55 protein-coding genes (2 of these 55 only partly in view) are annotated in these 56,884 nt (G+C 68.8%); 24 read left to right on the forward strand and 31 right to left on the reverse strand.

Annotated features, from left to right (window positions below):
* On the reverse strand, positions 1 to 426 hold the 5' portion of the coding sequence (locus ABZ803_RS23985; protein WP_357042170.1) for a TetR/AcrR family transcriptional regulator. 261 nt of this gene lie to the left of the window's left edge; only the first 426 of its 687 coding nucleotides appear in the window; it begins with the start codon at positions 424 to 426; its stop codon lies beyond the left edge, outside the window.
* Positions 427 to 578: 152 nt separating this feature from the next.
* Here ABZ803_RS23985 and ABZ803_RS23990 point away from each other — a divergent pair, with 152 nt between their 5' ends.
* The gene (locus ABZ803_RS23990) at positions 579 to 1,520 is read left to right on the forward strand and encodes an NAD-dependent epimerase/dehydratase family protein (protein ID WP_357042173.1); all 942 of its coding nucleotides are present in this window, start codon (positions 579 to 581) and stop codon (positions 1,518 to 1,520) included.
* A 121-nt stretch (positions 1,521 to 1,641) separates the two neighbouring features.
* On the opposite strand, the gene ABZ803_RS23995 is transcribed toward ABZ803_RS23990, so the two are convergent.
* From ABZ803_RS23995 to ABZ803_RS24020, 6 genes are all read right to left on the reverse strand, one after another.
* On the reverse strand, positions 1,642 to 2,562 hold the full coding sequence (locus tag ABZ803_RS23995; RefSeq protein WP_357042175.1) for an alpha/beta hydrolase: 921 nt from the start codon (positions 2,560 to 2,562) through the stop codon (positions 1,642 to 1,644).
* Between the two features lie 330 nt (positions 2,563 to 2,892).
* Positions 2,893 to 3,093, reverse strand: a complete 201-nt coding sequence (locus ABZ803_RS24000) for a hypothetical protein (protein ID WP_357042178.1) — start codon at positions 3,091 to 3,093, stop codon at positions 2,893 to 2,895.
* Positions 3,094 to 3,383: 290 nt separating this feature from the next.
* Positions 3,384 to 4,496 (reverse strand): ABC transporter substrate-binding protein, encoded by a 1,113-nt coding sequence (locus tag ABZ803_RS24005; RefSeq protein ID WP_357042181.1) that lies wholly within the window; start codon positions 4,494 to 4,496, stop codon positions 3,384 to 3,386.
* 162 nt (positions 4,497 to 4,658) lie between these two features.
* Positions 4,659 to 5,003: a hypothetical protein gene (locus ABZ803_RS24010; protein WP_357042185.1), complete on the reverse strand. Its 345-nt coding sequence runs from the start codon at positions 5,001 to 5,003 to the stop codon at positions 4,659 to 4,661.
* Between the two features lie 64 nt (positions 5,004 to 5,067).
* Positions 5,068 to 5,517, reverse strand: coding sequence for an OB-fold domain-containing protein (locus ABZ803_RS24015; protein WP_357042188.1), 450 nt, complete (start codon positions 5,515 to 5,517; stop codon positions 5,068 to 5,070).
* A 130-nt stretch (positions 5,518 to 5,647) separates the two neighbouring features.
* Entirely contained in the window at positions 5,648 to 6,322 is a 675-nt protein-coding gene (locus ABZ803_RS24020) for a PAS and ANTAR domain-containing protein (protein WP_357042695.1), read from the reverse strand.
* A 300-nt stretch (positions 6,323 to 6,622) separates the two neighbouring features.
* Between ABZ803_RS24020 and ABZ803_RS24025 the strand changes: the two genes are divergently transcribed.
* Complete coding sequence (locus ABZ803_RS24025; protein ID WP_357042191.1) at positions 6,623 to 7,318, forward strand: type 1 glutamine amidotransferase domain-containing protein; 696 nt, start codon at positions 6,623 to 6,625, stop codon at positions 7,316 to 7,318.
* Between the two features lie 92 nt (positions 7,319 to 7,410).
* On the opposite strand, the gene ABZ803_RS24030 is transcribed toward ABZ803_RS24025, so the two are convergent.
* A complete protein-coding gene (locus ABZ803_RS24030; RefSeq protein WP_357042194.1) occupies positions 7,411 to 8,454 on the reverse strand; it encodes a glycerophosphodiester phosphodiesterase family protein in 1,044 nt (347 codons plus the stop codon).
* Positions 8,455 to 8,702: 248 nt separating this feature from the next.
* On the opposite strand from ABZ803_RS24030, the gene ABZ803_RS24035 reads away from it, so the two are divergent.
* The 3 genes from ABZ803_RS24035 (at position 8,703) to ABZ803_RS24045 (ending at position 13,277) form a co-directional block, all read left to right on the forward strand.
* The gene (locus ABZ803_RS24035; RefSeq protein ID WP_357042197.1) at positions 8,703 to 10,040 is read left to right on the forward strand and encodes a toll/interleukin-1 receptor domain-containing protein; all 1,338 of its coding nucleotides are present in this window, start codon (positions 8,703 to 8,705) and stop codon (positions 10,038 to 10,040) included.
* A 1,097-nt stretch (positions 10,041 to 11,137) separates the two neighbouring features.
* Positions 11,138 to 12,328 (forward strand): FAD-dependent oxidoreductase, encoded by a 1,191-nt coding sequence (locus ABZ803_RS24040; RefSeq protein WP_357042200.1) that lies wholly within the window; start codon positions 11,138 to 11,140, stop codon positions 12,326 to 12,328.
* A gap of 10 nt (positions 12,329 to 12,338) precedes the next feature.
* Complete coding sequence (locus tag ABZ803_RS24045; RefSeq protein WP_357042203.1) at positions 12,339 to 13,277, forward strand: sigma-70 family RNA polymerase sigma factor; 939 nt, start codon at positions 12,339 to 12,341, stop codon at positions 13,275 to 13,277.
* Between the two features lie 94 nt (positions 13,278 to 13,371).
* Here the strand turns inward: ABZ803_RS24045 and ABZ803_RS24050 are convergent, their stop codons facing one another.
* Positions 13,372 to 16,251, reverse strand: coding sequence for a TIR domain-containing protein (locus ABZ803_RS24050; RefSeq protein WP_357042206.1), 2,880 nt, complete (start codon positions 16,249 to 16,251; stop codon positions 13,372 to 13,374).
* 387 nt (positions 16,252 to 16,638) lie between these two features.
* Here ABZ803_RS24050 and ABZ803_RS24055 point away from each other — a divergent pair, with 387 nt between their 5' ends.
* A complete protein-coding gene (locus ABZ803_RS24055) occupies positions 16,639 to 17,547 on the forward strand; it encodes a hypothetical protein (protein WP_357042209.1) in 909 nt (302 codons plus the stop codon).
* Here ABZ803_RS24055 and ABZ803_RS24060 read toward each other — a convergent pair.
* Both ABZ803_RS24060 and ABZ803_RS24065 read right to left on the reverse strand, forming a co-directional pair.
* Entirely contained in the window at positions 17,544 to 18,773 is a 1,230-nt protein-coding gene (locus tag ABZ803_RS24060; protein WP_357042212.1) for an MFS transporter, read from the reverse strand. The two genes, ABZ803_RS24055 and ABZ803_RS24060, sit on opposite strands and share 4 nt — an antisense overlap.
* 221 nt (positions 18,774 to 18,994) lie before the next feature.
* Complete coding sequence (locus ABZ803_RS24065) at positions 18,995 to 19,876, reverse strand: LysR family transcriptional regulator ArgP (protein ID WP_357042215.1); 882 nt, start codon at positions 19,874 to 19,876, stop codon at positions 18,995 to 18,997.
* A gap of 74 nt (positions 19,877 to 19,950) precedes the next feature.
* Between ABZ803_RS24065 and ABZ803_RS24070 the strand changes: the two genes are divergently transcribed.
* Together ABZ803_RS24070 and ABZ803_RS24075 are read left to right on the forward strand one after the other, a co-directional pair.
* The gene (locus ABZ803_RS24070) at positions 19,951 to 20,574 is read left to right on the forward strand and encodes a LysE family transporter (RefSeq protein WP_357042218.1); all 624 of its coding nucleotides are present in this window, start codon (positions 19,951 to 19,953) and stop codon (positions 20,572 to 20,574) included.
* Positions 20,575 to 20,737: 163 nt separating this feature from the next.
* Positions 20,738 to 21,709, forward strand: a complete 972-nt coding sequence (locus ABZ803_RS24075) for an ATP-dependent DNA ligase (RefSeq protein WP_357042221.1) — start codon at positions 20,738 to 20,740, stop codon at positions 21,707 to 21,709.
* Between the two features lie 34 nt (positions 21,710 to 21,743).
* Here ABZ803_RS24075 and ABZ803_RS24080 read toward each other — a convergent pair whose 3' ends face one another.
* Positions 21,744 to 21,944 carry a hypothetical protein gene (locus tag ABZ803_RS24080; protein ID WP_357042224.1) on the reverse strand — a complete coding sequence of 67 codons (201 nt, stop codon included), beginning with the start codon at positions 21,942 to 21,944 and terminating at the stop codon, positions 21,744 to 21,746.
* Positions 21,945 to 22,191: 247 nt separating this feature from the next.
* Between ABZ803_RS24080 and ABZ803_RS24085 the strand changes: the two genes are divergently transcribed.
* The 3 genes from ABZ803_RS24085 to ABZ803_RS24095 all read left to right on the forward strand — a co-directional run bounded on the left by ABZ803_RS24085 (position 22,192) and on the right by ABZ803_RS24095 (position 24,922).
* Positions 22,192 to 22,668, forward strand: coding sequence for a MarR family transcriptional regulator (locus tag ABZ803_RS24085; RefSeq protein ID WP_357042227.1), 477 nt, complete (start codon positions 22,192 to 22,194; stop codon positions 22,666 to 22,668).
* 96 nt (positions 22,669 to 22,764) lie between these two features.
* Complete coding sequence (locus tag ABZ803_RS24090) at positions 22,765 to 23,763, forward strand: acyl-CoA dehydrogenase family protein (protein ID WP_357042229.1); 999 nt, start codon at positions 22,765 to 22,767, stop codon at positions 23,761 to 23,763.
* Entirely contained in the window at positions 23,747 to 24,922 is a 1,176-nt protein-coding gene (locus tag ABZ803_RS24095) for an acyl-CoA dehydrogenase family protein (protein ID WP_357042232.1), read from the forward strand. The genes ABZ803_RS24090 and ABZ803_RS24095 overlap by 17 nt, the downstream gene beginning before the upstream one ends.
* Before the next feature lie 67 nt (positions 24,923 to 24,989).
* Here ABZ803_RS24095 and ABZ803_RS24100 read toward each other — a convergent pair whose 3' ends face one another.
* Positions 24,990 to 25,517, reverse strand: a complete 528-nt coding sequence (locus ABZ803_RS24100) for a carboxymuconolactone decarboxylase family protein (RefSeq protein WP_357042235.1) — start codon at positions 25,515 to 25,517, stop codon at positions 24,990 to 24,992.
* A gap of 404 nt (positions 25,518 to 25,921) precedes the next feature.
* Here ABZ803_RS24100 and ABZ803_RS24105 point away from each other — a divergent pair, with 404 nt between their 5' ends.
* On the forward strand, positions 25,922 to 26,434 hold the full coding sequence (locus ABZ803_RS24105) for a hypothetical protein (protein WP_357042698.1): 513 nt from the start codon (positions 25,922 to 25,924) through the stop codon (positions 26,432 to 26,434).
* 54 nt (positions 26,435 to 26,488) lie between these two features.
* Here ABZ803_RS24105 and ABZ803_RS24110 read toward each other — a convergent pair whose 3' ends face one another.
* The 7 genes from ABZ803_RS24110 to ABZ803_RS24140 all read right to left on the reverse strand — a co-directional run bounded on the left by ABZ803_RS24110 (position 26,489) and on the right by ABZ803_RS24140 (position 32,984).
* Complete coding sequence (locus ABZ803_RS24110; RefSeq protein ID WP_357042238.1) at positions 26,489 to 26,911, reverse strand: hypothetical protein; 423 nt, start codon at positions 26,909 to 26,911, stop codon at positions 26,489 to 26,491.
* A gap of 44 nt (positions 26,912 to 26,955) precedes the next feature.
* The gene (locus tag ABZ803_RS24115; protein WP_357042241.1) at positions 26,956 to 28,029 is read right to left on the reverse strand and encodes a dihydrodipicolinate reductase; all 1,074 of its coding nucleotides are present in this window, start codon (positions 28,027 to 28,029) and stop codon (positions 26,956 to 26,958) included.
* A 34-nt stretch (positions 28,030 to 28,063) separates the two neighbouring features.
* Positions 28,064 to 28,924, reverse strand: a complete 861-nt coding sequence (locus ABZ803_RS24120) for an acyl-CoA thioesterase domain-containing protein (protein WP_357042244.1) — start codon at positions 28,922 to 28,924, stop codon at positions 28,064 to 28,066.
* Between the two features lie 62 nt (positions 28,925 to 28,986).
* On the reverse strand, positions 28,987 to 29,508 hold the full coding sequence (locus ABZ803_RS24125) for a twin-arginine translocation pathway signal (protein ID WP_357042701.1): 522 nt from the start codon (positions 29,506 to 29,508) through the stop codon (positions 28,987 to 28,989).
* Positions 29,509 to 29,600: 92 nt separating this feature from the next.
* On the reverse strand, positions 29,601 to 30,518 hold the full coding sequence (locus tag ABZ803_RS24130; protein WP_357042247.1) for a hypothetical protein: 918 nt from the start codon (positions 30,516 to 30,518) through the stop codon (positions 29,601 to 29,603).
* A 226-nt stretch (positions 30,519 to 30,744) separates the two neighbouring features.
* A complete protein-coding gene (locus tag ABZ803_RS24135; RefSeq protein WP_357042250.1) occupies positions 30,745 to 32,016 on the reverse strand; it encodes a CoA transferase in 1,272 nt (423 codons plus the stop codon).
* A complete protein-coding gene (locus ABZ803_RS24140; protein WP_357042253.1) occupies positions 32,013 to 32,984 on the reverse strand; it encodes an enoyl-CoA hydratase/isomerase family protein in 972 nt (323 codons plus the stop codon). The genes ABZ803_RS24135 and ABZ803_RS24140 overlap by 4 nt, the downstream gene beginning before the upstream one ends.
* Before the next feature lie 140 nt (positions 32,985 to 33,124).
* Between ABZ803_RS24140 and ABZ803_RS24145 the strand changes: the two genes are divergently transcribed.
* From ABZ803_RS24145 to ABZ803_RS24155, 3 genes are all read left to right on the forward strand, one after another.
* Entirely contained in the window at positions 33,125 to 34,645 is a 1,521-nt protein-coding gene (locus ABZ803_RS24145; protein ID WP_357042256.1) for a fatty acid--CoA ligase family protein, read from the forward strand.
* Positions 34,646 to 34,667: 22 nt separating this feature from the next.
* Complete coding sequence (locus tag ABZ803_RS24150; RefSeq protein WP_062972136.1) at positions 34,668 to 34,970, forward strand: hypothetical protein; 303 nt, start codon at positions 34,668 to 34,670, stop codon at positions 34,968 to 34,970.
* A 73-nt stretch (positions 34,971 to 35,043) separates the two neighbouring features.
* Positions 35,044 to 35,391: a hypothetical protein gene (locus tag ABZ803_RS24155; protein ID WP_357042259.1), complete on the forward strand. Its 348-nt coding sequence runs from the start codon at positions 35,044 to 35,046 to the stop codon at positions 35,389 to 35,391.
* 42 nt (positions 35,392 to 35,433) lie between these two features.
* On the opposite strand, the gene ABZ803_RS24160 is transcribed toward ABZ803_RS24155, so the two are convergent.
* On the reverse strand, positions 35,434 to 37,068 hold the full coding sequence (locus ABZ803_RS24160; RefSeq protein ID WP_357042261.1) for an FAD-dependent oxidoreductase: 1,635 nt from the start codon (positions 37,066 to 37,068) through the stop codon (positions 35,434 to 35,436).
* 89 nt (positions 37,069 to 37,157) lie between these two features.
* Positions 37,158 to 37,820, reverse strand: coding sequence for a TetR/AcrR family transcriptional regulator (locus ABZ803_RS24165; RefSeq protein WP_357042264.1), 663 nt, complete (start codon positions 37,818 to 37,820; stop codon positions 37,158 to 37,160).
* A gap of 204 nt (positions 37,821 to 38,024) precedes the next feature.
* On the opposite strand from ABZ803_RS24165, the gene ABZ803_RS24170 reads away from it, so the two are divergent.
* Both ABZ803_RS24170 and ABZ803_RS24175 read left to right on the forward strand, forming a co-directional pair.
* Positions 38,025 to 39,020, forward strand: coding sequence for an acyl-CoA dehydrogenase family protein (locus ABZ803_RS24170; RefSeq protein ID WP_357042267.1), 996 nt, complete (start codon positions 38,025 to 38,027; stop codon positions 39,018 to 39,020).
* Complete coding sequence (locus tag ABZ803_RS24175) at positions 39,001 to 40,176, forward strand: acyl-CoA dehydrogenase family protein (protein WP_357042270.1); 1,176 nt, start codon at positions 39,001 to 39,003, stop codon at positions 40,174 to 40,176. Before ABZ803_RS24170 ends, ABZ803_RS24175 begins: the two co-directional genes overlap by 20 nt.
* Positions 40,177 to 40,290: 114 nt before the next feature.
* Here ABZ803_RS24175 and ABZ803_RS24180 read toward each other — a convergent pair whose 3' ends face one another.
* The 3 genes from ABZ803_RS24180 to ABZ803_RS24190 form a co-directional block, all read right to left on the reverse strand.
* Positions 40,291 to 40,482 carry a ferredoxin gene (locus ABZ803_RS24180; RefSeq protein ID WP_357042704.1) on the reverse strand — a complete coding sequence of 64 codons (192 nt, stop codon included), beginning with the start codon at positions 40,480 to 40,482 and terminating at the stop codon, positions 40,291 to 40,293.
* Between the two features lie 171 nt (positions 40,483 to 40,653).
* Positions 40,654 to 40,926, reverse strand: coding sequence for a ferredoxin (locus ABZ803_RS24185; protein WP_357042273.1), 273 nt, complete (start codon positions 40,924 to 40,926; stop codon positions 40,654 to 40,656).
* Entirely contained in the window at positions 40,923 to 42,227 is a 1,305-nt protein-coding gene (locus ABZ803_RS24190) for an NADH-ubiquinone oxidoreductase-F iron-sulfur binding region domain-containing protein (protein WP_357042276.1), read from the reverse strand. Before ABZ803_RS24190 ends, ABZ803_RS24185 begins: the two co-directional genes overlap by 4 nt.
* A gap of 72 nt (positions 42,228 to 42,299) precedes the next feature.
* On the opposite strand from ABZ803_RS24190, the gene ABZ803_RS24195 reads away from it, so the two are divergent.
* Positions 42,300 to 42,773, forward strand: coding sequence for a hypothetical protein (locus ABZ803_RS24195; RefSeq protein WP_357042278.1), 474 nt, complete (start codon positions 42,300 to 42,302; stop codon positions 42,771 to 42,773).
* A 41-nt stretch (positions 42,774 to 42,814) separates the two neighbouring features.
* Here ABZ803_RS24195 and ABZ803_RS24200 read toward each other — a convergent pair whose 3' ends face one another.
* From ABZ803_RS24200 to ABZ803_RS24225, 6 genes are read right to left on the reverse strand one after another with little or no spacing between them, the layout of a single operon-like run.
* Positions 42,815 to 43,681, reverse strand: a complete 867-nt coding sequence (locus ABZ803_RS24200; RefSeq protein ID WP_357042707.1) for an alpha/beta hydrolase — start codon at positions 43,679 to 43,681, stop codon at positions 42,815 to 42,817.
* A gap of 35 nt (positions 43,682 to 43,716) precedes the next feature.
* Entirely contained in the window at positions 43,717 to 44,109 is a 393-nt protein-coding gene (locus ABZ803_RS24205; protein ID WP_357042281.1) for a Rieske (2Fe-2S) protein, read from the reverse strand.
* On the reverse strand, positions 44,110 to 45,255 hold the full coding sequence (locus ABZ803_RS24210; protein ID WP_357042284.1) for an amidohydrolase family protein: 1,146 nt from the start codon (positions 45,253 to 45,255) through the stop codon (positions 44,110 to 44,112).
* A 21-nt stretch (positions 45,256 to 45,276) separates the two neighbouring features.
* A complete protein-coding gene (locus ABZ803_RS24215) occupies positions 45,277 to 46,368 on the reverse strand; it encodes an amidohydrolase family protein (protein ID WP_357042287.1) in 1,092 nt (363 codons plus the stop codon).
* A gap of 19 nt (positions 46,369 to 46,387) precedes the next feature.
* Complete coding sequence (locus ABZ803_RS24220; protein ID WP_357042290.1) at positions 46,388 to 47,752, reverse strand: cytochrome P450; 1,365 nt, start codon at positions 47,750 to 47,752, stop codon at positions 46,388 to 46,390.
* 51 nt (positions 47,753 to 47,803) lie between these two features.
* Positions 47,804 to 47,995 (reverse strand): ferredoxin, encoded by a 192-nt coding sequence (locus ABZ803_RS24225; protein ID WP_040864117.1) that lies wholly within the window; start codon positions 47,993 to 47,995, stop codon positions 47,804 to 47,806.
* A gap of 601 nt (positions 47,996 to 48,596) precedes the next feature.
* Here ABZ803_RS24225 and ABZ803_RS24230 point away from each other — a divergent pair.
* From ABZ803_RS24230 to ABZ803_RS24255, 6 genes are all read left to right on the forward strand, one after another.
* Positions 48,597 to 50,135, forward strand: a complete 1,539-nt coding sequence (locus ABZ803_RS24230) for an AMP-binding protein (protein ID WP_357042293.1) — start codon at positions 48,597 to 48,599, stop codon at positions 50,133 to 50,135.
* A 277-nt stretch (positions 50,136 to 50,412) separates the two neighbouring features.
* Positions 50,413 to 52,056, forward strand: a complete 1,644-nt coding sequence (locus tag ABZ803_RS24235; RefSeq protein WP_357042296.1) for an FAD-dependent oxidoreductase — start codon at positions 50,413 to 50,415, stop codon at positions 52,054 to 52,056.
* 72 nt (positions 52,057 to 52,128) lie between these two features.
* Positions 52,129 to 52,992, forward strand: coding sequence for an alpha/beta hydrolase (locus ABZ803_RS24240; RefSeq protein WP_357042299.1), 864 nt, complete (start codon positions 52,129 to 52,131; stop codon positions 52,990 to 52,992).
* A 2-nt stretch (positions 52,993 to 52,994) separates the two neighbouring features.
* Positions 52,995 to 54,665 carry a bifunctional 3-(3-hydroxy-phenyl)propionate/3-hydroxycinnamic acid hydroxylase gene (locus ABZ803_RS24245; protein WP_357042302.1) on the forward strand — a complete coding sequence of 557 codons (1,671 nt, stop codon included), beginning with the start codon at positions 52,995 to 52,997 and terminating at the stop codon, positions 54,663 to 54,665.
* Positions 54,622 to 55,599 carry a 3-carboxyethylcatechol 2,3-dioxygenase gene (locus ABZ803_RS24250; protein ID WP_357042305.1) on the forward strand — a complete coding sequence of 326 codons (978 nt, stop codon included), beginning with the start codon at positions 54,622 to 54,624 and terminating at the stop codon, positions 55,597 to 55,599. The genes ABZ803_RS24245 and ABZ803_RS24250 overlap by 44 nt, the downstream gene beginning before the upstream one ends.
* Positions 55,600 to 55,610: 11 nt before the next feature.
* Positions 55,611 to 56,884, forward strand: the 5' portion of a protein-coding gene (locus ABZ803_RS24255; RefSeq protein WP_357042710.1) for an FAD-binding protein. It continues 535 nt past the right edge of the window; only the first 1,274 of its 1,809 coding nucleotides appear in the window; the start codon lies at positions 55,611 to 55,613; its stop codon lies off the right edge, out of view.

Here is a 56,884-nt window from a genome sequence, read left to right on the forward strand (position 1 = left end):
CTGCGCGATGGCGACAAGCCGGAAGACCACGGCCGCGGCGGGGGCCACGGTGTCGTCCGGCGCGTCGTATCCGGGCACCGGACTGCCGTAGAGCAGGCCGTATTCGGCCGGATGAGCCCGCGCCCAGTCCCGCACGGACGAGCACACCGCCATCCACCGGCCGCGCAGATCGGCGGCAGGCAGCCTCGTGTCCGCGGCTTCGGCTTCGGCGGCGAGCGCTTGGTATGCCTCCATGATCAACGCGGTCAGCAGGTCGTCGCGGCTCGGGAAGTACCGGTAGAGCGCCGAGGCGACGATCCCCATGTCCCGGGCGACCCCGCGCAGGGACAAGTTCGCGCCGTCCACCGCCAACCGTTTGCGCGCGGCCGCCTTGATCTCCTCGATCATCTCGGAGCGGACGCGGGCGCGCAGTGACTGGGCGGACATTCCTCCCAGTGTAGGGAACAAAGGACGGAAAGGAGAACGGCTGCACAGACTGTGAACAGTGTTCTTGACTCGGATAGGTGTTCTGGCTTAGGCTCGAGTCGTCAATTAGAGAGCAGTGTTCTCTACAAGAACGTCAGACAGGTTGGAATGCCATGTCCCTGTACGTCGTCATCGGAGCCGGTCCGGTCGGAACGGCCACGGCCGAGTTGCTCGCCGCACGCGGCAGGCGGGTGCGCGTGATCACCCGGCGCGGTAGCGGTCCGGACCATCCGCTGATCGAGCGCGTCGCCGCCGACGCCACCGATTCCGAGGCATTGATCCGGCACTGCGAGGGGGCGGAGGTCGTCTTCCAATGCGCTCAGCCGCCGTATCACCGCTGGGCGACCGACTTTCCGCCGCTGGCCGCCGCCGCGTTGCGGGCGGCGCAAGTGACCGGCGCCGCGCTGCTCAGCGTCGGAAACCTGTACGGCTACGGACCGGTCGACGGCCCGATCAGTGAGCGGCACGCCCTGCGCCCCAACAGCGTGAAAGGGCGGGTTCGGGCGGAAATATGGGCCGCGGCGCTGGCCGCGCACGAGGCGGGTCGCGTCCGCGCCGCGGAGGTGCGCGGATCGGACTACCTCGGCGCGGGGGCGAAATCGGCGTTCACCATGGTGGCGCTGCCCGCCGTGCTCTCGGGGCGCCGGGCGCAGTTCCCCGCCGATCCGGACGCCGCGCACAGCTGGACCGACGTCGGTGACACCGCGCGCACGCTGGTCGCGGTCGCCGACGACGAAAGTGCGTGGGGCCGAGCATGGCACACGCCGACCGCGCCGCCCATGTCCATCCGTGAACTGGCCGGACTCGCCGCGACGGTGGCGGACGCGCCGCCCGCGCGCGTGAGCCGGATGCCCACCGCGATGCTGTGGGCCGCAGGGCTGTTCGATCCCGACGCTCGCGAAATGCGCGAGATGCGCTACCAGTTCGATCGCCCGTTCGTCATCGATTCCTCCGCCGCGACCGCGGCCTTCGGCATCGAACCGACACCTACCGCGGACTCCCTGCGCGCGACGATCACCGCGCTTCGCGCGGAAGAATCGGCGAGCCTAGGCTGAGCACCGCGGTCCGCAGCGACCTCGTCTCGAGCTGTGCGACGCCCGATGTCTCGGCGCTGCGACAAAAGGCGTCCCCGCGACGACTCATAAACGGCGGTATCCGGCGTGAATCGGCGGCGATTTACGCTCTGACCAAGCGGTTTGCCAACCACATTTCGATACCGCGAAGGGCGACGGCGGCCATGCCGGTTGGACGGTAGGTGAACGCGTGCGTGGACTCGGGATACACCCGGATGTCCACCTCGTTGCCCGCCGCGGAGAGCCGGGCGGCCATCGCCAGGTTGTCCTCGAGGAGGATATCGAGTCCACCGACCACCAGCAGCGTCGGTGGTAGGCCACCGAGGTCGCCGTAGAGGGGGGAGATATCGGGGTCGGTCCGATCGGCGACGTGGCCGGCGTACGCCTGAATGAAGAACTCGTCGGCATACAGCTTGCCGCCGGGAGATCGCCCGCTGAGGTCATAGGCGCCGAACTGCAGGACGGCACCGGCGAACGGATCGGTCAGGCCCCGCTCTCGTAGCCGTAGCAGAGTGCTCACGGCCAACGTGGATCCCGCCGACGCTCCGCCGATCGCCAGTACCGTTGTCCCGAACAGTGACTCCGCCTGTTCCAGGAGCCAGAGGGCCGCGGTCTCGCAGTCGTCGGGCGCCGCCGGCCACGGATGCTCGGGCGCCAGTCGATACTCGACGCTCACCACGGCGACTCCGAGGCCGTCGGCGAGATGAGCGTTGCGAGCATCCCCGCTCGCCGCCGATCCGAGGTAGAAGCCTCCAGGGTGGATGTCGAGATAAGCGCCCCGGATCTCGGCCTCCCGGGGGACGGTGATCCGCACGGGAACTCGACGCCCACCGGCTTCGGCGATGTGCTGGGTAGCCCGGTCGCCCGCCGGCGTGCGGGACTCGGCCTGCCTCTGCCGCGCCTGCCGTAGCTCCTCGACAGTGGTCGGGCCCGCGACAGCTTTCGCGGCCGCATTGAACTGTCTGCTCTCCTCGACATACGCGCCTGACCGCTCATCGATCAGCCGCTTCAGTCCGATCTCCATGTTCTCCCGTTCGAGCCGCAAGCCGTGCGGAGTGCCGGGGGAGCGGGGAAACGCCTCGACCCACCACCCGATCCGGACAATCCCGCATTGATCGAAGGTAATGCAACCAGGGGAAGCGATGGGCGATCAAACAACCGAACCAGCTGTCGGCCACAACGTTTGGTTGAGTTCTCGGGCTGGAGGGGAGACAAGCCGCACGTGCGGCCCGTCGAGGTGTGCCTCGCGGATATCGGTGTGCAGGGCCGGACGGACGGCGTCGAGAAGGCTTCCACTGTCCCGGCGTGGCGAACAACCAATCCTTCGAGTGTGCGGATCCGGCTTGCGGGCGCGTCAGTCCTTCACCGGATCGGCTCCCACGTGCTTGGTCACCGAATCACCGGCTCGCACGGTCTTCCACAGTTTCCGGTCGACCCGGACCTTCACGGTACTGCCGTCCGACAGCCTGACGGTCAAGCGCCGGTACAGGTTCGCCCCGTCGAACAACCCGCGCGACTTCTCGACAACCGTCCCCCGCCATTCCTGCTGTTGCATCGGTCGACTCCTTGTTTCGCTGAGCATTCACGCCACGGGATCCCGTATGACGTGATTCCAGTGTTTCCTGTCGCCGCCGCGGCAACATCCCCCTGCAGGGGTGCATTCGCCTCCGTCGAAAGTCGGAGATCACCGTCGAAAGGACTACCGGTCAGCGGGTGATGGCGTCGGCCGCGACGTGATCGGCGCACCGCCGAGCGCTGGATCGCAAGGCGGGGGCCGTGTGGTCCGATCCGAAGCCCGCTCATCTCGGTTACGACCGGACCGGAAGCCGTGCCGGGACGTGTCTCTCAGCCGGCGTACAGGACGCGAAAGTGATCGGGTCGCACCGGATCCCGGTCGGCGACTTGGATCGGCGCTCGAGCCCATTGCCAAACGCTGATGCCTGGCATGCGGGAGAACCGGATCATCCCGCGGGTGCCTTCGATTGCGACGCGCGGCCAGGATTCGGCGGTGCGGGTCCGGTCCGCGCCGTGCGAACGCAGCATGTCGGCGAGGACGGCCACCGTGTCGTAGCCCTCGAAGGCGACGAAGGAGGGCGCTTCGGTCAGCCGCTCGCGCAGGGCCTTCTCGACTCGCGCGCCGAGGGGGCCGAGGCGCTCCGGCAGATATCGCAAGAACGAAATCGCGGCGCTGTCCGCGCCCAGTAACCTCGCCCATTCGGCGAACTCCGGTTGCCCGGCGGGAGCACCGATCATGATCTCGGCGAGGCGCTTGTCACGGCGAACAGACTCGACGATCGACACTGCCCGCTCCGGGTAGCCGACCAGAAGAAGCAGAGCTGTCGCGCGGTTGTCGGCGAGTTCATCGCACACCGTCGTGAGGGTGAGCGCGCGCATGTCGAGTTCGATAACGGTGCCGCCGCGTGGAGCGAGGCAGTCCCGCAGAACGCGGGCACCGGACGCCCAGTAGACGCTCGATTCCGCCGCCACGGCGATTCGGCTGTGGCCCGCGTTGAGCAGGAAGTCCGCATAGATACGCCAGCCCCGAGACTGCGCCGGGGCCAGGCGCGCGACCCATCGCGTCGGCTGCTCGGTGAGCGCGTCGAGAACCGCCGACGAGCAGAGGAAAGGCAGGCCGAGGGCGTCGGCCCTGGCGGCAGCGGCGCGAGCGACGACACTGTGATACTCGCCCGCCAAGGCAGCCACGCCGAGGCGAGCCAATTCGTCTACGGCCGCCGCGGCCCGCCGCGGATCAGCCGCGGTGTCTCGGACCACCAACTCGAGTGGTCTTCCGGCGATCCCACCGGCCTCATTGACTTCGCCGACAGCCAGCTCGAGTCCGGCGAGCAAGTGTCGGCCCGCCTCGGCCCAGCCGGGCCGGGTCAGCGGAGCGAGAGCGCCGATCCGGACCGATGATCCATCGGCCCGGCTCGCTTCAGGCGGCGGTAGAGGCGCATTCACGCGTCGGCGTCTCCTCTGCGGCGATTCGGTGGCAGCTTGTCCGGAGGCCCGCAATGGCAACGTCCGTAGTGCGTGTGCATCTCGATCTCGCCGTGGCGGGCACACCTGAACGACCATGCCGCACATTGGATCCAGCGCCTTCGCCGCCAGGCAACCGATTTGTTATGCGGGCAGGTGGCCGTAGCCGAAGACGTTGATGAAGTAGTTGCCCGGGATCAATTGGTTCATCGCGTGCCACTGTCCCGCCGGGTCGCGCTGGTAGTAGCTCACCGGCAGCGAACCGACGTCGTAGCAGACGATGTCGGCGGTGCCGAACGGGCTCCAATAGGTGCTCGTACCGGGGCGGCCGGGTTCGAGCGGGGTGGTGAACAGGTGACTGCACGGGGTGATGCTCGGTTCGTAGATCGAGGGCGTGGCCGCGGCGGTCGGCGCAAGGCCGGCCATGCAGATACCGCCCAATCCCACACACACCGCCGCGGTCAACGCACGAGGGACAAAACGTCCCATGTCGATTCTCCTCAACTATTCCGATCGGTAAGAGTGAGTACACGATAGTGGCAGTGCACCGCTACTACTCCTGCGCGGAAAGGTGCGGCGGAGCTGCGCACGATTGGCTTCGCGAATCGGTAATGGTCTCGAAGACCGGGAACCGGCCTTCCGGGGGATGGGGCTGGAATCGCACGCGTACCGACCGGCTCGAAGACGAGGGGATCTCCCCTTCGAGCGATGTATAGACCCACGGGCCGTCGTCGAGTTCCACAATGGCGATCGTCAGCGGCACCAACCCGCCCTGCCTGTCGGTCGGGGCGCGATCCACCACCCGCCATGACACGACGGAACCGGTACCCGACGAGGGCACACGCGCGAGCTCGCCGGATCCGCAGGACGAACATACGGAGGCTATCGGCGCGAGCAGCTTGTCGCACCGCACGCAGCGGTAGATCATCAGCCTGTCATCCCTGACCGGCGCGCTGCCGCTCCCGACGGCATTCGAACTGTGCGTCACGTGGTTCGTGTGCATACGAGCTTCTCCGGAACGGTGCTGGCAACTTCCGCTCCAGACTCCCCCCGATGAGCCACATCGAGCGACGGTGGAATGACCCGGGGTATACCTGTTTTTTCAGGATGGCCGGGCCGGTAGCGGTGGTCGGCTAATCCGCGACGGGTTCCGGGGGCGCCACCCGCTGGTGGATGGTCAGCAGCAGATGATCGAAGCGGGTGCGCTGCTGGACCAGCGCACCGCCCATCGCGACGACGTCGGCGACGAGCTGCTCGGCCAGCGTGCGGATCTTGACATTGGTCTCCTGCGAGCGCCAGCGCAGCACCCGGAACGCCTGATCGGCGTTGACGCCGTAGACGAACATCAGGACGCCCTTGGCCTGTTCGATCACCGCGCGCGCGTCGATCACATCGGGCAGCAGGTCGTCGAGGGCTTCCTGGAGGTTGCCCTCGAGCGTCTCGGTGACGTCGATGAAGTAACCGGCGGAGCCGACCACGGTGCCTTGCTCGTCGAACAGCTGTTCGCCGATGACGATCACGTCGTGCGTCTCGCCCTCGGTGTCGATGATCCGGTGGCGGGTGCAGAACGGAGTCGCGGTCTCGATGGCGTCGGCGAGGGCCTCGGCGACCCGCCGGCGGTCGTCGGGGTGCTGGTGGCTCTGCAAGAGTTCGGTGGACGGCTCGACCTCGCCCGGCTCGTACCCGAAGATCCCGGCGGCTTCCTCGGACCATTCCCACCGCTGGTCCGCGAACCAGAACCGAAAGTTGCCGATATCGGGGCAACCGCCGAGCATCCTGCGTGCAGTCTCCCGCTCGCGTTGTCCCATCTCAGTCACCGGTCCAGTATGGCCCGAATACAGCCCCAGGTCAGGTGGGAGGTCGGCGTTGTGTGGCGCGCACCTCCCGGCTCGGGGCCGCCGCATCGCCGGGTAGCGCGAAAAGTGAAACAGGAATGGCCGCGAACCCGGCCTTTTGGCAGCCCGAAGATCGGGAAGGCTAGCGTCGACAGTGTCGTCGCTGACGATCCCGGCGTGCGGGGGTCGGCGTCCGGCAGCAGTCGGACCAGCGTGACAGGACTCGATGACCGAACCCGGCCGTCCGGGTTCCGGACAAGGAGACAACGAATTATGCCGAAAATCCTTTTCGTGATGACCGGAGCCGACCACTGGACGCTGGCCGACGGGACCCAGCACCCGACCGGCTTCTGGGCCGAGGAATTCGTGGTGCCCTTCGAGAAACTGAAAGCGGCGGGTTACGAGATCGTGGTAGCCACACCGGGTGGCGTCGTACCGACCGTGGACAAGGGCAGCCTCGCGCCCGAGGCCAACGGCGGTCAGGAGAACGCCGACCATCGAGCGCACGTGATCGGCACGAGCACCGAACTGAACAACCCCGTGGACCTGGCGGGGGTGGACCTCGACGACTACGCGGCGGTGTTCTACCCCGGCGGGCACGGCCCGATGGAAGATCTCGCCGTCGACGCCGACTCCGGTCGGTTGCTCGCCGACATCCTGGCATCCGGCAAGCCGCTGGCGGTGGTGTGTCATGCGCCCGCGGCTCTACTCGCCGCGCAGGGAGAAGACGGAGCGAACATCTTCGCGGGCTATGCCCTGACCGGCTTCACCAACGCCGAAGAGGCCCAGGCGGGCTTCGCGGACAAGGCCGAGTGGTTGTTGCAGGATCGGCTCGTCGCGATCGGAGCCGACTTCCGCGAGGGCGAACCGTGGGCCCCGAAGGTCGTCGTGGACCGCACTCTGATCACCGGCCAGAATCCGGCATCCTCCGGGGGTGTGGCCGACGAGTTGCTGAAAGCGCTCTCATGACCACGGGTACCTGTCGGTCCGGCCGCTGAACGGGCGCGGCGGGCCAATGCGACGGCATCGACACCGCGCCCGCTGTTCGGTCGACGTACCTGTCAGGGGCGGTGACAGGCCGGTGGCAGCCGATACCCGCGGTCGGACAGGAGCGCACGCAGAACATCCGGCCGATCGGTGATGAGGCCGTCCACGCCGAGGTCGAGCAGGGCGGTCATGGTGGGCCGGTCGTCCACCGTCCAAGGCACCACCCGCATGCCGCGGCGGTGAGCGGCGCGAACGAGGTCCATCGTGGTGAAAGGCTGGTAGTCGGAGGCGTTGACGCCGGCGTTCTGCGGAGTGCCGTGCACCGGTGAAACCGCGGCTGCGCCGATGGCGGCCGCCGCCGCGACGTACTTCTCCTGCAACGATCCAGGGAAGTCGTCGATATCCATGCCGCCCAGCCACGGGGAGCCGCCGGGTTCGCCCGCACGCAACTTCGGCTGACCATCGGTCAAGACGACGATCGGCAGGTCGGGCGCCACCTCGCGCAGCCGTATGAGGGTGCCGAAGTCGAAACTCTGGATGGTGACCTGCCGCCCGATTCCCGCCCGGCGAATTTCCGCCACCACGACGTCCACGAACTGCTCACGCGGCGCGGTCTGCTCGGGGGCGGCTGCCTCGACCTTGGTCTCGATGTTCAGCTTCACCTGCTCGGCGCGATAGGTGCGCACCAGGTCGAAAACCTCCGCGAGCAACGGTATTCGCGCTCCCGGCGCCCTTCGCTGCTCGGGTTGCTCGGCGGACGGCACCGAGCCGCAGTCGATCGTCCGGACCTGAGCCAGGGTCAGATCCCGGATGTAGGTGGTTCCCGGGACATAGGGGAACTTCGGATCGCCGGGAACGGCGGGTGTGGTGTCCACACACTTCGCCGGATTCGGATCGCGATCGTGCGTGACCACCGCGTAGCCGTCCGCGGTGATCTGCACGTCCAGCTCCAGCGTGCTCACCCCGAGCTCCAACGCGTTCGCGAACGCGGGCAACGTATTCTCTGCCACCAGCCCCAACCCGCCCCGATGGGCTTGCAGGTCGAACGCGGCCGGACCATCGGCCGCGCCCGGGGCCACGTCGACCATCAGGACACCGGCCGCCAGCACCCCTGCCACGCATATCCGCCACACCGGCCCATCCTCTCGCTGGACGGTTACACCCGGGTGAAGAAGCGACGATCGGCGTAACTTCACCGCCGCCGCGGTCGGGGCACAGATGTAGTTTCGGGCATTCGAGAAATGGCGGGAAAATCGCCACCGGCTGACATTCTCTGTTCGGCTACGCCATAATGATGGCCGTTCGAGATCTCGCCATGTTTAGAGGGCTCGGGAGCAGCTCTCTTGCGGGGGAAGGCCGGGGGTACGTGAATCGCTATCGGATATTTCTCAGCTATCGCAGGGATGGCACACACCACTTCGTCGGCCGGCTTCGAGCTACCTTCGAAAAGGAGCTTCCGGACGATCTGACCTTTTTCGACAGAGACTCCATAGATGTCGGGGTGCCCTTCCGTGAGGCGATCGTGCAAGCCATCGCCGGGTCGGCCGTGGTCATCGTGGTCATCGGATCGGAGTGGCTCAGCCCCCACAACAGGAGCCGGTTGCACGCCCCCGATGACCCGGTACGCATGGAAATCGAGACCGCGCTGCGTCTGGGGAAAGTGATCCTCCCTCTTCTGGTGGATGACGCCCGACTGCCCCATCCGGGCGAATTGCCGCCGAGTATCCGGAATCTGCTCGAGCACAACGCGGCCAGGATCAGGTCGGAGGTGTACGACGACGACACCGACAGGCTGATCCGCATCGTCGACGGTCTGGTCGCCCAATCGGTCCCTGATCGCAGGGTCGAGAGCGGTACCGTCTTTCCCGATACCGGAGAGAATGCCAGTCATTATCTCAACGTGGCCATCGCGGGCATAGCGATCCCGTTGTTCGTCTGGTTCGTATTCCGCGTGCACGGCGAACTGCGCGATCTGCTCTCGGTGCTCTTCGGTGTCTCCGTCGTCGCCGGGCACTTCTACATGCTCAGTCGCGGCGACAAACTGGCGATCGATGCGGGCGGAGTCGAGGTCAGGAAAGTCGGCGTCGTCCACCGCTTCTCGTGGCGTGAAATCGACCGATTGGCGATTTATCCCACCGGGAAGAGTGTCTTCCTGGTCGCGCGTATGGTCGATCCGCTGGTGCAAGAGAAGTACAAGCAAACCGGCGGCTGGCCGCGCTGGGACGCGAGCACACGCCAACTCATCATCTGCGATCTGAAAGTCGAAGCCTACCGCAACACCGGGGGTAAAGACGGCGGGTCCATCTCCTTCACCACCGACCGATATTCGGGTGGGAGCGAATATGTGTTGGAATCGGTGAAGCGCTACCGACCCTACGGAGGCTTCGGTGGCCTGCCACCGCCTACTCCGAACACGGATCCGGGTCCGCGCAGGCTGATCGGCGTGGCATTCGCTGTTGTGCTGGCCGTCCTCGTCACGCTGATGGCGGTGTCGGTCTCCCGATCGACGGATACCGGGCCGACCAGAAGCAGGCACGTCGGATCACAACCTGTTCAGACGATGCCGCTGGTATGTACTGCCGGTCAGGCAGAGGGCTGCCCCGAGTGCGATCCAGACGGCCAGGACGGTGAGGGCGTGGGTGGCGCCGTGGCCCTCGAAGAAGGCGGTGGAGCGCAGCAGGCGGCCGCCTGCTCCGGGCGGTAGCAACTGACCGAGGGCGCCGGACCGGCCCGGCAGCATCTCGGGCGCGGTCGCGGTGCCGGAGAGGGGGTTGCCGATGAGCATCATCGCGATGGCACCGATCCCGATCCCCAGGTATCCGAGTAGGGATTCCAGCCCGAGGACGGTCAGTGCGGTCGCGGCGATGGTCAGCGCGACGGCACCGGCGTTGGCGGGATACGAACCACTCAGTGAGCCGAACCAGAATTGTAGGATCGCGGTCACCGCCAGGCCTCCGGTCGCCGCGAAGACGAGCGCGCCGGTGATCCGGCGTGCGGTGCCGCGGACGAGCCTGGTCAGTAGCACCGCGGCCAGGAGACCGCCCATCACCAATGGCAGGGCGCCTGCGGCCAGGCCGGCGCCGCGTGGGTCGTCGACGGGCAGCGCGGCGAGATCGCGGACAGTGGTGGAATTCCCGGATTGCGTGTGGCCGGTTGCGATGGTCTGCAGGGTTTGGGCGACCGCGGTACCGGCGGCGGAGGCGATGATGATCTGCGACGCGCCGGAGCTGAGATCGATGGCCCCGTATACCTTTCGGTCGCGGATGAGTTGTTCGGCGGCGGCGGTGTCGGCGACTTCGGTGATGTCGAAGCCGCCCGGCAAGCGTTGATCGAGGGTCGTGCGTAGCTGCGCGACCGCAGCGGGCGGGCCGGCGATGGCGATGGGCACATCGTGTACCGACGATCGCACCGACGGCCACGCGAAGGCGGTGAGCAGCACGCTGGTGATCACCGTGAGAAGGGCGACCGTCGCAGCCACCGTCGGCCACGGCGTCGGCGACGAATCGGTGGTGAGCGTCGTTGTCTGCGGGGTCATGTCTACTCCTCGAAAAGCGGATTTGCGGCACGGCTCAAAGCGAAGTGAGCGCCTTCGCGGCCGAGCTGGAAGATTCCGGCGTCGCGGCCGAAGCCGGTGCGCGGGGCGGGGATCATGATGTCCGCTCCTTCGTTGCAGGGGGTTCGTCGACATGACGACATGGCAACGAATTTCCTGACATCTGGTGACGCGGATCACTGTGGTGGCTGTCAGGAATTCAGGGGCTGTCGCGTTCAGGAAGTACGCGAACCAGACAGGAGCGAATCATGAAGCACCGCATCGTCGTTCTCGGAGCCGGATACGCCGGAGCCTTCACCGCCGGATATCTGGCCCGCACCCTGCATCCGGACGATTTCGAGATCGCCGTCGTCAATGCCGAACCCGATTTCGTCGAGCGGCTGCGCCTGCATCAGCTCGCCGCGGGGCACGATCTTCCCCACCGCCCGCTGGGGGAGGTGTTCGCGGGCACCGGAATTCGGCTACGCGTGGCCCGGGTCACCGACGTCGACGTCGCGCGGCGGACCGTCACGGTGGCCGATGGCGAGGTCATCGACCGGATCGGATACGACACCCTCCTCTACGCGCTCGGCAGCACTGCCGCCGACCATGGCGTGCCCGGCGTCGCCGAGCACGCCTTCCACGTGGCCGCACGGCCGTCCGCGCTGCGCCTGCGGGCCCGCCTGGATGAGCTGGGCGAGACCGGGAAGGTGCTGGTCGTCGGCGGTAACCTGACCGCGATCGAGGCCGCCACCGAAATCGCGGAGGCCCGTCCGGGTCTTCGGGTCGGCCTGGTCACCAGCGGCGAACCGGGGGGTTGGCTGGGTCCGAAGGCGCGCCGGCACCTGCTGCGTTCCTTCGATCGATTCGGCATCGCGGTCCACGAGCACACCGAGATCGAGCGTGTCGAGGAGACGAAGGCGGTCGCCGCCGACGGCAGCGTGTTCGCCGCGGATGCGATCGTGTGGACCGCGGGCTTCGCCGTCCACCCGATCGCCGCCGCCAGCGGTCTCGCGGTGGAAGCCGACGGGCGGATCACGGTAGACCGTCAGATGCGGTCGGTCTCACACCCGGATGTCTACGTCGCCGGTGACAGCGTCTTCGTCATCGGTGAGAACGGTCGGCCGTTGCCGATGTCGTGTGCTTCGGCGGGATTCACCGGCACGCAGGCGGCGGCCGCGATCGTCGGGGATCTGACCGGCCGCAAGATCAAGGCGACCGCGCTGCGCTATGTCGGCAACCACATCAGCCTCGGGCGCAAGGACGGGATCTTCCAGCTTGTCGACGGTGCCGGGCGCGCGAAGGCCGGGGCCCTGTGCGGCAGGCCTGCGGCGCGAGTCAAGTCGGCGATCGTGGCGACCAGCGCATGGGCCATCAGCCGACCGACCTACGGAATGCCGACCCGCCGGCACCGCTCGGCCACCAACCGAGAGCGCTTGCCCGAAGTGCTCACCGCATAGGGTCGGGAGCATGAACACCGCCACCGTGACGCGTTTCGAGGCCAGCCGCAACCGCCTCGCCTCGCTCGCCTACCGGCTACTCGGCTCGGCCGCCGACGCCGAGGACACGGTGCAGGACGCGTTCCTGCGGTGGCAGGCCGCCGACCAGCAGTACGTCGAGGTGCCCGAAGCTTGGCTGACCAAGATCGTCACCAATCTGGCCCTCGATCGCCTTCGTTCGGCGCAGGTGCGGCGCGAACGCGCCGTCGGCGCCTGGATGCCCGAACCGCTGCTCGACGGCGACCCGATGCTGGGCCCCGCGGAGACCGCCGAGCAGCGCGAATCGGTGACCCTGGCGGTGCTGACCCTCATGGAGCGCCTGTCGCCGACGGAGCGAGCTGTTTACGTTCTGCGCGAAGCTTTCGCGTACAGCCACGCCGAGATCGCCGAAATTCTCGGCATCACCGAGGCCGGTAGTCAGCAACACGCGCACCGCGCCCGGCGTCGAATCACCGCCGCAGGCAAACGCACCGAGGTCGATCAGGCCTCCGCACGTCGAATCGTCGAGGCGTTCGTTGCCGCCGCCTCCTCGGGCCGGACCGAACGGCTGGTGGCGCTGCTGACCGACGACGCGAGCGGCGTCTCCGACGGCGCCGGAGGCATGGCCGAGAAGCTGATCCGCTACCTGAACCCTGGGCAGATCGCCCGTGCGGTGCGAGCCGGGTTCAAACCGTCCGCGGCCAAACGCAAACTCGTCGGCGGCTCTCCCGCTGTCCATGCCGCCGTGATCAACGGCTGCCCGGCCGTGCTCTTCACACTCGGCGCCCGGGTCCTGGGCGTCACGATCCTGGAGATCCGCGACGACAAGATCGCGGGCATACGCGGGATCGCCGCCCCGCGCCGACTCGGCCGCCTCACCGAACAATGGCAGCGGCGCCGGCAGGATGCCCCGCTGATCGAATCCTGGTAGCCGACAAGCTTGTAGGCGCGGTTGGCCACAGACACACCTTGAAGGAGCCGTCACGCCCAGTGGGCGACACGGCTGACGGCGGTAGAACGCGCCCTTACGGACAGCGTGCCCGCGCGGGCCGCGCGACTCCCATCAAGGCGCTCCACTCGGTGTCGGTGAGATCGGTACCGGCATGCGCGCAAGCGGTCCGGATCAGGCCGTCCGGTGAGATGTCCCGTTCGATCAGCGTTCCATCGACGCCGCCGGAGAACGCTGGACCGGGATTCACCGTCACGAGATACCGTCCGTCAGCGGACAAGGCGACGGCGGATGCGACGTGCCAGACGGAATCCGGCTCGAGTTCGCCCAGATTCGTGCCGTCGGCGGCGAAGAGAGTGATATAGCCCGCCTGGTCTTTCGCGGCGACCACGGTCGCGTCCGCGGCGGCGGCGAGCTGCGCGGACGCGTCGCGCGTGCTGCGGAAAGGGATCGTTCGCTCACGCTGCGAGCCGGTCCGATCCCATATCTCGACGCTGTCTTCCCGGCGGATCAGCAGATGCCGCCCGGCGAACAAGACCGCCTGCACGTCCTTGCCGTCGATATCGTGCGTGTTCTGCTGTCCCGACAAGTCGTAGACCGATATGTCGTCGGCATCGCGCATGACCAGGAACTCTCCGGCGGCGTCGATTCCCGCTTCCGAGACATGATCGGTGTCCACCGCGCCGCCCAGCGGGACGAATTCGGAATCGATTCGGCCGGTGGCCAGATCGTGCAGATACGCCCGTCCCGTGCTGTCCAGAGAAACAGCGGTCGGTGACGAGGACGACACTCCGGCCGCCTTGACGCTGACATACGGCGGCGGCGACGACAGGATCGCCACCTCGAACGGAGTCTCCGCCGGTGGCCGGTGGGCGGATACCCGGCGCTCGTAACCGACTGCCGGATTCGCGGCGATTGCCAACATGGCGCCATCCGCGCGCCACGCCGGAACACCGGACAGTCCCGGTATGGAGAGCTGCCGGGACGAGTCCGGCCTGAGCTCCTGCACGATCACGACGTTGTTGTCCAGCGCCGAACCATCCGGGTCCTTGCCCACGCCTGTGATCACCGCTGTGCGTCCGTCCGGGGACAGCGACAAGCTGGGCGGACATGAATTGCATCCCTTGACGATCGGCACGGAAAGGGATTTCGCCAGCCGGTCGCGCTGCGCGAGATCCCACAGGGTTATCAATCGCCCGGACGCGGAAACCAGTTGGGTTTCGGAGGTCCCGAGGAAACGCAGCAGCTTTCGGTCGAAGTCGACGGCAGTACCCGTGATCAGTGGTGGTGGCTTCGCAGGCGTCGGCTCGCCGGTCACGGGCGCTACATAGAACCCGGCGTCACCACTGGGCACCGCCGCTATACGCCCCGATCGGCTGAGCACGGCGGGAGCAGATCGCCTGGTCATGGCGACACCTACATATTCCGGCTCTGGGCGGACCGCCGCAGGCGACGGCCGCAGCCGGAAGACGGGTACCGGAATGCCGGGCAAGACCGCGCAGGTGAACGAGGACCCGTCGGGGGACAATTCTCCGACGGCTTGACCTACGCCGCAGGCGTTGTCGGTGTCGGTGTCGAGGGGTGAGAGGTCGACGGCGGCGCCGTCCGGAAGCGAAACCTGCCGCACCTTGCCGTCGGTGCCCAGCAGACGCAAGGTCGTGTCGTCGATGAATACCATGCTGTTCATCTCGCGATCGGTCGGACGTGTGGCGATGACCGCTCCAGAGGCGACGTCGATGATGTCGACCGCCCCTGAAGTGCCACCCGCCGCCCTGGATTCGCTTCGATGCACCGCACCGAACTTTCCGGACGCGGATATGGCGACGACTTTCGCTTCGCTCGCGTCGGACACGCCGAAGTCCGGCCGAGCCGCAGTGCTGCCCCACAGTGTGATCGAGGCGCCGTCCGTGGCGAGAACCGTTCGGCCATCCGCGGCGACGGCGACCGAGAGGATCTTGCCGGGTAAACGCGCGACCGTAGTCGTCTCCGGATTGCCGGGCACCCATGTCACGACTTGTCCGTCGGCGAGTCCGGCCACCACAGTCCTACCGTCGGCGCTGCTCTGCAAGGTGGTGACCTCCGCAGGTGCGGCGCCGTAACGGGCAACTCTCGGACTGGCCGAATTCGCGCGGAGCAGAGCGGCATGATGTGCGGGGCTCGGGTCGAGACGGTACGCCGCGACCGCCAGAAGCAGGGCCGCGCGGACATCGGTGGCCATCTTGGTATCGGCGACGGAAGCCATGAGCCGCGCTGTGGCAATCCTGGCCTCCGCTTCGGCGCGATTGCTCTGCACCCAGGCGATGAACGCTGCGACCAGCGCGATGACCAACAGCATGGCGAGTGCGCCGATGGCGATGTTCGCCACGCGCAAGTTTCGTTTGGTCTGCTGGTAACCCTCGGATTTGAGGTCCGCCTCGGAGATGCCGCGAATCACCGCGGCGATGCCGACCGCGATGGCATCGATGTCCGGACGCGGGGCTCCGTCCGCGCCCTCGCGCCACTTGATCGTCTTGTACACGGGTTCGGAGGCGAATACGCCGAACAGGCGTGGCGGGAGCGCGGTCGAGCGAACTCGGTCCCAATCCCCCGCCACCTCGTCCCATGCCAAGGTCCCGGCGCTCAGGACCAGCAATATCGTCTCGGGAGACCGATTCGCCAGCCACCATTCGATCTCGCGATCCACCCACACGGATGCGGCAGCCTCGGGCGAAGCCACCACGACGAGCCACTGGGAACGCGACAGGCCCGCGACGATCTTGTCTTCCAGTCCGGGACCGATCGAGATACCGCTGTAGTCGAGGAAGATGCGCATGCGTGGGAAGCGGTACCACGGTCGTGGCAGTTTCTCGATCGCGTTCTGGACCAGCGGAAGCACTGCCCGGTCCCGGTCACTGCTGTAGGAAATGAACGCGCCGTATCCGGTGTCCGCGCGGACAGTACGCCGTCTCAGCGCCACACCCACAACCGCCCCTCGCGTCCTGCCGCGTTCGCGCCTGCTGTCCCACCACCGAGGCATCGCCGCCCGCCATCACGAACCACGCCTTCGACCGGCATCAGGCCTCTCCTCCCGATTGTCGACGCTGCGGCACTCGCCTCGATACCGATTCAACCATCGCACCGGCGCCCGACACCAGGCGCAATCACTGCCTCGCAATGGATTTCGGATCTGCCCAACGTCATGACCGAAATCCGCTAGCATCGCCTGGCGTCCCGGACGCCAGAATGAAACGTTATGCGCTCAACCACCCCGGCCGTCATATCGATGATGGTGGCAGTCCTGCTGACAGGATGTTCTATACCGACACAAGGACCCGACCAGGCCGAGCGTGACAGCTGGTCACGCGTGATCGAAACCGCAATCCAGGATCTTCCCGGGGTGGTCGATGCGTCACATTTGTTCGATTATGAGGGCAAGTCCCGCACGTACCATTCCCGGCTCGATGTGCGGCTCGAGGATGGCGCTACACCGGACGAGGCCGCGTCCGTGGTGCGTGTCATGGGCGCCCAGCAGCTTCCACCGCGCTACCAAGGCGACCAGACCCAGGTCGATCTCGACCGGATGACGGACTCTTATTCCGCGAATTGGCGGTTCGGTCGGGACGTGAGCAGGGAAGCGAACTCGGCACACACCTGGGTGAGAATCTCGGCCCCCGGCACACAGGTGCACTGGAAGTCACTCGGCAACGACGTAGACCACATGAGAAACGCCATCAGCGTCGCAGTGGGCTCCGAGGCCGAACCCCACCGTGCCACCGCGGCGATGCGCCGAATCATCAAGGACTTTCCCGAACTGGCGCCCAACGAGTGGACGGTGTCCACCGTTCCTGTGGAGATCGGGTACAAGAATTACTCGAGACTGGAACCCGGGTGGCTCGACTCGGGCCGCCGACCGCCCAACCGACTCCGCTTCCCGTCCAATAGCGAACTCGAGATGTGGCAGTGGTTCCTGACCGATCAACCCACCCCATTCTTCGTCCAGATTTCCGTATACGACCCGCCCGGCGAAGCGGGCCGCACCTTGGACGTCGCGATATATCCTCCTATCGGAAAGCAACTCACCGCGGTGCAGGCAACACAACTCGCCGACCGGCATCTTCCCTACTTGGCCCAGCCCGGTGCCGTGGTCGACTACACGATCGAAACACGCAACGGCCCCGGTTTCGCGGTCTTCCTCGGCGGTTGCCCCCAGCCACCCTGGCGTGACGTTTCACCGGAGTCGCAGCCTTACGCGCGTCGGTATGAACACTGCTAGGCCGTGTCTCGGTAGTGGTTTGTGTTGCAAGTGCGCCGCCGCGGCGGGTGAGGGCGCAGGCGTAGCAGCCGGTCCGGAATCCGGTACTCCGGGCAAACGGTACCGAGTAGTGACACCGTGGCTACAGCGCCGACGATTGCTCCGAAGACGATGCCGATGCGGGACAGGTTCCAGTGCTGGGCGGCGAACCCGACACCCAGGACGGGAACAGAGATCGCGAAATAGGCGACGACGAAATAGGTGGAGGCGATTTCGCTGCGCCGCGATGGCGGAGCCGCTTCCACTACCGCGCTCAGTCCTTTGCTGAAGCCGGCACCCTGTCCGATACCGGCGATTACCGCGGCCGCGATGAGGATGAGCACCGACTGGGCGCTCAACGCCGCACCGATCAGCACGGCGCCGATTATCAGGGCCGTGGAACCGAGGATCATGGCGTGGGGAACAGCTAAGGTTCTGGTGAGTATCTGGGCGCCTGCGGACGCGGCGAACGCTGTGGAAACCAGCAAGCCGCCGACAGCCGTGTTGTGCACGTGCAGAGATTGATTCAGAAACGTCGGCACGACCGACGTAAACAGACCGATCATGCAGAATCCGGCGAACGCCGCTGTCGCCGCGCGAATGAACACCCCTCGGGCCTCGGGCGGAATCGACAGCCGCTGCACGGTGGGCCGAGACCGAGGCTGTGCGGCGACGGTCTCGTTCGTCTGCCGGATTGCGAGGACAGCCGAGCCGACCATCGCCAGGTGTACGGCGAATACGCACCGCAGTGGCCACGGGCCGTATTGCACCAGCACACCCGACAGCGTCGGACCTATACCCAATCCGCCGATGTTCGCGACACCGGCGACCACGTGGGCTCGGGTTTTCCACCTCGCGGGTGCGGCTTCGACGATCGTCGCGGTCGCGGTACCGGTGAAGATTCCGGCCGACAGCCCCGACAGCGCTCGCCCGAGCAGCAACTGCCACACCGACCCCGCGGTGAGGAACACCAGCGAACTGGCCGCCGAAAAGCCCAGCCCGGCCATGAGCAGTGGTCGACGTCCGAGCACGTCCGACCACCGGCCGAACAGAATCAGCGCCGCGACGACCCCAGCGGCGTACATCGCGAAAATCGCCGTGGACATGCTGATGGAGAATCCGAGCTCGGCGGCGTACGAGGTGTACATCGGCGTCGGCATCGTCGTACCGAGCATGACCACAGCGAAGGCGTAGCCGGCCTGCCCCATAGATCGGCTGCGGGGATCGCGCGCGCTTGTGCGGCGCAAATTCCTCCTGACGTCCTTGTCCAGGGCTGATCGGTTCTCCATAATGGCTACAGTGTTGCCGGTAAGGACGCGGGAAGTCCAGCTGAATGGGCAACAGTGTGTCCGATATTACGAGTCATGCCATCCCGGAGTCGTTTGGGCCCCGACGACCATGGTCATGTTTTCGGCAGCGTAACTCGTGTTCAGCGCAGCACGTCCGCCGCTTCGGCCGCGATGGCCGCGGCGACGGCGCCGAGGGCGGGGGAGTCCAGCCGCCACTGCTGCCAGTACAGCGGGACATCGATGACGGCGCGGGGGTCGATCGAGACCAAACGGCCGGTGGACTGGTCGTCTCGGGTCTGCAGGTCGGGCAGCATCCCCCAGCCGAGCCCCAGCCGGACCGCCTCGGCGAATCCCGTGGAGGACGGTACGTAATGGCGCGGCGGATCCAGTGGTTTGCGACCGCGTTTGCGCAACAGGCGATCCTGTAGATCATCTTTGCGGTCGAACAGTACGACCGGTGCGGCGGCATAGGCTTTCGCGGTCGCGCCGTCGGCGAACCAGGTGACGGCGAACTCCGGGCTGGCCATCGGCCGGTAGCGAATCGCGCCGAGCCGCTCGACCTTGCAGCCCTGCACCGGTTGCGCGGTCGAGGTGATCGCCGCCATCACGGTGCCGTCGCGCAGCAGGCGCGTGGTGTGTTCCTCGTCCTCGCGGTGGATCTCGAAACACACGCCCCGCGGCGCGCGGCCGAGCGCGGGAAGCACCCAGGTCTCCAGCGAGTCGGCGTTGACCGCGATCGGCACCCGAATCGGACCATCGGCGGACGCGCCGCCGAGTTCGCGCGCGGTGTCTCCCGACAGCAGCTGGATCTGCCGGGCCAACCGGAGCACCGCCAGCCCGGATTCGGTGGCGCGCACCGGTTTCGTGCGTTGCACGAGGATCCGGCCCGCGGCGTCCTCCAGTGCCTTGATGCGCTGGCTGACCGCCGACGCCGTCACGCTCAAGCGGCGCGCCGCGGCGTCGAACGTCCCCTCGGTGATCACGGCATCGAGTGCGCGAAGCTGGTCGAGTGGCAGATCCATATCAAGAGATGCTAATGATACTTAAGAATCTTTAGCTTGCCTGGGTATGATCCGCGCCCTTAGCGTCGCTGGACGTGAGCGTTTCCTCCGCGGCGCTGGCCGCCGCCTCCGGTTTGGGTTTCGGTTTGTCGCTGATCGTGGCGATCGGCGCGCAGAACACGTTCGTGCTGCGTCAAGGGATCAGTGGCGGGCATGTGCACGCGGTGGTGGCGGTGTGCGCGGTGTCCGACGTCGTGCTGATCGCGGCCGGGGTGGCCGGCTTCGGCGTGCTCGTCGAGTCGGCTCCCGCGGTGCTCGTGGTGGCGCGCTACGCGGGCGCGGTGTTTCTGATCGGCTATGCGGTCCTGGCGGTCCGGCGGGCGTTCGGCGCCGCGGCGTTGCGCGCCGAAGCGGGGCGGGCCGGCGCGGCACTCGGCGCGACGGTGGCGACCACCCTGGCGCTGACCTGGCTCAATCCGCACGTCTACCTGGACGCCGTGGTGTTGTTGGGTTCCTTCGCCAGCACTTATGCGAGCCCGGATCGCTGGTTTCTCGGCGCGGGGGCGATGCTGGCCAGCGTGCTGTGGTTCACCGCTCTCGGCTTCGGTGCGCGCCTGCTCGGCCCGCTGTTCACCCGCCCGCTGGCTTGGCGGGTGCTGGATTCGCTGATCGCGGCGGTGCTGCTCGGCCTCGGAGTGGGACTGTTGTGCGGCGGATGAGCGCTCGGGGTCGGCGCAGCACGGCCGGGCGATCGTGATCTCCCGGTCGGCGACGCGATGTCGGCCGACGTCGCGACGGCGGCTATACGCCGAGGTGCCCTGCGGCTGGGCAAGACGACTCCGGTGATTGACCGGCGACCGGTGGGTGGTGGAGGGTGGAGCGATGGCGGGAGGCGAGCTGCGTCACGGGGTCGAACTGTCCAATCTGGATCAGCCGTTGTTCGAGGAGGCGCGGGCGAGCAAACGGGATCTGGTGGACTATCTGGAGTTCGTCGGGGAACGGTTGCTAGGAGTGCTGCGCGGACGGCCGCTCTCGGTGGTACGGGTGCGGCCGGGACAGGAGCCGTTCACCCAGAAAAACCTTCCCAAGTACACGCCGGAGTGGGTGGCGCGGACGAAGGTCTGGGCGGAGAGTTCGCGGCGGGAGATCACCTACGCGCTCTGTGACGACCTGCGGACCCTGATCTGGTTCGGTAATCAACGGGCGATCGAATACCACCCGACCTTGTTCCTCGCGGAATCCGCGCCGGAACCCACGCATCTGGTGCTCGATCTCGATCCCTCACCGGGGCAGGTCTTCGCCGACGCCGTGGCGGGTGCCCGGCTGATCCGGGAAGCGCTGACTGCGGACGGGCTGTCCGGAGCGGTGAAGACGAGCGGTTCCAGGGGATTGCATGTGTTCGTGCCGGTGGTCCCGGGGATCGACGTCGAGGATGCGGCCGCGGCGACGCGGGCCGTGGCGGCGCGAGCCGAGCGGATCGATCCTTCGGTCGGCACGACAGCGTTCATCAGGGAAGATCGCGGCGGCAAAGTTTTTCTGGACGCCACCCGTGCGGGCGGTGCCACCGTGGCCGCGGCCTACAGCCCGCGTATCCGGCCGGGCGCTACCGTGTCCTTCCCGCTGCGCTGGTCGGACCTCGATGACGTGACGCCGGCCGATTTCACGCTGCGCACGGTGCCGGGCCTGATCGGCGACGACGATCCCTGGGTAACGGAAATGCCTGCCCCACAGAAGCTTCCGCGGGACCTGGTCGCCGAGGGCCACACCATTCCGGTGGCCAGGGTGCAGGCGATGCACGAAGGCAAGCGGCGCGCCCGTGCACGGCGTGCGAGCGCGGACACGCCGCCCAGCTGATATCGCCGGGCGCCGGGCCGGGAACCACCGAACCTCACGCGAGGCAGATCAGGAACGCGTTGACGTTCACGGCCGGCGGAAGGATCAAGGGTAAGCACGGCGGGGCCGAGAACCCGGCCATGACTTCTTGTCGCTGCGGTGCGGGCCCGGGTTCGGCGGTGGCCGTGGCCGAAGCGGCTGCGATGGCGGGGGCGATCATCAGGGCTGTCGCCCCGGCGCGCAACTTCTTGTGCATGACGAACCTCGCTGTGGTCGGTGCCGGGCTCCTCCCTCCCCGGCGAATTCGGCTGCTCGATGGATGGTCCGCCGCCGGGTGACGGGACCCGGCGACCGAGCGGATTCGGTGCTCACCCGCTCTGATCGATTACCTCGCTCTTCGAGGGCATCCGCAAGGGGCCGCTCGCGAGCCCACTGCGTCGCATGTAAGGCTATTCTCCTTCTGAGAGAATCTCGATATCAGAGAATCCGGAGGAGGAGACGTGATGTCGGCACCGAGCACGCGCGAGGAGACCCTGGGTGCGCTGCGTGAGGAATTGCGCAGGCACGCCACCCAGACGGTGGTGTTCCATTCGGCCGTCGCCGCACGGCTCGGCATCACGGTCACCGATCTCAGCGCGCTGAACCTGCTGAGCATGCTGGGGCCGCTCACCCCGGGGCAGTTGGCGGATCGGCTCGGCATCACCCGTGGCGGCGCGATCACCACTGTCGTCGACCGGCTGGAACGCGCGGGATACGTGCGAAGGAGCCGGGATTCGGAGGACCGGCGGCGGGTGCGGGTGGAACTCGTCGCGGTGCGGGCGGAGGTGGCGGTGGCCCCGCTGTTCGGTGAACTCGCCGCGCTCGACGGAGGCCTGCCGGACGATGACGCGACCCTGCTGACCCTGCTGACTTTCGTCCGCGACGTCAACTCGGCGCTCGTCCGCGCGACCGGCCGGGTCTCCGAGGTGCACGCGGTCTGACCGCGCATCGACACCGTGCCGAAGTGTCGCTTTCCAAAATGAGAATGCTATTCTCAGACCGGTGCACGCGATGCTGCGACAGGGAAGAGGGTCGAGATGCTGTTCGAGTTCGACGCCGACCAGCGACTATTGCGCGAGACGGCGCGTGAGGTCACGGCGAAGCAGTGTCCACCCGCCCTGATCCGGGACATCGTGGACAAGGACCTCGAACCCGGCTCGTTGTGGCAGACCTATGTCGACGTCGGCTGGACCGAACTGACCGATCCGGCCCTCGGCGTCGAATTGGCCATCGTGCTCGAAGAACTCGGACGCGCCACCGACCCCACCCCTTTCCTGGCGTCGATGACCCGGTTCGCCCCGCTCGTCCCGGGCGCGGGACGGATCGAACGACCCTGCACGGCGGTGTATTCCGGCGTCGCCGTCCGCCGCGACGGCTCGGGATGGCGGTTGGACGGCACCGCGCGCAACGTGCTCGACGGCGACCGGGCGGAACGGTTGGCCGTGGTCACCGACGCCGGTGTGTTCGTGGTGCCCGCCGACGCGGTGACCGCCGAGCGCACGTCGGTCTTCGATCCGGTGCTGCATGTCGCGGAGGTCCGGTTCGCCGGTGTGCGGGTCACCGACGCGGACCGCAGCGGGGCCGATCCCGAACGCGCCCGTCAGCACGCGCTGACCGGGCTCGCGCTGACCACCGTCGGCGCCTGTCAGCGCATTCTCGATCTCGCCTTGGAGCACGTGCGCGGCCGTCGCCAATTCGACAGGCTGATCGGATCGTTCCAGGCGGTGCAGCACAAGGCGGCCGATATGCACATCGCGATCGAGCGCGCCCGCGCGCTGGGGTTCTTCGCCGCGTTGTGCCTTGCCGCGGACGACCCGCGGCGGCGGATGGCGGCGTCCATGGCCAAGGCGTCGGCGGGGGAGTGCCAGGCGCTGGTCTTCCGCCATGGGCTCCAGCTGTTCGGCGCCATGGGCTTCACCTGGGAGAACGACCTACAGTTCGCGCTCAAGCGGGCCAAGGCCGGCGAGCTGATGCTCGGCGGCGCGGCCGAACACCGGGCGCTCATCGCCGAGGAGTACCGTGCAGCTCACCTTTGATCCCGACGTCGAGGCGTTCCGCGCCGAATTCGTCGCGTTCCTCACCGCCCATCTGCCGAGCGAAGCCGAGGCCACGGAGCGCTCCCTCTCCAGCGCGCACGTGCCGGAATGGGCGCGGCGCTGGCAACGCCTGCTGTTCGACAACGGCTGGCTGCTTCCGGCGAATCCGCCGGAGTTCGGTGGGCGCGACGCCACGGTGCTACAGCAGTACGTGCATCTGGAGGAGCTGTCCAAGCGGCGGATCTACCACAGCTTCAATCCGCAGGGTGTCGGAATCGTCGCGGCCTCGCTGCTGTCGTTCGGCACCGAGGATCAGAAGCGGCGCTGGGCGGTGCCGATCCTGCGGGCCGAGATCACCGCCGCGTTGGGCATGAGCGAGCCGGGAGCCGGTTCGGACCTGGCCTCGCTGCGCACCAGGGCGGTGCGGGACGGGGACGAGTACGTCGTCGACGGCCAGAAGGTGTGGACCTCCGGCGCCCATGCGGCCGACGTGCTGCTGACCTTCGTGCGCACCGATCCCATGGCGCCGAAGCACCGGGGCATCAGTGTTCTGCTGATTCCGACCGACTCGCCCGGAGTGACGCGACGCCCGTTCCCCTCGGTGTGCTCGCCGGACGATCTGGATTTCAACGAGGTCTACTTCGAGGGTGTCCGGGTGCCCGCGGCGAACCTGATCGGCGCACCGAACCAGGGCTGGTCGGTGGCCACCGGCTCGCTCGGTCACGAACGCACGCTGCTGTGGCTGGGATACGCCGACCGGCTGGAGGATCTGCTCGGGGACTTCCGGCCCCGGACCGTGTTCGACCGCGACGCGTACGCGAAGCTGGTCATGGACGCGCACGCCCTGCGATTGCTCGGGTCGGCGGCCCTGGCGCGGGAGGCGCGCGGGGAGCAGGATGTGCCCGCCCTCTCGATTCTCAAAGTGCTGGGTTCGGAAGCCGTGCAATCGGCGTCGGAGCAGGCGCTGAACGCCGTCGGGGTGGACGGGCTGGCCCATCCCGCGCTGAGTTCCCGCCCGAATTTCCTGAATCTGGACCACTTCTCCGCCGGTTGGTTCGAGCGCTACATCCGGAGTTTCGCGGGCACCATCGCCGGCGGCACCTCGGAGATCCAGCGGACGATCATCGCCGAGCGCGTGCTCGGCCTGCCGCGCGGCTGAACCGCGAAAGCCATTGCCGCCTGCGCACTTCCACGCGTAAGCGCCCAGGCGGCAACGGCGGCGAGCGCTAGTGTTCGACTTGGACGCCGAAGGTGTTGAAGGCCATGGCCAGGGTCGTGTAGCCGCCCACCGTGAAGACGAGATCCATGCGTTGCCGCTCGTCGAGACGTTCGCCCAGGGCGGCCCAGGTGTCGTCGGACAGCGCCGACTTCTCGCCGAGTTCGTCCACGGCCCGCAGGAGCAGGCGGTCGAAATCGTCGTCGGCGGCCGCCTCGCCCTTGGCCGCGGCGATATCACCTTCGGTGAGTCCGGCCGCGGCGCCCATTCGGGCGTGGTGATGCCACTCGTACTCGCACCCGCGCTGATGGGCTACCCGCAGGATGGCCAGTTCGCGCAGCCGTGGCGCCAGCGTGGACCCGAACAGCAGATGGACGTTGAAGCCGAGGAAGGCCTTCGTCAGGGCCGGATGGCGGACCATGGTCGCGAGGGCGTTCCCCGCCGCCGCGGGGTTGCGGCGGTCGGCGGGCAGCATGCGGGACAACGCGGCGTTCACCGTGTCGTCCCACTGGTCCTCCGGTAGTGGGCTCACCTTCATCGCCTTCTCCTATCCATCTAGAGAATGTAACTCTCGTATTTGAGTACTACATTTTCAGACTCTTCCAACGCAGTCAACGTACGAGGGACGCGGCTGTTCGGCCCCGACTGGCGCGAAGGACACAAAGGTGTTGCGCTGGCGAGCGCTACCTTCCCCCGACGGCCATTCCAAGCGCCGCCGAGTATTGATTCTCTCTTGAAGAGAAGCTACCTTTCATTTGCCGAGAGTGTGTTACCGAAGGTGGTCGGCGACTCCGCGGGGCACCACGCCGCCGCTCGGAGATCGGCCGATGGCCCAGTGCAGGGAGGGTGAGCATGGCTGCTCGAGACTTCGAATCCGTCGACCGGGGCTTCGGTGGAGCGCATTCGGTCACCGGGTGGCGCGCCCACGCGCGCAAGCATCTGCTGCGATACCGGCTGGCGGTGGTCGCGGCGAACGCCGTCGATGTGGTGCGCCATGCCGGCGGCTGGCTGTGCGACCGGACGATGGCGGGCTGGGAGGTGACCGTGCTGCTCGCCGACTGCTCCGACGCGCGGGCGCTGCAAATCCTCGGCGCCACCGTCCTGGATCTCGAGCGCTCGCTGGCCACGCCCGTGCACGACACCTGGCCGCATGCGGTGGCGGTGGCCCCGGAGCTGTTCGCCGCCGACGCCCGGGTCCGGCAGGGTGTGCTGGACTGTCTGGACCACGGGCTGATCGAAGTCGCGCTGTGGGGCGAGGGGTTGCCCGAGGAGCTCGACCGCAGGCTCGGTGCGGTGCGTCACCCGCTGAGCGTCGCGGCGCAGGCATTCAAGAGCTGTGCGCTGACGGCGGCGGGTGTGCCCGCCTCCGACGTCGGCGCCGCCGAGGCGTTCCGCAGCGGGGAACTGCTACTGACTGGACGGTGGGGCGGCACCGACCTCGTCGCGGCGGGCTGAACGCGAGAAGTGCGAGCGGGGGCGGGATTCGCCCGCCCCCGCTCGCGACTCGGACTATGGCCGCGCCGGAGTCGGGCCGGTGGGGCTCGTGGAGATCTGAGGGCGCCCCTGCCAGCCGCATGGAAGCCCGCAACTGGGCCTGACCTCGGTCTCTACCCGTCCGTCGTGCAGTTCCCGCACGGTCGCCGACGCCTGGGCGGGGTATCCGCAGTCGGGGCATTTCGCGAAGTAGTCGAGCACCTCCCGCACCGTCACGCGCAGCGGGGCGTCGGTGTCCGGCGTGGCCGTCCTCGGCCGGTCGTGTTTCCACAAGCGTGCGCGGATTTCACGGGCTCGCGGTGCTCCGGCCCGGGTGCGCTCGGGGCGGCGCGCTGAGCCGGAAGCGGGCGGACTCTGTTCGGTGTGCCCGAAGGGCAGGGAATGGCCTCGTGCGAAACCGGTTTCGCTGTGCGCGGTCGGCGCGCTGCCTTCGTCCATATCTACGAGAATAGCATTCTCCTATGTGGAAAGTGCGTTTCGAGTCAGCCGAGATTCGCGGTCAATGGGGGCAGATCGAGGGTGGTGCGGATCCCGGGCGGCGCGGCGCAGAGGTAGGTGACGGCATTGACGGCGCGATTGGCCGCGTATCGCGGCGACATGGCGCTCATCCGGCTCGGGTCCACCGGATAGCGCAGATCCATCTCGATCGGTGTCTCGCCGTCGATGGCCACATTCCATCCGGTCTCGCGCACCGGCCAGCCCGGCCGCAGTGCGCAGGTGCAGTACCACGTGGACCGCAAGCGCAGCAGGACACGGCCGCCGCCCCGTCCGGAGACCGTGATGCGCTGTGCGGCCACGGTTCCCGCCGCCAGCGTGGTGAACTCCAGTGGAACGTCGTGCTCGGCGAGCGCGACCTCGCCGACCACTTCGAACGCGTCGAGGGGCAGGCGGACGGCGTCGGCGACGAGCCGCAACGACGGCCCGAAGGTATGGGTGGCGTGGGCGAGGCGCTGTTCGTCGAACGGTGCGGGCGCGGTACCGAAACCCATTGTCTCCACGAGCAATCGCGACGTACCCGGGCGGGCGAGGTCGACACTCTCCTCGATCGTCAGCCGGTCGATCCTGCGCTGGACCGAGCTGAGTGCGACGGGAAGCGTTTCGGTCACGAAACCCGGCGCGATGCCCGTGCTCAGGATCGAGGCCCCGCCGAACCAGCACGCCGCCTCGATCCGCGCGCATACCTCGGGGTCCACGGTGTCGGGGTGCCGCAGGTCGCCGTGGGTGGTGACCACGTTGACGCCGGCGACCAAGAGGCGGCAGACATCGTCCACGTCGAAGAGGCGCGGCATGTACAGCGCGCAGTCGGCGCCGAGTGCCAGGATCTCGTCGACGTCGGTGGTCGCGATGACGCCGGTGGTGCTGCCGGATCCGCACAGAACGCCCGCGTCGACGCCTGCTTTGGCGGGATCGTGCACCCGAACACCCGCGAGCGCGAGGTCGGGATGGTCGAGCACGGCGCGCAACGCGTGCGTACCTACGCCGCCGGTTGCCCATTGGATGACCCGATAGGGGCCTCGCGTGGCGTCGTGACCGTGTGGCCGGCGATTCGGGTCCATGGGGGTGTCCATTCCGTAGTCGGGAAGGGAGGAGTTACGGCCGGAACCTGAGCAGGCCCTCCTGTGCGAACGAGGCGACGAGAGTCCCGTCTCGGTCGAAGACGTCGCCCTTGCCGAAACAGCGGCCGTGTGCGACGAGTGGACTGTGGTGGCGCAACAGCAACCACTCGTCGGTGCGGAACGCGCGGTGGAACCAGATCGAATGGGTGATCGTCGCCGAGGTGAACGCGGTGCCGTTGCCGCTCTGGCCGATTCCTACCAACGGGCGCAACGCGGTTCCGATGGGGCTCAGGTCGGTCGCGTAGGCGGTCAAAGCGGCGTGCAGGTCTTCGGGTACCCGCGGGGTTCGCATCCACAGCTCGTAGTCGGGCGGATGCGCGTCGGTCGAATCGAGGTCGGTGGTCGATCGGGTCTCCCAAGGCAGGATCGGCACGTCGGTGCGGTGCCGCGGTCCGGGCACAGGCGGGATGCCGGGAACGGTCTGGTGCTCCGGCCCGTCCTCATGGGCATGCATCGAGACGACCGCGGTGGCGACGACGTCCCGCTTCTGGCGGGCCGTGACGGTGAGCGCGGCGAACGAGCGGCCTTCGTGCTGGCGCTGCACGATGTAGAAGACCGGCGAGTCGCCCTTTCCCTCGTGGGCGAACACCACGTGCAGGGATTTGACCGCCTTGGCGGGGCAGGCGCACATGGCCGCACGCACGATCTGCGCCAGGAGCTGCCCGCCGTACAGCCAGCCGTGGTCCAGCCGCTGGCTGGGACCCTCGTACACGGTCAGCGTCTCGCGGCGGCGGCCACCGGTCCCGGGCCGGGTTTCCGCCGCTCCGGACGGCGGTGACGTCGGCCGCTGGCGGAGGTCGAGGCAGGTGAGCAGCTCACTCCAGAGGTTATGCACACCTGAATTGTATGCCGATTCTCGAAAAGGAGAATGAAGTTTCCCGGAGTGGCCGCGACCGGCTAGACCGGGTCGAACGCCGAGATCCGCCATGCGCTGTCGGCCTTGCGCAGGGTGACCCGCACGCTGCTTGCGGCCAGGGCCGGGTCGGGTTTCTCCGCGCTCGTGGTGCTCTGGTTGATGAACACCAAGACCACCGCCTCGTCCTGCCGCTGTTCCGACACCGCCGCGCGCACGACGGTCGCGGTCGTCCGGACCGACTTCTGCTTCGCGGCGGGCGCCACGACCTGCTGGGTGAACTGGCTGTAATACGACAGGAAGTCGCCGGTGAGAAAGGACTTCGCGGAATCCAGATCCCGGTCGAGGGTGTCGGGTGCGTAGGACAGCAGCGCCACCGTGCCGCGCGAGGCGGCGTCGAGGGCCGCCGCGGCGTCGTCATCGGTCCGGCTGTCGGGCCGGTACTGCAGGAAGAACAAGCACGCCGCGGTGGCGACCGAGGCGACGACGAGTACGGCGAGCAGGGCCGGGACGTACTCGGTCCGCAGCGTGCGGGACGAACCGCGCGCTGAGCCCGACTTCCGGATGCGCTTCGCTACGGGAGTTTTCGTGTCCGTCGGCTCGTGCGCGTCCTGCTCGGTTCCGGTCGCACGCGCGGCGACCGATGCGCTGCCGGTGGTCACGGCACGAACTCGACTTTCGACATCTTGAGCTGATCTCCGTCCCGGGTCACGGTCACGCTCAGCCGCCAGGCGCGAGGTTCTTGGCGTGCCCCGGCGGAATTGGTGACCTGCGAGGTCGCGGCGACGAGGATGACCGCGGAATCCTTCGTCATCGACTCGATCGCGGTGGCGTTCACCTTGCCCTCGGTGGCGACCTGCGATTGCTGGATGACGGTCGTGAAATCCGTGGCGCGCGCTTGGAAGTCGCCGCGGAAGGATCCGGTGGAATTGTCCAGGACCCGCTGCACGTCCTCGTTCGCCCGTTTGAAGTCGAGAGTCGTCAAAGCGACGACGCCTTGCCGCGCGGCGGCGGTGAATTCCGCTGCGCGCCGGGCGTTCTCGGTGACTTCGTGATGGTGCCGGATCGAGTATCCGCTGCCGGCCAGCGCCTGGGCGATCACGACGAGGGCGGCTGCGGCCATCGTGGAACGACTGCGGAGGCGGCGAACGAGAGTGCCGCGGAGGCGGCCGCTGCGCGGAAGCGATTCGGCCACGGCCGGATGCGTGACGTCACCGGGGTCGTCCGTCGACGTGATCGGCTGCGCTGGATCGGCCGAGCGCGTTTCCGGGAGGTGGCCCGTCGTCTGCTCGGCACCGGGTTCGTCCCCTGCGATCGCCTGCCGTGAAGGCGCTTGTGCGATCTTCGTTTCCGCGGCGATCGGCCGCCGTGGGGCGGTGCGCGCCCGGCGGCGCGACTCGGCCACGCGAACCCGGGCGCGGGCCGCTTCGGCGCGCGCCTCGGCTGCCCGCGCCTCCGCCTCCGCGGCCTCGGCGGCCAGCGTGAGTTCTTCGGCATCGGCCTCGTCGAGCGGGGCCTGTTCATCACCGTCCGGCGGGGGTGGCGATTCGACGGTGCGTCCGGTGCTCGGGCTCATCACCACCTCCGCGGTGTCGCAACGGATCGTCGAGCGGGACTGATCGTCACGAATCCGATTGCGTCGACTTTGACGAGAATGACGTTATCACAGCGATGTGGGTACGAGCCGGGATCGGCTGCTGTTGCTGCCAATCAAGGCGGATCAGATAGCGAAAATAGCGTTTTCGTCAGATGTGGGTGATGCTGCGCAGTCTTCGGTCAGTGCACCGGTCCGCGCATGCGGATCAATCCTCATGTGAGCGTCGCGCGGCCCTCATGTGAGCGTCGCGCGGCCCTCGCGTGAGCGTCGCGCGGCCCTCGCGTGAGCGTCGCGCGGCGACGACCTGCCGGACCGCCGTGGTGTCCGCGCCGAGCGCGGAGGCGCGCGAAGCGGGGCGGGGTGGCGGCGTCGGTGCGAGGGCGGCGTACGGCGCGTCGGCGGGGCACGGTGGGATCGCCGCGTACGTCGCGGCGACGGCGGCCATGGACACCTCGATCAGCTCGCCTCCGCCGCGGGCGAGCGACTCGGCGACCGCGCGTGCGGACTCCAACCCGGTGAGCGGATCGGCGATCGCGTCGGCGCAGAAGACGGGGCCCGCATCGCCGACGCCGACCAGCCCACCGGCCACCGCGGTGTCGTCCCCGAATCCGGGGCGGTCGGCGTCCTGGCCGTCGGTGCCGTAGGCGGTGACGCGCAGCCATACCCGGCCGGGGCGGTGCGCGATGCGATCGGGACCGAGCCCCCTGCGCATCAGGGCGGCCGGGCGGGAACCCTCCAGCACCACGTCCGAGACCTCGAGCAGCTCCCGCAATGCCGCGCCGTCGGCGTCGAAATCCGCCGCGTAACAGAGCTTTCCGGCGTTCATCCAGTCGAAGAACACGGGCGAGCCGTGGCGTGGGCCGTCGGGCCGCCGCGGGCTCTCGACCTTGACCACCGTGGCGCCCGCCGCGGCCAGCAACCTGCCGCACAGTGGACCCGCCCACATCGAGGTGAGGTCGGCCACCAGGCATTCGGCAACGGGGCGTGGGTGGCTGCGCTCACCCAGCGGGCGGACGCGTGGGGGCGCCGCGTCTGCTTCGCCGAGTGTCGCGGCGGGAATGTCCAGCAGTCTCGCGCGCTCGGTGACCGCCGCCGACGGGCGCTGCGCGGCCCACGCCGCCACCGCGGCCCACGGGTCTTCCGGCGGCGCCGCCGCCTCCAGCAACGCCGGGATGGCCTCCAGGTCGGCGGTGCGTGACAAAGTGAGCGCGCACCAGCCGTCCCGGGTGGGGAGCAATCGGCTCGCGCCACCCACCGAAACGCGTCCGCGCCGCGAGGCTCCCGACAGCGCGGCCCGCCCACCCAGTTCGACGGGGACGTCGATACGGACCCCGGTGCGCGCGGTGAATCCGCCGGCGACGGCGTCGGCCAGGGACAGAATCCCGGCGCGCGTGAAATCGGTTGGGCCGTCGCGCAACCCGGTCAGCCGAGCCAGCCCGCCTGCCGCCCACGCGGCCTCGGGGGAGAGGGTGGTCACGATCGTCGGGTGTGCCGATGCGGCGCGACGGCGTCCACGAGCCCCCACGCCAGCGCGGTCGATGCCGGGATGGTGCGGCCGCTGAGCACCAGGTAGCCGGTCCGCCAGCGGCCGATGCGGCGGGTGACGCTCACCGTCCCGCCCGCCCCGGGGAGGAGTCCCAGGCTCAGTTCGGGCAGGCCGAATTCGGTGCCGGGGTCGGCGACGACGGTGCCGCAGGCGGCGGCCATTTCCAATCCGCTGCCCAGGACCCGTCCGTGGACGACGGCGCGGCAGTCGCGGCCGAGGCGTTCGGTCACCTCGTGCAACGCCAGCGCCGGGCTGTGGCGGGTGCGCGCCAGATACGCGTCGGCCACGTCGGTGAAGGCGCCGAACTCGGCGAGATCGCCGCCGCTACAGAACGACGGACCGTTGCCGCCGAGTTCGACCACCCGCACCGAAGGGTCGAGCCGGGCGATCGCGAGTGCGTCGAGCAGGGCGGCCCGGGTGCGGTTGTCGAACGCGTTGTGCCGCCGCGGCCGGTCGAAACGGATCGTCACCGTGTGGCCGCTGCGAACGACTTCCAGCGGGCCGGACTCCTCCGGCGGGATCGCCGCCGGTCCGCGTTCGCGCAGCCAGGTGCGGAACTCCGGCCCGCCTTGCAGGGTCGAATACGCCAGCGACTCGGTGAGCAGGCCGGTCCGCACGTCCGTCGTCTGCGCGGCGCGCAGGACGTCGTCACAGATCGTGGCGGCGATGGGGCGGCGCTCGAAGCGTTCGCGCAGTTCGGCCACGGTCTGCTCGACCGAAGCGACGGTGACGACCCGCGGATCGTCGCTCTCCGCTTCGGTCAGGGTGAAACTGGCGTGGTTCAGCCAGTGCTCGGCCGCGGGCCCGGTGGGGTTCGTGCCGACCGCCACGACGACTCCCGGTGGCGCCGCGTCGATTCCCGCGTCCGGTGCGGAGGTCGCCTCGATCACTCGGAACACGAAGTCTTCGGCCTTCCTCGTGCGTCGGCATCGTCGCCGGTGGCGATCGCGAAAGGGCTCCTCGGCCGCCCTCCAGCCCAGTGTGAATATGCTATTCTCCGATTCCGAGAATGACAATATCGTCGTGCGGAGGGTGCGGAATGAGCGTTTCGCTCTTGCTGGACATGGCTGCCTCGAGCAACCCGGACCGGCTCGCGGTGGTGTGCGACGAGGTGCGCTGGACCACGTCCGAGCTGAGCGCGCGCGTCCAGGGAGCGGCCGCGGTGATCGCGAACTCCGGCGCGCGGAGCGTGGCCTACGTCGGTACCGGCGGACACCTGCTGCCGTTGTTGATCTTCGGATCGGCGGGCGCGGGAATTCCGTTCACGCCCTTGAACTATCGGCTCGCCGTCGACTCCTTGGCCGAACTGATCGCTCGGCTGGAGGATCCGCTGGTGGTCTGCGACGAGGAGTACCACGACATCGTCGCGGCCTCCGGCGCCAGGATCATGCGCTCGTCCGCGTTGGTCGAGGCGGCGGCCGCCGCCGATCCGGTCACCGATGCCGAGCCGCCCGATCCGGATCAGGTGGCCGTCGTGCTGTTCACCTCCGGGACGACCTCCAAGCCCAAGGCGGTCGAGCTCTCGCACAACAACCTGGTCGGCTACATCACCGGGACGGTCGAATTCGACTCGGCCGAACCCGCGGACACGGCGCTGATCTGCGTGCCGCCCTACCACATCGCAGGTATCGGCGCGGCGCTGTCCAACCTGTACGCGGGCCGAACGATGGTGTACCTGCGCCACTTCGACGCGGCGCGGTGGATCGAGCTGGTCACCGGTGCGTCGGTCACCACCGCCACTGTGGTGCCGACCATGCTCGATCGCATCGTGACCGAATTGGAGCGCTCGGGGGCGAGGTTGCCCACCCTGCGCACCCTCGCCTACGGCGGATCCAAAGTCGCGCTGCCGCTGGTTCGCAAAGCACTCGACCTGCTGCCCGAAGTGGGTTTCGTCAACGCTTACGGCCTGACCGAGACCAGTTCCACGATCGCGGTGCTCGGACCGGAGGACCACCGGGCGGCGCACCGCTGCGCCGACCCGGCCCTCGCGCGGCGGCTCGGCTCGGTGGGGCAGCCGGTGCCCGGCATCGAGGTGCAGATCCGGGACGACCACGGCCGGGTGCTGCCCGTCGGCGCGACCGGGGAGCTGTTCGTCCGAGGGCCGCAGGTGTCCGGCCGGTACACCGGGATCGGCTCGGTGCTGGACGACGAAGGGTGGTTCCCGACCAGGGACGTGGCGATGCTCGACGCGGACGGTTACCTGTTCATCGGCGGCCGCTCCGACGACACGATCATCCGCGGCGGCGAGAACATCGCGCCCGCCGAGATCGAGGATGTGCTGGTGGAGCACCCGGCGGTGCGCGAGGTGGCGGTGATCGGCGTGGAGGACGCGCAGTGGGGCCAGATCATCGTGGCGGTGGTGGTGCCCGCCGACGGCGCCGCACCGGACCCGGAGCGACTGCGCGACTACGTCCGGGCCGGGTTGCGCGGCTCCCGCACGCCCGACCGGGTCGTCTTCCGGGATTCGCTGCCCGCGACACCGACCGGGAAGGTGTTGCGCCGCGCACTCGTCGACGAGTACGGCCCGCAGCCCGCGGCGGATGTCGCCGTCAATACGTAGTCACCGTCAGGAAAGGATGACAATGGTCAAGAACGGCACTCGCCTGCGCAGCCAGGTGTGCGACACCGAGGTGATCGTGGTGAAGGCGGCGGACAGTCTCGCCGACCTTCGCGCCGGGGGCGTTCCGATGATCCCGATCGGCGCCGAACGCCCTGCGGGCGCCGAGCCCGCCGCGGGTTGCACCGACGGCAATCTGATGGGCAAGCGCTACGTCGACGATTCCGGCGCGGAGATCCTCGTGACGAAGGCCGGGATCGGCACGCTCAGCGTAGGCGCCACACCCTTGGCTCTGAAGGAAGCAAAGCCCCTCCCGGCCAGCGACTGACCTGACCGGGTTCTCACAGCCTCACGGCTCCGGTGCGTGGCCGGTGTGAAGGCGAAGCGGAAGGACGCGAAACGTGGCGGAATCGAAGATGCTGGTGTTCTCCAATGCCGTGGAGGGCCAGGACGATGCGTTCAACGAGTGGTACGACAATCAGCATCTCGCCGAGGTAGTCGACGTGCCGGGCGTGTCGAGCGGACAACGGTTCGAGATCGTGCCCGCCGCCCTGCCCGGCGGAAACGGCGCGGCGCCCGCGCACCGGTATCTGGCGGTGTACGAGCTGAGCGACGATCCGGACGCGGTCGTGCAAGCGTTCCTGGCCCGGGCGGCCAACGGGGAGATCCGGCTCAGCAAGGCGCTGGATGCGTCGACGCTCGCCGTGTCGGTGTGGCGCGCCCGCGGCGACGGGCACGCGGCGGACTGACGGATCCACCGGGGGCGCGTCGAAGGCGCCGCCCCCGGTGACTCATCGCCGTGCCACCGCCAGCATCTCCTCGACGGAGAAGAACTTGACCCGGGGCCGAGCGGCCGCGACGCCCCGCTCGCGCTCCGCGGCATCGATGGCACGCCAACCCGGCCAGCCGACCGCGTCGGCGCCCCGCTCGGCCAGCCGTGCGCGCAAACCCGCCCGGTCGGCCACCTCCCGGGACAGGGCTCCGCTGTGGAAGTCGGCCAGCAGCGCCGCGACGGTTTCCGCGGCGCAACCGCGGTTGGTGCCGATCACACCGCGCGGCCCGCGTTTGATCCATCCGGTGACGTAGACGCCGGGCAGCGCGGCGCCGGCGCCGTCGACGACACGGCCCCGCTCGTTGGGCACGGTGCCGGTGCGCGCGTCGTACGGCAGGCCGTCGACCGGACTTCCCGTGTAGCCGATCGACCGCAGCACCAGAGCGGTCTCGATCGAGTCGGTGTCGCCGTGGGGGGAGGCCGCGACGAACGCTCCCCCGGCGGTGATGTGGTTGCGGACGGTGCGCACGCGCTCCACCCGTTCGCCGCCGACGATCTCGACCGGCGAGGTGAGGAACCGGAACACGATCCGCTTGTTGCCGGAAGTGGCCGGGCGCGCGGCGAATTCGCGCGCGATCTCCAATTTGAGCGCCGTCTCCACGTCGTCGTCCGGGTGCGCGGCGAGGTCGCCGCCCTCGATGATCACGTCGACACCGGTGAGATGTCCGAGCGCGTGGAACTCGCCCACCGAGAACGCGGCGTCGCGCGGACCCCGGCGACCGAGGACGACGACCTCCTCGATGCGGCTGTGCGCCAGGGCTTCCGAGGCGTATTCGGCGATATCGGTGGCGGCGAGGTGCTCCGGGGGCATCAGCAGTACCCGGGCCACGTCCAGTGCGACGTTCCCGTTTCCTACGATCACCGCCCGGCGCGACGACAGGTCGAATCGGTGCGCGGCATGGTCGGGGTGGCCGTTGTACCAGCCGACGAAATCGGCGGCCGCGTGGTGGCCGGGCAGGCGCTCGCCGGGGATGCCGAGATCGCGGCTCGCGGAGGCGCCGACCGCGTAGATCACCGCGTGGTGGTGGGCGAGCAGATCGGCATGGGTCAGCGTCCGTCCGATCTCCACATTGAGATGGCAGGCGAAGCGATTGTCGGCGAAGGCGGCATCGAAGATGCGCACCACCGACTTCGTGCGCTGGTGGTCGGGCGCCACTCCGGCCCGGATCAGGCCGAAAGGCGTCGGCAGCCGCTCGAAGAGGTCGACCTCGACGCCGCCCTCGAGCAGTTCGGCCGCGGCGTAGCAGGCCGCGGGCCCCGCGCCGACCACCGCCACGCGCAGCGTGCCCTGAGCGATCGGCGCCCGTGTGCTCGGCGGCTCGATCACCCCCGGCTCCAAGGGGTGGCGGCGGAAGTACGCCGCGTTGATCTCCCTGAACCGTTCCAATTCGGGCGGAAGGTCGTATTCGGAGTAGATCGCGTCGACCGGGCACTCATCGACACAGGCGCCGCAATCGATGCAGGTCTCCGGATCGATGAACAGCATCTGGGTGCCAGGCGCGTCGGCCCCCTCGGTGGGGCGTATGCAGTCGACCGGGCATGCCGCCACGCAACTGGCGTCTTTGCAGCAGTTCTGGGTGATGACGTAAGCCACCGGCTGACCTCCTCGAAGTAGGGCGCGAACCGCCACGGTCCACCGGAAGTGTAAGGAGAGTTACCTGTGAACGAGAATAGCATTCTCAATCAGGGCGTGCGGCGGCCTGTGATGCCGTGGGCGCAGAAGGTCCAGACCTCCTCGGGGGTGAGCGGTTTCGCGTCGGGATCCGCGTTCGCCGGCTGCGAGGTGAACATCACCGTATGCATGATCATCGCGGCGAGTCGGCGCGGATTGGCGGCGGCGGTGAGCCTTCCCGCCGTCTGCGCGTCCGTCATCAGCTCGGTGAACAGGGCGAACAGCGACGCATGCGCCATCCTGACCTCGGTGGGATGGGAGCTGAGCAGCTGCGGTGAGAACTCGGTGAACAGCGGCCGCCGCGCGTCCGGATCCGGCCGGCACAACTGGAACAGCAGCTCCACCGCCGTCCGCAATCGGTCCAGTGGTTCGCCGCTGTTGATGGTGGCCGCCCGGATCTGCTCCACGGTGCGGCCCAACGCGTCCTCGTAGAGTGCGAGCAGCAGTTCGTGCTTGCCGTCGAACTGTAGATAGAAGCTGCGCAACGACTGCCGCGACCGGTCGACGACCTCCTGAACGGTGAAATCCGTACTGCCCTTCTCGGTGATGATCGCCTGCGCCGCGTCCAGGAACCGTTGCACTCGCTGCCCGGCCCGCAGCTTCGCTGTCCGCAGCGACCGCTCCACCGCGCGCTGCTTCCAGGCGGGCTCGCGCCGCCCCTCCACGTCAGTCATGGTCGCCGCGTCCCGCGCGCCGACTCGCCCGCACTCGCCGCGAATCACGCATCACGGCATGATACCCGTTCGGAACCCTCATTCTTCGCCTCCGGCACTTATCATTCGAGAAGTGAAACTACTATTATCTTGAATGAAGAACCATATTCTCAATACGATGCGAGGGAACTGGTTTCCCGGACAGTCGTCGAGGAGGACGATCGGATGTTGCTGGAGTTCGACTCCGATCAGCGTTTGTGGCAGGACACCGTGCGCGAGGTGCTCGCTCGGCACTGTCCCACCGCGCTGATCAGGGACATCGCCGATCGTGGCGCGGATGCCGGGCCCCTGTGGAAGGTCTATCGCGACCAGGGGTGGACCTCGCTGACCGACCCGGGTGACACGGTCGAGCTGACGATCGTGCTGGAAGAGCTGGGGCGAGCCACCGATCCGACCCCGTACCTGGCCACGATGACCCACTACGCGCCCCTGACCGGTGAGCCCGACCCCGCGACGGCGGGAACCGCGGTGTTCGACGGCATCTCGGCGCACCGCGACGGGGCGACGTGGATCCTGAACGGCACCGCCCAGGTGCTCGACGGCGACCGGGCCGAACGGGTGGCGGTCGCTACCCCGGCCGGGGTGTTCGTACTTTCCGCGGATCGAGTCGCCGCGCGCCGGATCACGGTCTTCGACCCGCTGCTGCACGTCGCCCAGGTGACGCTGGAACAGGTACGCGTCGACGCGGGCGACCGGCTCGACCGCGATGTGCGGCACGCCAGGGAGGTCGCGCTCACCGGCCTGGCGGCCACCATGGTGGGAGCGTGTCAGCGGGTGCTGGACCTGGTCGTCGAGCATGTCGGCGTGCGCCGCCAGTTCGGGAAGCCGATCGGCGCGTTCCAAGCGGTCGCGCACAAAGCCGCCGACATGCACGTCGCCGTACAGCGTGCGCGCGCGCTGACCTATTGGGCCGCGCTGACCCTCTCCGCGGGCGATCCGCGCAGACATCTGGCCGCCGTCATGGCCAAGGCGGCCGCGGGCGAGTGCCAGGCGGTGGTCTTCCGGCACGGCCTGCAGCTCTTCGGCGCCATGGGCTACACCTGGGAAAACGATGTGCAGTTCGCGCTGAAGCGGGCCAAGGCCGGGGAACTGCTCCTCGGCGGCGCCGACGAGCATCGCGCCACGATCGCGAGGGAGTACCGTGCAGCTGAGCTTCGATGACGATGTGGAAGCGTTCCGGGCCGAGTTCGTCGAATTCCTCGACCGGCATCTGCCGCCGCAGGCCGCAGCGGGCGAACGCGCGCGATCGACCTCCCATGTCCCCGACTGGGCGCGGCAGTGGCAGCGGTTGCTGTTCGAGCACGGCTGGCTGGTGCCGGGCTACCCGCGGGAGTTCGGCGGCCGCGACGCGGGAATTCTCCAGCAGTACGTGCATCGCGAGGAACTGGCCCGGCGCGGCATCTACGAGAACTTCAATCCGCAGGGCGTGGGTATCGTCGCCGCCTCGCTGATCACCTTCGGGACGCCGGAGCAGCAGCGGCGCTGGGCGGTGCCGATCCTGCGCGGCGACCTCACCGCCTCGCTCGGGATGAGCGAGCCGGAGGCGGGCTCGGATCTGGCCGGCCTGCGTACCAGGGCGGTCCTGCGCGGTGACCGGTTCGTCGTGGACGGGCACAAGATCTGGACTTCGGGCGCGCACGATGCCGACGTCGTGCTCGCGTTCGTGCGGACCGATCCCGACGCGCCGAAACACCGGGGCATCTCGGCCCTGCTCGTTCCGACCGATCTGCCCGGAGTGCGCTGCCGTCCGTTCGCCTCGGTGTGCGATCCGGACGACCTGGATTTCAACGAGGTGTTCTTCACCGAGGTGGAGGTGCCCGCCGAGAACCTGGTCGGCGAGCTGAACAAGGGCTGGCGGGTGGCCAACGGATCGCTCACGCACGAGCGCACCCTGCTGTGGCTCAGTTTCGCCGACCGGCTGGACGGCCTGCTGGCCGACTTCCGGCCGGACACGGCCGTGGCCGCCGATCGCTACGCCGGTCTCGTGCTCGACGCGCACGCGCTGCGCCTGCTCGGATCCGACGCGCTGGCCAAGGCCGCCCGCGGCGAAGACGACGGGGCCGCGCTCTCGGTGCTCAAATTGCTGGGATCCGAAGCGGTGCAACGCGGTGCCGAACACGCCCTGGCGGCCGCGGGGCCGAACGGTCTGCCGCATCCCGATGTCACCGCGCGGCACAGCGTGTTCAACCTGGAAGAGACCGCGCCGGGCTGGTTCGAGCGGTTCGTGCGCAGTTTCGCGGGCACCATCGCGGGCGGCACCTCGGAGATCCAGCGCAACATCATCGCCGAGCGGATCCTCGGCCTGCCCCGGCAGTGACGGGCCCGCCGGTCGGCATCGGCACACGCCTCGACCACCGACCGGTGAACCCGTTGCGCACCCGCGCGTTTCGAATCGACCGGCGGGCGGTCGGGTGCCGGCCGGTCGCCCGGATCACTCGATGAGCGAGATGGCGGCGCGCGGGCATTGCGCCACCGCGTCACGCACGGGGGATTCGACGTCCGGGGTCACCTCCGGCCGCAGAACGTGCAGTTGATCTTTGTCGTCCAGTTCGAACACCTCGGGGATGATGCCCATGCAGATGCCGTTGCTCTCGCAGGCCCGGTAATCGACCTGGATCCTCATCGCGCCGCCTTCGTCTCGCAGTGTGACCGGCCCGACGTGCGAGCCGCCGATGCCGTGGTTGCGGTGTGCGCCGCCCGCTTGCCGTGCTCGCTCATCGAAGCGGCTGCTGGTCTGCCCGGCGGATCGCCGCCGCGGTGTGCCGATGTGCGCCGCCACGCTTGCCGTGCTCGTTCATCGAAGCGGCTCCTGACCCGTTCCATCGGCCGCCGGAATCGACGTCGAAACCGTTGGGAGAGCGGGGGTTTCTGGTTCGGGCATCGCGATGATGGCGTGCACGGGGCAATCCAGCAGCGCGCGCAGCACCGCGTCCTGGTCGGCCGCGGCCACGACACCGGTCCCCTCCAGCGAGGCGTAGCCCCAGTCGTCGAGCGAGAAGTGCGCGGGCGCGTGCTTGGCGCACAGGCCGAATCCGTCACACAGCGTGCGGTCGAGTCGAATCCTCATCGGGCCACCCCGTCCACGTCGAAGGGCCGCTCGGCCACCCGGACACCGCGGGCGCAGAGGGGGCACCGGCCGTCGAGATGCGCGCTGACCTCGGCGCCGAACCGCGCCAGCAGTGTGGCCGCCGCGTTGGCCGCGCCGTCGAGGGTTCCGCACGCGCCGCGGCCGCGCAGCACCACCGACCATCGCCGCAATCGTTCGATGTCCGCGGCGGTGGCCTGCCCGTCCCGCAGCGCGGTGGCCGCCGCCGCCATCGCGGCGGTCCCGTTGAAGCATGACCCGCACTGACCCGCGTTCTCGCGGTCGAAGTAGCTCAGCACCGCCGCGGCCACGGCGACGGGGCACTCGTCGGTGAGCACCGAGATCGCCCCGCACCCGAGCCCGCTGCCGAGGGCTCGGATCGACTCGTGGTCCAGGGTGGCCGTCAGCACCGCGCGGTCGAGCATGCCCGCGAAATAGCCGCCCATCAGTGCGCCGCGCACGCGCTCGGACGGCACACCGTGCAGGGCGAGGACATCGGTGAATCTCATGCCGTGCGGCAGTTCGTACAGTGCGGGCGGCCGCCCGCCTCCCGTGACGGTGGCCAGGAAGGTACCCGGGGAATGCTCGGTGCCCACCGCACGGAACGCGGCGGCGCCGTGCCTCTGGATGAACGGCAGGTGCGCCAGGGTCTCCACATTGCCGACCATCGTCGGCAGCCCGTCGACCCCTTGTTCGAACGGGCGGGGTGGCTTGTCGGAGGGCTTGGCGGGGCCGCCGTTGATCGCCCGGATCGCCGCGGTCTCCTCCCCGGCGACATAGGCCGGGTCGACGGTGACCAATTCGATGGCGACTGCGCCGATTCCGGCGGCGTCGAGTTCGGACAGCGCGGCGTCGATACAGCGCGCGGACTCCGGATCCGAGACATAGACGTAGGCGCGACGCGCGCCGACGATGGCCGCTGCCAGGCGCACTCCGTCCAGCACCAGGTGCGGGCGGTGACGCATCAGCCACTTGTCCTTGACGGAGGCGGGTTCGCCCTCCTCGCCGTTGGCCACGACCACGGTCTCGCGCCCGCACCGCCCGGCGTCCCGGACGCCGGCGAGTTTGATCGCGATCGGGAATGCCGCGCCGCCACGGCCGAGCAGTCCGCTGCGCCGCACCTCTTCGAGCACCGCCTCGACCGAGCCGAGCGGCAGGTAGCCTCCGGCCTCCCGGTACGCGGCGAGATCTTCGGCGCTGTCGCTCATCCGCAGCAGGCGCGGCACGCAGCCGGGCGCGGGGGCCACGGTGAGCCCCGCGACCGGCTCGACAGTTTCTTGCATGGCAACCTCTTCTGGCTGGATTCCGAGCGAGGGACGCCCCGTCGCCCGGCTGCGGCGGTTACGCTTTCGGCCATGAGAACCGCGGTGCTGCGTATCGATGTCGACCCGGCCGGGCAGCTCAGCGCGGCGCGGATGGCCGACGGGTCGGCGCAGCTGCGCGCCAACGCCGCCTCGATTCCGGCCCAGCTCATGGACGACGATCCGGCGGCGCGGCCCGCGGGAGGACGTGAAGTCCGATTGCTGGTCGAGACAGACGATCCCGACGCCGCGATGGGCGAGGCGGTGCGGGTGTGCGCCGCGGCGTTCGGCACCGCCCCGGTGGCGGGTGTGGTGACCTTCGTCAGCCGAGGGACCGACGACGACGCCCACGGCGTCCTCGCCGGTTTCGGCGTGACCGGTGAGATCACCCGGGCGCCGGACGCCGACGGCTTCGACGTGGTGTCGGTGACGCTGCTCGAGTCCGACCTGGAACGGGTGCCGGAGAGCCGGATCCACACCGCCCTGGAGGCATCGTTGAACTGCGAGGTACGGATCCTCACCCGGTGAACGGGGCTGGCGGGCGCCGGGCAACGATGGGGGCCCGGCCATCAGCCGTCCAGGAACTTCAGGATCGCGGGCGCGGCGAGCACCCAGGTGTCGAACATGTTGTAGTGGCCGGCCTTCCCGGCGGCGCGTTCCTCGATCGCGCGCTCCCAGGCATCCTCCGGCCACGGTGGATCGATCAGCGTCGAGCCCTCGATCAGGCAGCTCACCTCGAGTGACGTGCGTTTGGGATGATCGAGATCCCCCGCCCCGCCACGGATGATCAACGTGGGGACGCGGATGCGGTCGAACATCTCGTCGTCCACGCCGGGGATCGTCTGTCCCGGTTTCGGGACATAGGCGCCCAGCCAGCGCAACGACAGTTTCACGAACTCGTCGCGGTCCAGATTCAGCAGGCGTTGCTCGTTGGCGGGGTTCGCGGCGATGCGCTCGCGCCACTCCCGCAGCCGCGGCAAGCCCGCGACACCGCTTCCGCGCACGACCTGCAGGCTGGGCAGCACGTAATACGCGCCCAGGTTGAACACCCCGTAGATGCCGCCCACGATGTTCCAGAGCACCAGTTTGCGCACCCGGTCGGGGTAGAGCATGGCCGTGAGCATCGAGTCGCGGGCGCCGCCGGATCCGCCCGCGAGCACGCACGGGCCCGCGCCCAGCGCGGCGAGCAGGCCGTCGAGCGTCCGCGCCCGCATGTGCGACTCCGTCTGCCCGTAGAACTGCACATCGGAGCCGCCGCAATTGGGGCGGTCCCACAGCAGCACCCTGTAGCCGCCGGCGACGATGGCTTCGGCCAGCGGGCGTAACCCCGGCACGTCCATGCCGAACCGGCCGCCCGGCGTCAGGACGACGAGTTCGCCGCGGTCACCGAGGACCTCGTACACCACCTTGCCGCCGTTGATCTCCACCGAGGACACGCCGGCGGCGCCGATTTCGCTGTTCATGCGGCGCCTCAGGCCATGACCACGACGTCGTCGCCGACGATCCGGACGGGATAGGTGCGGATGCTCCACTCGGGTTTCACCGCGGTGGTGCCGGTCGCCAGTTCGAAACCCCACTGGTGCCAGGGGCAGTAGATGTATTCCTTGTCCCGCACCATGACCGCGTCACCGGGAACGGACTCGTCGACGACAGTGCGTCCGCGGGCGCGGCCCGCGCACAGCGGGCCGCCTTCGTGCGGACAGTAGTTCGCGATGGCGTAGAAGGTCCCGTCGACGTTGTACACGCCGACACCATGCCTGCCGATCGGCACCACCTTGGACGAGCCCGGGGGGATCTCGTCGACGGTCGCGACGATGTGCTCGCGCCCTTGTGCCAGCCGTGGCGGTTCGGATTCGTCCGGCACTCAGAACACCCGCCTCTGGCCGTCGATGGCGGGCACCGTCTCCGGAAGGTGATAGGTCTCGATGCCGTTGCGGTACATCACGCGGTCGCGGGCGTATGCCGGGAGGTGTTTGACCAGCCAGCGGGGGTCGTCGAAGGTCCAGTGCGGGTAGTCAGAGGAGTACAGCAGGATCTTGTCCGCCTCCATCCATTCGAACGCCCGGGTGAGTTCGGTCTTGTCCTCGGGATAGTCCAGCGGCTGGGTGGTGAATCTGATGTGCTGTTTGACGTATTCCGAAGGCTTGCGCCGAATTCCGGTCCAGGACTTGCGCGCCGCGTAGATCGCGTCCATCCGCCACATCAGGGGCAGGATCCAGGTGAAGGCATGCTCCACGAACACGATTCGCAGCGTCGGGAACCGGTCGAACACCCCGTCGAAGATCAGGCTCATGATCTGGTTCGCCGCCAGCAACGAGTAGGTGACCATGAAATCGTGGTTGTAGCTGGGGAATCCGACCGGCGGCATGGGCATCGTCTCGTAGGCGCCGCGGCCGAGATGGCAGCTGACCACCAGATCGTGCTTGGTTGCCGCCGCCCAGATCGGGTCGTACCTCGGATCGCCCCAGGCCGGGCGTGGTTCGGCCTTGATGAGGATCTGCGCCATGTACGGGTGCCCGGCCCAGTGCTCGATCTCGCGAACCGCGCCCTGCGGGTCGTCGATCGCCGCGCAGATCGAGCCGCGCCACCGCTGGTGCCAATTGTTCTGCGGGTCCAGCCAGTGGTTGGCCAGCCAGTGGTTGACTCCGGTCGCCAGCGCCTGGGTGGCCTCGGGAAGGCGGGTGGCCTTGACCGTTGGCTCGAGGATCGCGATGTCCGAGCCGGCTTCCACGATCAACTGCCGGAAGGCCAGTTCCGGGTCGCTGCCGGGGAATTCGCCGTCGGCGGGAAAGGTGTCCACCCGCATCGCGAAGGAATGCGCGTAGTCGGGGGCGTCGTAGATGATCGTCTCGCCGACCCGGTGGCTGAGAAAGTACGAGCTGCGATACGGCTCCGGGATGTACTCCACGAGTTCCCGGCGCCGTGGCACGGGGTGCACGTCCGAGTCGACAACCCGGACGGCGACCTGATCGGGCGCCGGGGCGCGGTGCTGCTGGTGGGACAGCGTCATGGTCGTCTCCCTTGTTCGCGACTACTCGGTGACCAGCCCGGCCGGGACATCGATCCCGTAGAGCTGGGCGGCGTTGCGCCAGCAGATCTTTTCGTGCTGCTGGGTGGTGAGCGTGGACGGCAGCACATCGACATTCGCGCAGTGCCAGTGCGGATAACTGGACCCGAACATCACCATGTCCTCCTTGCCGGTGAAACCGAGCCATTCGGAGGCCCATTCGGTATCGCCCGGTCCGTCGAGGCTGCCGTGGACGAAGAAGACGTGACCGGGCAGGTAGTCGCTGGGCATCCGTGGCGCCCAGGGCGTCTGCTCCAGGTGTGGCCTGCCGAAGGTGTCCATCCGCCAGGTGAAGGGGGTGAGCAGATCGGCCGCGCCGTCGGCCCAGACGAACCGCAACCGAGGCAGCCGCTCGAACACTCCTTCGGCGATCATGTTCATCAGGTGGTAGACGTAGTTCAGCGACATGAACCCGAGGTACTGCTCGTAGGTGCGGGTGTGCCCCGACGGCGTGGGCGGGAAGGCGATGCTCTCGCCGGTCTCGATGTGCGCGGCCACCGGCAGCCCGGCTTCGGCCGCCGCCTCCCACAACGGCCAGAACTGCGGCTTGCCGTACAGTTCGCGCGACTGCAACGGGACACCGAGCTGAACCACGCCGGGATGGTCCGCCCACCTGCGGATCTCGCGCAGCGCGCCGGGGATGTCCTCGGGGTTCACCCGGATGGTGCCGCGATAGCGGGACGCGTACGCCCCGGAATCCAGCCACCGCCGCACCATCATCTCGTTGTGCGCCGACAGCATCGCCGTGGTCAGGTGCCGGTCGGGCAGGATGCCCCGGGTCATGGGATGCAGGATCGCGACGTCCACGCCGCGCGTCTCGAACAGGTGCTCGCCGACCACGTCCGGATCGGAACCCGGATACCCGCGGGAGGGTCCCCTGGTTCCCTCGGCGTACTCCCCGCCGGGGGCGCCGTACCAGTCCAGTTCGGCATCCGGGATGCCGCGGCTCTTGTACGGCTCGCGCAGGAAGCCGCGCATATCGTCGTTCGAGGCGAAGAAGATGTGCACGCTGGCGTCGATGACGGGCGTGCCGGTGCCGTCGGAAAGTGTGATCATCCAATGTCTCCCGGCCGCGTCAGTCGATCCGCGCGACGTCGGGGCGCTCGGTCACCGGCGCCGCCAGTCGCTGCTCGTCGCAGATCCGCTGCAATCTCTCCAAGGTCTCCTCCAGTCCGGCGCCCAGACGCGGCCCCGGTGTGAAGGTGGCGGGCAGCTGCCGCATGCCCTGGATCACCCCGATGGTCTCGTAGTGCACGGTGCCCTCGGGATCGCAGCGGTAGTCGGGCATCCGGTCGAGCACGGCGGTGAGCATGGACTTGAACACGGTGCGCGCGACATTCGACCCGATGCAGCGATGCACGCCGAGGCCGAAGCTGAAGTGCCGGTTGCCCTTGCGATCCAGGACGACCTCGTTCGGATCGGGGAAGATCGCGGGATCGCGGTTGGCCATCGCCCAGGAAAGCCACAGGCGGTCACCCTCTTCGAACCGGGTGTTCTCGACGACGCAGTCGGCCGAGATGGTGCGTCCGTCACCCGGCGCGGGGGTGAAGAAGCGCAGGAACTCCTCGGTCGCCGGGGCCAGCAGGGTGTCGCGTTCTCGGCTGAGCAGCTCGCGCTGGCCGGGGTGATCCGACAGCCATTCCAGCGAGTGCGCGGTGAGCGCGGTGGTGGTGTCGAATCCGCCGCCGATGATCAGGCCGAGCATGCCCAGCAGTTCGAGGTCCGGCGCGGGCTCGCCGTCGATCCGCAGCTCGGTCAGGGCGTGCACCAGGCCGGGCCGCGGGTTCTGCTTGATCTCGGCCAGGTTGGTCAGCAGATCGATGCCCATCGCGCGGTGCATCTCGGCGACCCGTGCCGCGTCGGGCGAGTCCTCCGGCGTGTACACCGAGGCGTGCACCGGCTCGCTGTAGATGGACCACTGCCGCAACGGGATTCCGAGCATGGCCAGGGTCAGCACGGCCGGGACGACATTGGCGAGGTCGTCGACGAAATCGATGCGCCCGCTCTCGATCCTCTCGTCCAGGCTCGCTCGCACGATCTCGTCGATGACCGGCTCCCAGCGCCGGACCGCGGCGGGGGAGAGGTAGGGATTGAGCACCTGGCGGTAGAGCCGGTGCTCCGGATCGTCCATCTCCAGCATTCCTCCGCGCACCACCTGCGCGCGCCGGGCGGATGGGATGGAGATCCCTTTGTAGCCCTTGCGTTCGCCGTGCAGATCGTGGTCGTTGGAGACGTGCGGGCAGCGGGCGAGTTCGAAGACCGCGTTGCCGCCGCCGGCCACCCAGTGACCGCCGTAGGTGTCGCTCCACGCGATCGGGCACTTGGCGTGCAGTTCCTCGGTGATCTCCTGGAACCGGTGCCGGTATTCCGGTGTGTGCCGGTCGAATTGGTACCGGTTCTTCTTGCGGTCCTCGTCGGCGACTGCGTCGTCAATGCTCACAATGTGTTCCTCTGCTGCTCACGGAATGCGGCGCGTCCGGCGCCGAGCGCCTCAGGCGAGGGAGATGGCCCGTTCGGGGCACGATCGCACCGCTTCCCGCACCTGCTCCTGCTGGTCGGCCGGGACTTCGCCCGCGATGGCCGTCGCGTGTCCGTCGACGTCGCTCAGCTCGAATGCCGCCGGTGCGTTGATCGAGCACAGGGTGTGTCCCTGGCAGCGATCCGGATCGACTCGGACCTTCATCGTTCGTTCCTCCGCAATCGTCGTGGGTCGCCACGGGCCCGGCGCGTCGATCAGCTAGGCGCCGGTGATGACCGCGGCCTCGTCTTCGGCACGTCCCACAGCTGAACCTTCCGTCCTCTTCGATGGCCACGACGGCCACGCCCTGACGACCGATCACGCGTCGGCCGGTACGCCGAGGAACCCCCTGCGGTGTGTCCGCACAGGCGGCGGCCGGCGTTCGCGCAGCCGGGGTCCTTGCGCACGGCTCGCCGGAGCGGGTACGGACAGGCCGTCTCGGTGCAAGAATCAACCTTTCCGTCAATGAGAACGGTACTCTACCAAAAGTATCGCCGCAAGCCACGCCGAGTTGGCGGATTTCACCTGTTCAAGTGGTATCCGGGCGCGGTTCTGTGGATCGGTCGGACGTCTGCGGTGACGCTCCCCGAGGCGCGATCGGATGAAATAATCTCGTTTTAGGAGAATGCTGTTTCCGTCATGACGGGAAGCGGTTCGTCCGGACGTGTCGACCGACGGCGGCCGTGCGGCCGGGTCGTTGCCCGCCGATGCCGAACGGCCGCGCACGACGGCGCGCCGGTCCCGAGAAGTGAGTGAGAGTGCCGAGATGCGAACGGTTCCCGAGCAATTGCGAATCCGCTACGAACGGGAAGGCTGGTGGCGCCGGGAGACGCTGGGTGAGCTGCTGGCGCGTGGTCTCGCCGCCGCCCCCGGCACCGAGTTCCGGGTGCATTCCGATGTCCGCCCGTGGTCGGGCACTTTCGCCGATGTCGAACGCGTCGCCCGCAGGCTCGCGGCGGGTCTGCGGGCACGTGGCGTCGGTCCGGGTGACGCGATCGCGTTCCAGTTGCCGAACTGGATGGAGGCCGCCGCGACCTTCTGGGCCTCCGCGATCCTCGGGACGGTGGTGGTGCCGATCGTCCACTTCTACGGCCGCAAGGAAGTCGGGCACATCCTCGAGGTCGTCCGGCCCGCGGTGTTCATCACGGCCCACCGGTTCGGCAGGCTGAGTTTCGACCCCGAGGTGAGCGCCGGGGTTCCGCTGGTCGGGCTGGTGGAGATCGACTTCGATCACCTGCTCGCCGACGAGCCCATGGCGCGGGTGGTCGCCGTGGATCCGGCGAGTCCCGCCCTGATCGCCTTCACCTCGGGAACCACCAGCGCGCCGAAGGGTGTGGTGCACAGTCATCAGACACTGGGCTGTGAAGCCAGGCAGCTCGCCGAGCGGACCGCGTCGGATCGGGGCAAGCGGCTCACGGCCACCCCGGTGGGGCACTTCATCGGCATGGTCGGCGCATTCCTGATTCCGGTGTTGCACGCCGAGCCGGTGCACCTCGCCGACGTCTGGGACCCGGGCCGCGCGCTGGCGCTGATGCGCAGCGACGGCATCTCGATCGGGGGCGGCCCGCCCTACTTCGTCACCAGCTTGCTCGACCACCCGGACTTCACCCCCGAGCATCTGCGACACGTTCGATATGTCGGACTCGGCGGATCGGCTGTCCCGGTCTCGGTGACCCGCAGGCTCGCCGATCTCGGCCTCGTCCCGTTCCGCGCCTACGGCAGTACCGAGCATCCATCGATCACCGGGTCGCGGTACACCGCGCCCGAAAAGGAACGGCTCTACACCGACGGCAGGCCGATGCCGGGCGTGGAGATCCGGCTGGCCGAGGACGGCGAAATCCTCAGCCGCGGACCCGATCTGTGCCTCGGCTATACCGATGACCTGCTCACCGGCCGCGCCTTCGACGCGGACGGCTGGTATCACACCGGTGACATCGGCGTCCTCGGCGCGGACGGCTGCCTCACGGTCACCGACCGCAAATCCGACGTGATCATCCGCGGTGGCGAGAACATCAGCGCGCTGGAAGTGGAGGAGGTGCTCGCCGAATTGCCCGCGGTCGCCGAAGCGGTGGTCGTGGCCGTGCCGGACGAGCGCTTCGGCGAGACGGTCGGCGCCGTGCTGCGCATCCGGCCGGGGCGCGTGCTGCCGTCCGCGGAAGAGGTGCGCGCGCACTTCGCCGCCGCGGGCATCGCGCGCCAGAAGTGGCCGGAGCGGTTGTTCGAGGTCGAGGACTATCCGCGGACGGCGAGCGGCAAGGTGCAGAAACATCTCGTCCGGGCGGGGATTGCCACATCCGCAAGATGAGAATACCATTCTTCTCAGTTGCAAATGGAGGTCTCGCTCCTTTGGGCGCCCGCTGGTCGCTCGAAGCATCCGCCCCGCGGATTCGCGGTTCCCCCACACGCATTCCTCCGGGCCCCGGCTCGGAGTCGACCGTGCCGATCCGATCCGGGCGCCCGCGCGGTCTCGACTTCGAATCCGTCGGCTCGGCAGGGGCCTCGAAGCGGCCGCCGAGTCCGGCTCCAACGAGCGGGTCCGGCGCGCCGGAGGCTCATCCGTGCAGCCGAAAGGAAGTCGCGCAGTGCCTTCGCAGCAGCAGGAACGGTCCGCCACCACGGCGGACACCGAGGTCGACGTCGTGGTCCTCGGGACCGGCGCCGCCGGCCTGACCGCCGCCCTCAGTGCGGCGGTGCACGGCGCGTCGGTGGCGGTCTTCGAGAAGGCGGCGACCGTCGGCGGCACGAGCGCGGTGTCGGGCGGTATCGCGTGGATTCCCGCCCACGACCGCTGCGCCGACGGACCGCTGAGCGTGGCCGACGCGCTGAGTTACCTGCACGCCCAATCGCTGGACTCGATGGACGACGAACTGGTCGAGGTCTTCGTGCGTACCGGTGCGGCGATGGTCGACTTCGTCGAGGCGCACAGCGGTGTGCGCTTCGAGATCGCCGACGGCTTCCCGGACTACAAACCGGAACTGCCCGGCGGCAGGCCGGGCGGCGGCCGCTCGCTGAGTCCGGTCGCCTTCGACCTGGCCCGGCTCGGAGTGTGGCGCGACCGCATCACCGCCTTCCCGGCGGACTGGAGCAACGTCGGATTCGACGCCGAGACGCGCGCCCGGCTGCACGCCACGGTCGCCGACGAGTCGGCCGACCTCTGCGTAGCCGGGACCGCGCTCGTCGCGGGCTTGCTCGCCGGCGTGCTCGACGCCGGGGTGATCCCACGAACCGGGGCGAGGGCCACGGAGCTGATCGCCGAGGACGGCGCCGTCACCGGGGTCCGGATCGTCACGGCCGCGGGCGAATCGACGATCCGGGCGCGCAGCGGTGTCGTCCTGGCAACCGGCGGATTCGAATGGGACCCCACCCTGATCCGCTCCTACCTGCGCGGTCCGATGCACGGCGCCGTGTCGCCGCCGAACAACACCGGAGACGGGCTGCGCATGGCGATGGCTCACGGCGCGGACCTCGGCACGATGAGCGAGGCATGGTGGGTGCCGATCGTCCGGATTCCCGGCGACACCATCGAGGGCAAGCCGCGCAGCCGCAGTGTGCGCCTCGAACGGACGCGCCCGCGCAGCATCATGGTCAATCGGGCGGGCAGGCGGTTCGTCAACGAGGCGTCGGAGTACAACTCGATGGCAGGCGCGTTCCACTATCTCGATCCCAGGGGCGGCTATGTCAACGATCCCGGCTGGATCGTCTTCGACGCCGTCCATCTGCGACGCTACGGCTTCCTCGGTATCGCGCCCGGCGATCCGGTCCCCGAATGGTTCTGCGAATCCGCGGATCTCGCCGAGCTCGGGAAGAAGACCGGTATAGACCCGGACGGTCTCGCCGCGACCGTGTCCGCGTGGAATAGTCACGTCGCCGCCGAGGCCGACCCCGACTTCGGGCGCGGTTCGAGCGCCTACGACGGCTGGTGGGGCGACGAACGCGCCGCCACCGTCGCCGGCCGCACCCTCGGTCCGATCGATACCGCTCCCTACTACGCCGTGCCCGTCACCGTCGGGGCGATGGGAACCAAAGGCGGCCCGCGCACCGACCGGGACGGACGGGTGCGGCACGTCAGCGGGACGGTCATCCCCGGGCTGTTCGCCGCGGGCAACGCGATGGCCGGGGTGACCGGCCGGGCCTACGGCGGAGCGGGCGGAACCATCGGCCCCGGGATGGTGTGGGGCTTTCGCGCCGGATACGCCGCGGCGACCGGCAAATCGGTCGAGATCTGAGCACAGAGCGAGAGGCATCGCGCCTGCCCCGCCGCGATGGCGAACAGGCCGGGTTCTACGGAGGATAACGAGTTGCCGGAATACGAGAGCATCTGGAGCGATCTCCAAGGCGTCCCCTTCACCCAGGGATACCTGGACGTCGGCGGTGTCCGGACCCGCTACCTACACGCGGGCGATCCGACCTACCCGGCTCTCGTTCTGCTACACGGGTCCGGGGGGCACGCCGAAGCCTACGTCCGCAATCTGAAGGCCCACGCCGCGCACTTCTCGACGTGGTCGATCGACATGCTGGGGCACGGCTACACCGGCAAACCCGGGCATCCGCTGGAGATCTCGCACTATGTGGAGCACGTCATCGGATTCCTCGACGCGGTGGGCGCGCGCCGCGCCTGCGTCAGCGGCGAGTCGCTGGGCGGCTGGGTGGCCGCCCGCGTGGCGATCGATCATCCCGAGCGCGTCGACCGCTTGGTGCTCAACACCGCGGGCGGGTCCCAGGCCGACCCGGAGGTGATGCGCCGCATCGTCACGCTGTCGATGGCAGCGGCCACCGACCCCACCTGGGAGACGGTGCAGGCCAGGATCAAGTGGCTGATGGCCGACAAGTCGAAGGACTACGACGACGTGGTCGCCAGCAGGCAGCGCATCTACCGGCAACCGGGCTTCGCCGCCGCCATGCGCGACATCATGGCCTTGCAGGATCCGGAGATCCGGCGGCGAAACCTGCTGGGGCCCGGTGACTACGGCCGCATCACCGCGCCGGCCCTCGTGCTGTGGACCAGTGACGACCCCACCGCAGACGTCGGTGAGGGCAGGCGGATCGCGTCGATGATCCCCGGCGCGCGCTTCGAAGTCCTGCCGGACTGCGGGCACTGGCCGCAGTACGAGGACGCCGAATCCTTCAACGCCCTGCACCTCGACTTCCTGCTGGGCGGCTGACCATGGCCGAGCGCAGGATCTCCACCGCGCCCGACGTCGACGTGCTCGTCGTGGGTGCGGGCCCGGTCGGCTTGACGCTGGCCAACATGCTCGGGATGTACGGTGTGCGCGCCCGGGTGGTCGAGGAACGCCCGAGCCTCATCGACTACCCGCGCGGCGTCGGCCTGGACGACGAATCGCTGCGGACGTTCCAGGCGATCGGGCTGGCCGACCGCGTTCTGCCGCACACCACCCCGAACCAGATCATGCGGTTCGTCGACGCGCGGCGCAGGCTGCTCGCCGAGATCGCCCCCACCGACGAGCAATTCGGCTGGCCCAAACGCAACGGGTTCGTCCAGCCGCTGGTCGACGCCGAGCTGCTCGCCGGGCTGGCCCGTTACCCGCACGTCGAGGTGGCCTGGGGGACGGCCATGACCTCGTGCGCGGAGGCAGGCGGGCGGGTGACGGTCGAACTCGCCACCGACAGCGGGCCGTCCACCGTGACCGCGCGATACGTGGTGGGCTGCGACGGCGGGCGCAGCGCCACCCGGCGGCAGATGGGGGTCTCCTTCGAAGGCACCACCTCGCCCACGCGCTGGCTGGTGGTCGATCTCGCCTCGGATCCGCTGGGGCATCCCAACATCGAGGTCGCCGCCGATCCGGCGCGGCCGAACGTGTCGGTGTCGATCGCGCACGGTATCCGGCGCTTCGAGTTCATGATCCACGACGACGAACCCGACGAACTGGCCGAGGATCCGGCGTTCGTGGCGCGGATGGTCGCGCCGTTCGTCCCGCATCCCGAGCGGCTCGAGGTCATCCGGCGCCGGGTCTACACGCACCATTCCCGGATCGCGGGCGCCTTCCGGCGCGGCCGTCTGCTCCTGGCAGGCGACGCCGCGCACCTGATGCCGGTGTGGCAAGGGCAGGGCTACAACAGCGGGATCAGGGACGCGGCCAACCTCGGGTGGAAACTCGCCGCCGTCGTCGGAGGGCAGGCGGGCGACGCCCTGCTCGACAGCTACGACCTGGAGCGCCGCAAGCACGCCAGGGCGATGATCGATCTCTCGACGATGGTCGGCCGGGTGATCTCGCCGACCGATCGCAAGGTGGCGGCGGTCCGCGACGCGCTGGTTCGCGCCGCGGCCGCGATTCCCCCGGTGAAACGCTATGTGCTGGGCATGCGGTTCAAGCCGATGCCGCGCTACGAGCGCGGGGCGGTGGTGCACGACTGGTCCCGTTCGCCGAAGTCCTCGGTCGGCACCCTGTTCGTGCAGCCCCGGGTGGACACCAGAGACCGCCCCGACGTCCTGCTCGACGAGGTGCTCGGACCGTGGTTCGCCGTGCTGTGCTGGAACAACCGGCCCCGCGATGTGCTCGGAGCGACGGCGTTCGAACGATGGAAAGCCCTGGGAGCGCGGTTCTTCGAGGCCCGCCCGTCCGCCCAATTGCGCTGGACCGGTCACGACGACCCCGACGTCGTCGTCGTGGGCGACCGCACCGGCGCGCTGAAACGCTGGTTCGACGGCCAACTCGACTCGGTGCTGTTCCTGCGGCCGGACCGCTGCGTGGCGGGGGCGTCCATCGCGCAACAGGCACCCGAACTGAGCGCGGCACTGCTCGACACGCTCCACCTGCTCCGAGGAGGAAACGATGCCGCTGGCCGTGTGCTGCGTCTCGCACAGCCCTCTTCTTGACCTGCCCGGGCCGCAGCGAGAGTTGCTCGAGGACATCGAGTCGGCCCTCGACGAGGCGTCGCGGTTCGTGCGCGACTTCGACCCCGACCTGGTCGTGGTGTTCGCGCCCGACCACTACAACGGGTTCTTCTACAAGCTCATGCCGCCGTTCTGCGTCGGCACGGCGGCTACCGGAGTCGGCGACTACGGCACGCACGCCGGGCCGCTGGACGTCCCCGCCGACCTGGCGGCCGAACTGGCCGAGGCGGTGCTCGCGGCCGGTGTCGACGTGGCCGTCTCGATGACGATGGAGGTCGATCACGGGACGGTCCAGCCGTTGCAGCGGCTGCTCGGCGCCGCGACCGCGCGACCGGTCGTCCCGATCTTCGTCAACTCGGTGGCCGTGCCGCTCGGTCCGCTGCGTCGCGCCAGAGCGCTCGGCGCGGCCGTCGGCGCGCACCTGGCGACACTCGGCAAGCGGGTACTGGTGCTCGGTTCGGGCGGGCTGTCCCACGACCCACCGGTGCCCGCGCTGGCCACGGCCACCGGACCCGCGCTGGAGCGGATCGTGCACGGCGGGCAGATGACCCCGCAGCAGCGAAATACCCGGCAGGAGAGGGTGATCGAAGCCGCCCGCGAATTCGCCGCCGGGCGCGGCGGGCTCCGGCCGCTCAACCCCGAGTGGGACGGGCGCTTCCTCGAGATCCTCGACCACGGGCGGCTCGACGAGTTCGACGACTGGGCCAACGCGGCGATCACCGAGGCGGCGGGCAACTCCGCGCACGAGGTGCGCACCTGGGTCGCCGCCTTCGCCGCGCTGGCAAGCCAGGGGCCGTACCGGACGACGGTGCGCTACTACCGATCGGCTCCCGCGCTGATCGCCGGATTCGCCGTGCGAACCGCCCTCGCGGACACGGGCCGGGACAACGATTCGACCGCCAGGAGGCGAGCGTGACATCCGAACCGATCGACGCACCCGCGTCCGGCGCCGCGAAGGCCGGAAATCCCGGAGAACCAACGGAGTTCGACCATTCCGTCGATGTTCTGATCGTCGGCTCCGGCGGCGGCGGGCTGACCGCCGCGCTCGCCGCCGAGGCGGCCGGACTGTCCGTCCTGGTGGTCGAGAAGGCGGCCTACTACGGAGGATCGACCGCGCTGTCGGGCGGCGGCATCTGGGTGCCCGGCGCACCCGCGCAGAAGCGCGACGGCTACACACCCGATCCCGACGGGGTGGTGGAGTACCTGCGCGCGATCACCGAAGGCCTGGTCGGCGACGCGCGCCTGCGGGCCTATGTCGCGAAGGCGCCGCGGATGATGGAATTCCTCGAACAGCGCAGTCCGTGGCTGCGGTTCGTGTGGAAACCCGGCTACGCCGACTACTACCCGGAACTGCCCGGCGGCTCCGCTCAGGGCAGCACCATCAACGTGCCGCCGATCGATTTGCGCATGCTCGGCGACGAAGAGCAGAACCTGCTGCGTCCGCTGGCCCTGGCCCCGAAGGGAATCTGGCTGGGGCCCAGGGATCTGCGGCTGTTCTACCAGGTGCGCCAGTCCTGGCGCGGCAAAGCCGTACTGGTGAAGCTGGTCTGGCGGATGTTCCGCGCCAGGGTGTTCGGTGACCGGATCGCCGCCATCGGCCAATCCCTGGTGGCCCGGCTACGGCTCGCACTGCGGGAGCGCGACATCCCGCTCTGGCTGAACGCGCCGATGACCTCCCTGATCGCCGGAGCCGACGGCGGCGTGGTCGGCGCGGTGGTCGAGCGCGACGGGCAGCCGTCGCGGATCCGGGCCGCACGCGGCGTGATCCTGGCCACCGGTGGCTTCGATCACGACATGGCCTGGCGCAAGGAGCACCAGCCGGTCGTGGACCAGGACTGGAGTTTCGGCAATCCGCAGTCCATGGGCGACGGCATCCGCGCCGGGCAGCAGGTCGGCGCGGCCACCGACCTGATGGACGAGGCGTGGTGGTTCCCGGCCATCCAATGGCCCGACGGCCGGCTGCAATTCATGCTCAACGAGCGCATGATGCCTGCCCAGTTCATCGTCAACGGCGCGGGCGAGCGGTACATCAACGAGGCCGCGCCGTACATGGATTTCGGCCACGCGATGATCGAGGGCCAGCAGTCGGGTACCACGCACATCCCGAGCTGGCTGATCACCGACGTGCGCTCCTGGCGCCGCTACGTCGTCGCCGGGCACCTGCCGCTGCCGAAGATCCCGTTCGCACCGGTGCCGACCGG

The sequence above is a fragment of the Nocardia sp. NPDC047648 genome (genome assembly GCF_040642815.1).
GTDB classification, from domain to species: Bacteria; Actinomycetota; Actinomycetes; order Mycobacteriales; family Mycobacteriaceae; genus Nocardia; species Nocardia gamkensis.

Coding starts and splice junctions, on each gene's coding strand:
- ABZ803_RS24025 (WP_357042191.1), top strand. CDS start 6,623: ATGCCGAAAATCCTTTTCGTGATGACCGGAGCCGACCACTGGACGCTG.
- ABZ803_RS24225 (WP_040864117.1), bottom strand. CDS start 47,995: ATGAAGGTCCGAGTCGATCCGGATCGCTGCCAGGGACACACCCTGTGC.
- ABZ803_RS24195 (WP_357042278.1), top strand. CDS start 42,300: ATGAGAACCGCGGTGCTGCGTATCGATGTCGACCCGGCCGGGCAGCTC.
- ABZ803_RS24065 (WP_357042215.1), bottom strand. CDS start 19,876: ATGGATCTGCCACTCGACCAGCTTCGCGCACTCGATGCCGTGATCACC.
- ABZ803_RS24010 (WP_357042185.1), bottom strand. CDS start 5,003: ATGGGACGTTTTGTCCCTCGTGCGTTGACCGCGGCGGTGTGTGTGGGA.
- ABZ803_RS24150 (WP_062972136.1), top strand. CDS start 34,668: ATGGTCAAGAACGGCACTCGCCTGCGCAGCCAGGTGTGCGACACCGAG.
- ABZ803_RS24210 (WP_357042284.1), bottom strand. CDS start 45,255: ATGACGCTGTCCCACCAGCAGCACCGCGCCCCGGCGCCCGATCAGGTC.
- ABZ803_RS24020 (WP_357042695.1), bottom strand. CDS start 6,322: ATGGGACAACGCGAGCGGGAGACTGCACGCAGGATGCTCGGCGGTTGC.
- ABZ803_RS24230 (WP_357042293.1), top strand. CDS start 48,597: ATGCGAACGGTTCCCGAGCAATTGCGAATCCGCTACGAACGGGAAGGC.
- ABZ803_RS23990 (WP_357042173.1), top strand. CDS start 579: ATGTCCCTGTACGTCGTCATCGGAGCCGGTCCGGTCGGAACGGCCACG.
- ABZ803_RS24190 (WP_357042276.1), bottom strand. CDS start 42,227: ATGCAAGAAACTGTCGAGCCGGTCGCGGGGCTCACCGTGGCCCCCGCG.
- ABZ803_RS24015 (WP_357042188.1), bottom strand. CDS start 5,517: ATGCACACGAACCACGTGACGCACAGTTCGAATGCCGTCGGGAGCGGC.
- ABZ803_RS24170 (WP_357042267.1), top strand. CDS start 38,025: ATGTTGCTGGAGTTCGACTCCGATCAGCGTTTGTGGCAGGACACCGTG.
- ABZ803_RS24085 (WP_357042227.1), top strand. CDS start 22,192: ATGTCGGCACCGAGCACGCGCGAGGAGACCCTGGGTGCGCTGCGTGAG.
- ABZ803_RS24045 (WP_357042203.1), top strand. CDS start 12,339: ATGAACACCGCCACCGTGACGCGTTTCGAGGCCAGCCGCAACCGCCTC.
- ABZ803_RS24165 (WP_357042264.1), bottom strand. CDS start 37,820: ATGACTGACGTGGAGGGGCGGCGCGAGCCCGCCTGGAAGCAGCGCGCG.
- ABZ803_RS24060 (WP_357042212.1), bottom strand. CDS start 18,773: ATGGGGCAGGCCGGCTACGCCTTCGCTGTGGTCATGCTCGGTACGACG.
- ABZ803_RS24040 (WP_357042200.1), top strand. CDS start 11,138: ATGAAGCACCGCATCGTCGTTCTCGGAGCCGGATACGCCGGAGCCTTC.
- ABZ803_RS24080 (WP_357042224.1), bottom strand. CDS start 21,944: ATGCACAAGAAGTTGCGCGCCGGGGCGACAGCCCTGATGATCGCCCCC.
- ABZ803_RS24100 (WP_357042235.1), bottom strand. CDS start 25,517: ATGAAGGTGAGCCCACTACCGGAGGACCAGTGGGACGACACGGTGAAC.
- ABZ803_RS24250 (WP_357042305.1), top strand. CDS start 54,622: ATGCCGCTGGCCGTGTGCTGCGTCTCGCACAGCCCTCTTCTTGACCTG.
- ABZ803_RS24245 (WP_357042302.1), top strand. CDS start 52,995: ATGGCCGAGCGCAGGATCTCCACCGCGCCCGACGTCGACGTGCTCGTC.
- ABZ803_RS24185 (WP_357042273.1), bottom strand. CDS start 40,926: ATGAGGATTCGACTCGACCGCACGCTGTGTGACGGATTCGGCCTGTGC.
- ABZ803_RS23995 (WP_357042175.1), bottom strand. CDS start 2,562: ATGGAGATCGGACTGAAGCGGCTGATCGATGAGCGGTCAGGCGCGTAT.
- ABZ803_RS24180 (WP_357042704.1), bottom strand. CDS start 40,482: ATGAGGATCCAGGTCGATTACCGGGCCTGCGAGAGCAACGGCATCTGC.
- ABZ803_RS24000 (WP_357042178.1), bottom strand. CDS start 3,093: ATGCAACAGCAGGAATGGCGGGGGACGGTTGTCGAGAAGTCGCGCGGG.
- ABZ803_RS24145 (WP_357042256.1), top strand. CDS start 33,125: ATGAGCGTTTCGCTCTTGCTGGACATGGCTGCCTCGAGCAACCCGGAC.
- ABZ803_RS24110 (WP_357042238.1), bottom strand. CDS start 26,911: ATGGACGAAGGCAGCGCGCCGACCGCGCACAGCGAAACCGGTTTCGCA.
- ABZ803_RS24090 (WP_357042229.1), top strand. CDS start 22,765: ATGCTGTTCGAGTTCGACGCCGACCAGCGACTATTGCGCGAGACGGCG.
- ABZ803_RS24115 (WP_357042241.1), bottom strand. CDS start 28,029: ATGGACCCGAATCGCCGGCCACACGGTCACGACGCCACGCGAGGCCCC.
- ABZ803_RS24215 (WP_357042287.1), bottom strand. CDS start 46,368: ATGATCACACTTTCCGACGGCACCGGCACGCCCGTCATCGACGCCAGC.
- ABZ803_RS24075 (WP_357042221.1), top strand. CDS start 20,738: ATGGCGGGAGGCGAGCTGCGTCACGGGGTCGAACTGTCCAATCTGGAT.
- ABZ803_RS24130 (WP_357042247.1), bottom strand. CDS start 30,518: ATGAGCCCGAGCACCGGACGCACCGTCGAATCGCCACCCCCGCCGGAC.